This is a genomic window from Streptomyces sp. NPDC037301, assembly GCF_055602785.1.
Map to the genome: position 1 here is coordinate 109,071 of NZ_JBVJWD010000017.1, position 55,009 is coordinate 164,079.

The window sequence follows — 55,009 nt, forward strand, 5'->3', positions numbered from 1 at the left end:
CACCAGTGGTTCGGGGACTCCGTCACGCCCAAGAGCTGGCGGGACATGTGGCTCAACGAGGGCTTCGCGACCTACGCCGAGTGGCTGTGGGAGGACGCCCAGGAGGGCAACCCGGTCCAGAAACGGTTCGACGCCGCCTTCGCCGACGACGACAACTGGGCCTTTCCGCCCGCCGATCCGCCGACCGCCGCGGACATCTCGCAGGCGCCGGTGTACGGGCGCGGGGCGATGGTCATCCACAAGATCCGGCAGGCTGTGGGCGACGACGAGCGGTTCTTCGCGCTCGTCAGGGGCTGGACACAGGCCCACCGGCACGGCAACGCGTCGACCGCCGACTTCACCGCCTATGTGGAGAAGGCGACCGGTCAGGATCTGACGGCGCTGTGGAACACCTGGCTGTACGGCAGGAGCCGGCCCGCCTCGAAGGACTGACCGGCTCCCGCGTACAGCAGTGGGGCTACTTCACATTGACGCCGCTCCAGGCGGCGTCGACTGCCGCGAGCTCGGCGCTGTCCGCCCCGTACAGGTCGGTCGCCGCCTTCTCGGTCGCCGTGCGGGCGGCCGCGTAGTCGGTGGTCGACGTCATGTACTCGGAGAGGGCCTTGTACCAGATCTGGACGGCCTTGTCCCGGCCGATGCCGGTGACCGTCGAGCCGTCGATGGTCGGGGAGTCGTAGTCGACGCCGTTGATCGTCTTCGCGCCGCTGCCCTCGGACAGCAGGTAGAAGAAGTGGTTGGCGACTCCGGAGGAGTAGTGCACGTCGAGGTCGCCGACGCTGCTGTCCCAGTAGTCCGCGGAGCCGCCGTCCTTGCTCGGCTTGTCCATGTAGCGCAGCGGGGTGCCGTCGCCGTTGATGTCGATCTTCTCGCCGATGAGGTAGTCGCCGACGTCCGTGCTGTTGTCGGCGGCGAACTCCACCGAGGTGCCGAGGATGTCGCTGGTCGCCTCGTTCAGGCCGCCGGACTCCCCGGCGTAGTCGAGGTTGGCGGTGGCCGCGGTCAGGCCGTGGCTCATCTCGTGACCCGCGACGTCGAGAGCGGTGAGGGCGCTCTTGTTGTCGGCGCCGTCGCCGTACGTCATGCAGAAGCAGCTGTCGTCCCAGAACGCGTTGACGTACCCGTCGCCGTAGTGGACCCGCGAGTACGCGGCCTTGCCGTCACCGGCGATGCCGTCGCGGCCGAACGCCGACTTGTAGAAGTCCCAGGTCTTCGCAGCACCGTAGGCGGCGTCGACGGCGGCGGTCTGGCGGTCGTTGCCGGTGCCGTCGCCCCAGGTGTCGTCGTCGTCCGTGACGAGGTCACCGGTGCCGCTCTCGCCCTGGTTGAGGTCGTACGTCTTGTGGCCGCCGCGGTCGCCGTCGGTCAGCTCGAAACCGGAGCCGGCCGCGGTGGTCGTCAGGTCGACCTTGCCGCTGTACTGGCTGTTGCCGACGCCGGTCTCGATCGCCTCGTAGCTCTGGAGCTTCTTGCCGGTGGTCGCGTCGGTGATGATGTGCAGCCTGCTCGGCGTGCCGTCCTTCTGCACCCCGGTCTTCACCGTCTCGAAGGCGAGGACGGGCTTGCCGCCGCTCGCCCAGATCACCTTGCGGCCACTCGCCGCGGTCTTGATCTTCGCCGTCGTCGAGGGCACGGATATCCGGGCCCCGGTCGCCTTGGTGACGCTCTTGAGCTTTCCGCTGCGGGCGGTGTGGGTGACGAGGTCGCCGCCGATGACCGGGAGGCCGGCGTAGGTGCGCTCGTAGCGGGTGTGGACGGTGCCGTCGGCGTCCTTGATCACATCACGGGCGATCAGCTTCTCCTGGCTGCCGAGCCCGAGGGAGTCGGCGGTCGAAGAGGCGTCGGACTGCGCCGACTTGATGGCGGCGGTGCGCTGCGAGGCGCTGTTCGCGCCGAAGGCGGCGGCGCTGCGAGAGGCGGAGGGACCGTCATTGCCGTTGTCCGGCGCGGCGTTTGCCGCACCGGTCTGGACGCCGACGACGACCATCGCGGCCACGGCGGCCAGGGCTGCGGCGCGACGGGTGTTCATGTGGGGGGTCATGCGTTCTCCGTTGCTCGTTCCGTGGGGGGTTACGAGCCGAGAGCGTGCCACCGAATGACCGGCATTGACGGTGTACTAACAAATACCTCACATTTTTTTGACCACTTCTTGTCCGAATGGGATGCGCTTGTGTTCGCTATTCGGCGGAGTCCGGCGGGTGACGGCGGCCCGGAACTCCGCGTGCCGAAACGCCGCGCGCAGCTTTGGCGGTGCGGAGCATGTGCGCGGCGTGTGAAGGGCCGCGGGGCCGGCGCTGACGAGTAGTGGACATCGGGCCGGCCGGTCGGTCTTATGCATAACGGCCCTGGCTCGAGCCCGGTCGGCGCGCACGCAGAAGCCCCCGGCGTCCTGTTCTTGCGGATCTCGAAGTCCATCGCACCCCTTGAACTGGGGTGTTGCGACGACCACTAGAACCTAAGGACCGGCCGGGGGCTTCTGCGTGATGAGCTCTTGCGTCAGATGTTGACGCCGAAGTCCTGGGCGATGCCGCGCAGGCCCGAGGCGTAACCCTGGCCGACCGCGCGGAACTTCCACTCCGCGCCGTTGCGGTAGAGCTCGCCGAAGACCATGGCGGTCTCGGTGGCGGCGTCCTCGCTCAGGTCGTAACGGGCGATCTCCGTGCCGCCGGCCTGGTTGATGATGCGGATGAACGCGTTGCGAACCTGGCCGAAGTTCTGGCTGCGGGTCTCGGCGTCGTAGATCGAGACCGGGAAGACGATCTTGTCGACGTCGGCCGGCAGGCCCGCCAGGTTGACGTTGATCTGCTCGTCGTCGCCCTCGCCCTGGCCCGTGACGTTGTCACCGGTGTGAACGATGGTCTGGTCCGGCGTCGACTTGTTGTTGAAGAAGACGAAGTGGCCGTCGGAGACGACCTTGCCGCCCGGGTTGACCGCGATCGCCGAGGCGTCGAGGTCGAAGTCGGTGCCGGTGGTGGTGCGGACGTCCCAGCCGAGGCCGACCGTGACGGCGGTCAGGCCCGGGGCCTCCTTGGTGAGCGAGACGTTGCCGCCCTTGGACAGGCTTACAGCCATGGGAAGTCCCTTTCATCGTCGATTGCGGGCTTCATGCGTTCACGAAGCTACCGTCACAGGTCATAACGCGGACAAGGGACCGAGAGGTTCCTGCTCCCTTTACTTTCTTTACCGAAGTCCCCCGGTCGGCCCGGTCGGCCCGCTCGGTCCGTACGGTCCGTACGGTCCGTACGGCAAAAGAAGGTGACGAACACCCCATGGGCCGGGGAACATGGGTGCCATGTCCGGGCCCTATGTCATCCGCGGTTCGGTCTCCCTGCCGGAGGCCGAGCTCATGTGGCGTTTCTCGCGGTCCTCCGGGCCCGGCGGGCAGCACGTCAACACCAGCGACTCCCAGGTGGAGCTCCGCTTCGACCTCGCGGCGACCGAGTCGCTTCCCGAGGTGTGGAAGGAGCGGGCGCTCCAGCGGCTGGAGAGCAGGCTCGTGGGCGGGGTGATCACGGTACGGGCGTCCGAGCACCGCTCCCAGTGGCGCAATCGCGAGACGGCTCTCGTACGGCTCGCGTCCCTGCTGGCCGAGGCCACGGCGCCGCCCCCCAGGCCACGCCGGAAGACCAGGATTCCGCGCGGCATCAACGAACGCCGCCTGCGGGAGAAGAAGCAGCGCGGCGAGACGAAGCGCGGCCGCTCCGGCCGCGACTGGTAGCCGCGCCCGCTCCGGCCGCGACTGGTAGCCGCGCCCGCGCGATGCCGCCCCCTCACCCCAGCTGCCGGTAGCGCCCCCGGAAGTACGTCAGCGGCGATCCGTCCCCGCTCGGCAGGGCCGCGCTCAGCACCCGGCCGATCACCAGCGTGTGGTCACCCGCCAGGACCCGCTGCTCGGTGCGGCACTCCAGCGTGGCCAGTGCGTCTCCGACCAGAGGTGCATGGCTGATCTCCCCCCTTGTACAGGGGATGTCCTCGAACAGCAGCCGGTCGCTGATCCGGCCCTTCATCGCGAACCGGCCGGCGATGTGCCGCTGGCCCTCGGCGAGTACGGAGACCGCCCACAGCGGTTGCTCGGACAGCAGGTCGTCCATCCGTGAGTCGTTGCGCAGGCTGACCATGACCAGTGGCGGGTCCAGCGACACCGACATGAAAGCGGTCGCCGTCATCCCGACGTCCTCACCGCGCCCGTTCTCGTCGAGCGGCGGCTCCTCGGCGGTGATCAGCACGACTCCGGCGGCCAGCCGGGCGAGGGCGCCTCGGAACTCATCGTTGCTCACCCCCTCAGCATGGGGGATGGGCTGGGAACGCGGGGCGGGGGGCTTCGTCTGCAACACACCGGGCACGCTAGCCGTGGATGCCGTGACGTCGCATCGGACCAGGGGACCAGCCTGGTCCTAGGACCCACGGTCCATGGCGGCGGCGGCGGCCCGGCACCGCAACGTACGGATTTGCGTTCAAGAAAAGGATGGGCCGCATCCGCACGGCTCTCCGGCCCCTTCACCATCTGTTGTGACTTGAGTCACAGAGTGCGGTATTTGCTGACCCTGTGTACCGACTGCACAGCTCACTGTGATTCAGTGGCCGTGACACTGAAGCCAGTACGTCGATATGAAACCTGGAGTGCTGTCGAGGTCTCGGGGAGTGCGAGCAATGGAGGCCGAGTCGGAGCCGTACGTCCGTCTTGCGACGATGCGGCAACTGCACCAGGCCGTGGCCGATCTCAATACGGCGCGGAGTCTGGCCGACACACTGCAGACCGTGGCCGACGGAATCGTCGCCGGTCTCGGCTACGAGCTGGCCTGCGTGAACCTGGTCCGCCCCGACGGCGATCTCGTCGTCGCCGCCTTCGCCGGCAGCAGCGCGGCAGAAGCCCTGATCACCGGCCGCGTCGGCTCGCGCAGCTCCTGGGAGCGCAGGCTCTCGATGGGTGAGGCCTGGGACGAGCTCCGCTTCATACCGCACACCGACGGCTGGGTCCTCCTCGACGACGACGTACCGCAGTGGCACACCGAGGGTCCCGAACCCCGCTTCGAGGACGAGTGGCACCCCGAGGACCGGCTCTACGCCCCTATGTACGCGTCCGGCGGCGGCCTCGATCTCCTGGGCGTCATTTCCGTCGACCGCCCGCGTAACGGCCGCCGCCCCGGTGCCTGGGGCCGTGAGGCGCTCCAGATGTACGCATCACAGGCCGCCATTGCGATCAGCAACGCCCGGCTGAGAGCAAACATGCAGCGCGCCCTGGTCCGTCTGGAGCGTGAACAGCAGGCGCTGCGGGCCAGCGAGGAGTCCTTCCGGCAGGCCTTCGAGTACGCGCCCAGCGGCATGGCCATCGCCGAGATGGGCGGCGACCAGCACGGTCGGCTGCTGCGTACCAACGACGCCCTGTGCCGGCTGCTCGGCCGCCCCGCGTCCGTCCTGCGCCGCTACTCCTTCGCCGACCTCGTCCACCCCGAGGACATCGGTACCCTGCTGCGCACCTCCGCCGAGGGCGGCCGCGCCGAGCTGCGGCTCGGGCGGCGGGACGGCACCTACCTCTGGGTCTCGCTGCGCAACTCCGTCGTCGCCGACACCGCGGACGGCCCGCGCTTCCTGCTCACCCATGTCGAGGACATAGAGGAGCGCAAGCGCCACGAGCTGCATCTCGCGCACCGCGCCTCGCACGATGCGCTCACCGGTCTGCCCAACAGCGCCGAGCTGCGCTCCCGGCTCGGCTCCCGGCTCTGCGAGCGCCCGCACTCGGTGGCCACCACCCCGGTGGAGGCGCTGGACGCGGCCTACGGCGACGTCGACGATCCGGACACGCGGACGCACGGCTACGACGTGGACGCGGCGCCCGGCGGCCCGTACGACCACCATGTGCATTCCGTCGCACCCGACACCGAGAACGACGACGGGTCCAAGGGCCTCGCGGTCCTCTTCTGCGACCTCGACGGCTTCAAGTCGATCAACGACCGCTTCGGCCACCACACCGGTGACGCCGTACTGATCGAGGTGGCCCGCCGTCTCACCACCTGTGTCCGTGACGGCGACACCGTCGCCCGGCTCGGGGGTGACGAATTCGTCGTTCTCGCCGACGGACTCGGTGCCGCGGACGCCGCGGACCTGGCCGTACGCCTCCGTAACGCCATCATTCCGCCCATTCGGGTCGATGGCCGGGCGGTGCGCGTCGGGGCGAGTTTCGGCATCGGCTGGGCCGAGTGCGGCATGACCGCCGAAGAGGTACTGCGCTCCGCCGACCAGCGGATGTACGTGGAGAAGCGGTCCCGGGCGAAGGTTCACCGCAGGGCCGGCTGACGTTCACGGCGGCGCTGTTCCCGCAGCCCGTCGCGGTTCCAGGACGTGCGACGGCAATTCTTGGTGCGGTCCGTTCGGGGTAGGCTCGGCCGGTCGGCCACGGCTGGCAATTTTCGGCGACGGCTGGCGACATGGTGAGGAGTGACCCAGGGATGACGGCCGGGAACAACGGCGCAAACACACCCGAGGACGACGATCCGTTCGGCTACCTGTACGAGGACGGACAGGCTGCAGGCGCCCAGCCGCCACGGCAGGGCGGCTACGGCTACCCTCCGGCGGCCCCACAGCCCGGCGTGCCCCGGACCTCGTACAACCAGGTGCGGACAGTCGGCGAGCGCCAGTACGGGCAGCAGGTGCCGCACCAGCAGCCGTACGGCCAGCCGAACGCGCAGTACGCCGCCCCGGAGACGTACCCCGGCGGTGCCCCCACCGCGCAGGTCCCGCAGCAGGGCGGCCGCGGCCGCGCCGGCGGCCCCGGCAAGGGCGGCCCGAACACCAAGGGCCTGCTGATCGGCGCCGTCGCGGTGGTCCTGGTCGTGCTCATCGGCATCGGCGCCGCGCTGCTCACGGGCAACGGCGACAAGGACAAGAAGAAGGACGAGGCCACCGCCTCCGCCGGACCCGGCACCCAGGTCGAGGAGTCCCCGAAGCCCAAGGAGTCCGCGAACTCCGAGGCCCCGGCCGAGCTCCCCAAGCAGGACGCGGCGACGCTGAAGCTCGGCGGTTCGGCCACCGTCGACAAGGCCATCAATGGTGCGGAAGGCCCCAACGGGTCGTATGTCACCGGCTTCAACACGGTCGGGTCGTCCGCGACGTGGAGGGCGAACATGCCCACCGGCGGTTCGTACCGCCTGACGGTCCGCTACGCAATCCCCGCCAAGGACGCCAACGCCACGCTGACGGTCAATGGGAAGCCGAACTCCCAGCCGATCGGGCTCAAGAACTTCGTCCATTCCTCGGACCCGAACTGGGAGAAGAACTGGCAGACCACCTGGGCGCCGGTCAACCTGATGAAGGGCGAGAACGAGATCAGCATCTCGTGCCAAGAGGGAAATCAGTGTGACGTGATCCTCGACTGGGTCGAGGTCACACCCAACAAGGGCTGAGTCCTCCCGACGCGTCTCCACGGGGCGCGGGGCGAGTACCGAGGAGCAGAAGGCCCCGCCTCACGCCAGGTGCGTGAGGCGGGGCCTGATTCGATAGCGCAGTCGTCCCCGTGGTTGCTGCTCCGGGTGGGTGGCGGTGATCTCCCGGGAACTCGCGACCGCATTGAAACACCAGATCTGACGACAGCGGAGGGATTCGGCCGCTGGCAATCAAGCGCCGGTGTGGGTCAGCGTGTGGCGCCGGATACGAGCTCCAGGAAGTGAGCGGCCACCGCGGCCATCGCCTCGCGCCCCGGCGCGATGTACTTGCGCGGGTCCACGCCCGTGGTGTTCTTGGCCAGATACGCCCGCACCGCGCCGGTGAACGCCGTGTTCAGCGCCGTACCCACGTTGATCTTGACCATGCCGGAGGAGGCGACGGCCTGGCGGATCTCGTCGTCCGGGACACCGCTGGAGCCGTGCAGCACCAGCGGGACCGGGACGGCGTCGCGCAGCCGGCCGATCAGCTCGTGGTCCAGGGCGGCGGTGCGCTCGGTCATGGCGTGCGAGGAACCGACCGCGACGGCCAGCGCGTCCACCCCGGTGTCGCGGACGTACGCGGCGGCCTCGGCCGGGTCGGTACGGACGCCGGGGGCGTGGGCGTCGAGCGGGGCCTCGCCCTCCTTGCCGCCGACCTTGCCGAGCTCGGCCTCGATCCAGATGCCGCGCTCATGACCCCACGCCACCGCCTCGGCCGTGGCCCGCACGTTCTCCTCGTACGGCAGCTTGGAGGCGTCGAACATCACCGAGCCGAAGCCCTCCGTGTGCGCCTGGTGCAGCAGGTCCGCGGACTCGACATGGTCGAGGTGGAGCGCGAGGGGGGCGCCGGAGGTGCGGGCGACGGCGGCGGCCGCGGCGGCGATGGCGGAGAGCCGCCCGCCGTGGAACTTCACGGCGTTCTCGGAGATCTGCAGGATGGCGGGCGCCCCGGCCCGCTCCGCTCCGGCCGCGATGGCCTCCGCGTGCTCCAGCGTGATGACATTGAAGGCGGCGATCCCGCGTCCCTCGGCCTGGGCGGCGGAGACGAGTTCACCGGTGCTCACGAGCGGCATGCTGACCTCTTGTTACTTCTTCGAACCAGCTGAACGCGGGTCCGGGACGGGCGCGGCCTCAGGCCGCCGTGGTGTGTTCCTCGATGCCGACGCGCGGCAGCAGCTCCTCGTACGCCGCGCGGTCGAAGTCACCGGCCGTCGGGGAGAGCACGGTCGCCGTCGACAGTGCCACCGCCCGCCGCAGCCGGTCGGGCCAGCTCAGGCCCTCGACGAGGCCGGACAGCAGCCCGGCCACCGCGGAGTCGCCCGCACCGGTCGGATTGCCCAGGACCTTGGCCGGCGGGGACGCCTGCCAGACGCCGTCGGGGGTGACCGCCAGCATGCCGTCCGGGCCCAGTGACGCGACGACCCCGTGCGCGCCGCGACGGCGGGCGTCGCGGGTGGCGCGCAGCGGCTCGCGGGAGCCGGTGAGCTGGGCGAGTTCGTCGGCGTTGGGCTTGATCAGGTCGGGGCGGGCGGCGATGCCTCGGCGCAGCGGTTCGCCGCTGGTGTCCAGGAGCACGGGGACGCCGGCGGTGCGGGCCAGGCGGACCAGTTCGGCGTAGGCGCCGACGTGGATGCCGGGCGGCAGGCTGCCGCAGAGGGCGACGGCGTCGGCCCCGGTGAGGAGCTCCTCGTACCGGCCGAGGAGGGCGGTCCATTCGTCGGCGGTGACGAGCGGGCCGGGTTCGTTGAGCTGGGTGGTGTCGCCGGTGGCCCGGTCGACGACGGCGATCGTGCGACGGGTGTTCCCGGCGACGGTGACGAGGGCGTCGCTGATCGGCGGGGCGGTGGGCGTGGCACCGTTTTCGGCCTTCGTGTCCGCGTCCTGCGACGGCTGGCCGGCCAGCAGTTCGCGCAGCACGGCTCCGGTGGAGCCTCCGGCGAAGCCGGTGACTGCCGTTTCGTGGCCGAGGGCGGAGAGCACCCGGGCCACGTTGAGGCCCTTGCCGCCGGGTCGCTCGGACATGTCGCTGACGCGGTGGCTGGCGTGCGGGACGAGCTCCGGGACGCCGTACGTCAGGTCGAGTGCCGTATTCAGTGTGACCGTGAGGATCACCGCGGCCGCTCCCTCGATCCCTGCTCTGGAGCGCGAATCCTTGGACGGAACGCGCTTTCTCTGCCTGTTTCCCAGGCGATCATGTCAAAGAGGCGGTGGTCGGCCCAGACCCCCGGACCAACCGCCGTCTCTTCGTTACGTATTCGACTCGCCGTCAATAACGGGACAGATCAACCGATCTGGGGATCGATGATCCATTCGCCCTTGCGCATGACGCCCTTGAGCGTGAAGTCCGCGTCCAGGACCACCAGGTCCGCGTCCTTGCCCGGGTCCAGCGAGCCGACCTTGTCGTACACGCCGAGCAGCCGTGCCGGGTTGGCGGAGATGGACTGCACGACATCGCCGACCGGGATCCGGTCGATGGTCACGGCCCGGTGGAACGCGGTGTCCAGGGTGAGTGTGGAGCCCGCGATCGAGTTGCCCTCGACCAGCCGCGCGACGCCGTCCTTGACCTCGACCGCGAGCGGGCCGAGCTGGTACCGGCCGTCGCCGAAGCCGGCCGCGTCCATGGCGTCGGTGATCAGCGCGACGCGGTGGGCGCCCGCGTGGTGGTAGGCCAGCTCCAGGGCGGCGGGATGCAGATGCGTACCGTCGTTGATCAGCTCGACGGTGATCCGCTCGTCCTCCAGCAGGGCCGCGATCGGGCCGGGCGCGCGGTGGCCGAGGCCGGGCATCGCGTTGTAGAGGTGGGTGGCGACGGAGGCGCCCGCGTCGATCGCCTCGACGGTCTGCTCGTACGTCGCGTCGGTGTGCCCGATCGCGGCGATCACCCCGTGCTCGGCGAGCAGCCGCACCGACTCGATGCCGCCCGGGAGTTCGGTGGCGAGCGTGAACATCTTCGCGGTGCCGCGCGCCGCGTCCATCAGCTTGCGGACCTCGGCCGGGTCCGGGTGGCGCAGCAGATCCTCGCTGTGCGCGCCCTTGCGGCACGGTGAGATGAACGGCCCCTCGAAGTGGATACCGGCCAGGTCGCCCTGCTCGACCAGCTCGGACAGGACACCGGCCCGCTGGGCGAGGAAGTCCATCTCGCCGGTGACGGTGGAGGCGACCAGCGTGGTGGTGCCGTGCTCGCGGTGGGTGCGGATGCCGGTGAGGACCTCGTCGACGGTGCCGGAGGTGAAGGACGCGCCGCCGCCGCCGTGGTTGTGCATGTCGACGAAGCCCGGGACCACCCAATGGCCGCTCAGGTCGATGGTCCGGGTGGCATCCGGGTACGGGGTGGACGCGGCCGGGGGGCGTGGGGGGTTGCTGTCGGTGGGTGGATTCCACGGGGCGCCGGCGCCCTCCGCCGCACCGCCGACGATCCGGGTGCCCTCGACGATCACCCGGCCGTCCTCGACGGTTCCGGTGGGAAGCACCACCCGGGCACCTGCGAGAACTGTGCTGTCTGCGCGTCCGGCCATCAGGCGGATACCTCCGTGGAGAGAAGATCCCAGGCGAGCAGCCCTGCGCCCAGGCATCCGGCGGTGTCCCCGAGGGCCGCCGGGACGATGTGGGGCAGCTTCTGGAACGTGACACGTTCCTCGACGGCCGCACGGAGTGGTGTGAACAAGGTTTCCCCGGCCTCGGCGAGACCGCCACCGATGATGAGCGTGCTGGGGTCGAGCAGTGTCAGCGCGGTGACCAGCCCGGCGGCGAGCGCGTCGACCGCGTTCCGCCAGACCTCCACGGCCGCCGGGTCGCCCGACTCCACGGCCTTCGCGCAGTCCGCGGCGTCCGCCGTCGGATCTCCGGACGCCGCGGCCCAGGCCCGGGTCACCGCGGAGGCGGACGCCAGGGTCTCCAGACAGCCGCGCTGGCCGCAGCCGCAGTCCGGGCCGTCCGGCCGGACCACGATGTGGCCGATCTCGCCCGCGTACCCGTGCGCGCCGGACTCGATGGTGCCCGCGATGCCGATGGCCCCGGCGATCCCGGTGCCCAGCGGTACGAAGAGGAAGCGGTCGGCGCCCTTGCCCGCGCCGATCCGGCCCTCGGCGAGTCCGCCGGTGCGCACATCGTGGCCGAGTGCGACGGGGACACCGCCGAGCCGCTCGCCGAGCAGTTCCCGCATGGGTACGTCGCGCCAGCCCAGGTTCGAGGCGTAGACCGCGATCCCGTTCTCGGCGTCGACGATGCCGGGCACGGCGACACCGGCCGCGACGGCGCTTTCGCCGAGGTGCTCCTCGCCGTACGCCCGCAGGTCTGCGGCGAAGGTGAGGATAGACTCCACTACGGCGTCGGGACCGCGTTCTCTGCCGGTCGCCCGCCGCGCCTCGTACAACAGGGCGCCGTCGGCCCCGACCAGTGCGGCCTTCATTCCGGTGCCGCCCACATCGAGGGCGATGACGTGTTTCACGGGAAACAGTTTCGCCCGACGAACCCTAATAGGTCTAGTCCACTATCGCGGTTTGTTGCGTACTCATACAAAATCGCGCCCGCGACACCTCCGCAACCGGCTCAGGGCCCTTTCGGACGGCTCAGGACGATAAGGATCACGTTGCGCGAGCGCGGGTGGTCCGGGTCGTACCGTTCCTGGGCAGTGAGCAGGAGCGAGTCCTGTCTCACCGGCACGCTCCGAACGGTCTTGGGTGCACTGGTCCTCCGCTTTCGCGTCCTGGGCGGCGACGCATATCCCGTATGCGGTCCGTCCCAGGCGGGCGGAATCCCTACGACCTGGCCATGTGAGTGTGGCCAAGTCCGGGTGCGTTGCCAAAGCGATACACCAGTGGCGTAGACCTTCGACGAGTGCTCGGGGGAGGATCGCAGCTCATCCGGAGGCCCCACGAGGACGTGGCCGGCGCGGATGACGCAAATGGACGAGGACGGACTGGCTGTGCAGCGGCGCTACTTGGGACTGACGGCGGCTGTGGCCGCACTGGGATTGACGGCGACGTTGTCGGGATGCGGCGGCAGCGGCAGCGGATCGGGGGATGTCACCCTCAAGCTCGTGGCGGCGGACTACGGCAACAGCGCGGCCAACAGCTCCGAGAAGTACTGGGCCGGGCTCGTGAAGGGCTTCGAGGCGTCCCATCCCGGCATCAAGGTCGATGTCAGCGTCTATTCGTGGAAGGACGTCGACCGCAAGGTCGCCGAGATGGTGAAGAAGGGGCAGGCCCCCGACATCGCCCAGATCGGCGCGTACGCCGACTATGCCAAGGCCGGCAAGCTCTACCGGGCCGACGAGATGCTGAGCATCCCCACCCAGGCCAACTTCCTGCCGCACCTCGCCGACGCGGGCAGCGTGGACCAGACCCAGTACGGACTGCCGTTCGTCGCCAGCACCCGGCTGCTCTTCTACAACAAGAAGTTCTTCGCACGGGCGGGCCTCGATGCCCCGCAGACCTGGGACGACATACGCAACGACGCGGCGGTGCTCAAGCAGCGCGGTGTGACATACCCGATCGCGCTGCCGCTCGGTCCGGAGGAGTCCCAGGCCGAGACCATGATGTGGCTGCTCAGCGGGGGCGGCGGCTACATCGACGACGTCGGCTCGTACGAGATCGACTCGGCCGAGAACGTCAAGACGTTCGACTGGCTGAAGACGAACCTGGTCGACAAGGGCCTGGTGGGCCCCGTCGCCCCCGGCAAGCTCGACCGGGGCAAGGCGTTCGACGCGTTCACGCGCGGCGAGGTCGGCATGCTGAACGGTCACCCGACGCTGATGCAGGAGGCCGAGAAGAAGGGCGTCTCCGTCGGCATGGTGCCGCTGCCCGGCACCGGCGGCCCCACAGAGGGGTCGATGGGCGTCGCCGACTGGATCATGGGCTTCAAGCAGCGCGGCCACCGTGTGGAGATGGGCAAGTTCTTCGACTATCTGTTCACCGACAAGAACGTCATCGACTTCGCCGACGAGTACGACCTGCTGCCGGTCACCGACAGCGCTTCCGCAGCGATGGAGTCCGATCCCGAGTACAAGCCGCTGTGGAAGTTCCTGGCCGCGCTGCCGAACTCGGAGTTCTACCCGTTCGGCAAGACGTCCTGGGCGCGGGCCAGCGAGTCGATCAAGGAGAACATCGGCAACGCGGTCGCGCCGAACGAGAGCCCCGAGAGCGTGCTGGGGAAGATCGCACAGGACGCGAGGGCGGCGGAGGACGCGGAGTAACGGGCGGCGGCTCTCCGTCCGGGCGATATGTTGGCTGATATGAGCGCCCCCCCGAATGGCCCCGACGACACGGACGGCCCCATCGGCCTCTCCGCCAGGGACCGTGCCGTGCTCGCCGTCGAACGGCAGTCGTGGGCCGGGCCCGGGGCGAAGGAGCGCGCGATCCGCGAACAGCTCGGCATCTCGCCCACGCGCTACTACCAGCTGCTGAACGCGCTCCTCGACGACCGCCGCGCGCTGGAGGAGGACCCGGTGACGGTGAACCGCCTGCGCCGGGTCCGCGACGCGAAGCGGGGGCGTCGCTGAGCCCGCACCCTCTCAGCCGGAGACGGTGATCATGACGGGCTCCGCGGTGCCGGTGACGCGCAGCGCCTCGACGAAGACCTCCGTGGTCCAGGCTGCCGCGTCCAGGGACCACACGGGCACCCGGCAGCGGAAGGCCAGCGCCCGGCGCATCCCTTCGGTCTGCATTTCGCCGGTCAGCGGCAGGGCCAGGCCCGGGAGGTCCACATCGGTGGTTGCCGGCTCGACGGTCATGCATCCGTAGGTGCACGCCAGCGCCTCGTCGCGAACGCGCCCGGCGCGGCCGGCCAGCTCCGCTTCGCGGCCCGACACGGTCACGGTGATCTCCCTGGCCGCGCCCGGATCGGCCAGCTCGTACCAACCGGCGGTGTACAGGAGGGCGGCGGCGGGGTCCGGTGCCAGGTGCACCGGTGCGACGGTGTGCACGCCGGTGACACGGATGTCGCCCACCTGCCGCAGAACGTCGCCAAGGACCGTCGCCACGGGCAGCACGGGCAGTCGCTGCCGGTTCAAGTGGGAGGACACGTCCGCCTGGAGCCAGCCGATCTCCCGTACGCACCCGTCCTGCGTCCAGTCCCCCCCCGCGTCGTTGTGCCCCCACCGGCTCCCCCCGAGCTCCATCCCGGCCCCCAGAACGGTGCTGCTCCACCCGTAGACCTCGGCACGGTTTACCGCCAGGCCGAAGACATCGACGTCGGGCTCCGAGGCGCCCGCGGGCGGTACGAGCCAGGGATGCCGGGTGAGGACCCCGTGCACACCCATGAGCAGAGTGGAGTCCCGCACCGCATCATCCATCGTTTCCCCCTACACACCCGCGCCGCAGTTGAAGGTCATCGTGGCAGTGACGGCCTTCTCCGGGGAGTCGGCCTCGCCGATGATGTCCACGTCGATCAGGCTCCGCCACTGCGTCTTCTTCTTGCTCTCGCACGTCTTACGGGCGTTGGCCCGATGGGTGCTGCTGGCCTTGCCCTTGGTCGGCTTCACCTTCTTGGACCCGCTGGCCACGGACTTCCACTTGCCGTGCCTGTCCTTGGCCTGCAGCCAGATGGTCACCTTGGCCTTCTCGCCCGGCCTGCCACCCTTCACCCGCACCCACCAGCCGTGTCCGGATGCCGTCGCCGGGGGCGTACTGGATACGTGGACGTGGTCGCCATTGGTGTAGAAGCCGCCGACGTCCGCCGTGTGCGGCGTTCCCGATGCGACGGGAAAGTCTTGGGCGGGGGCCGGGGAGGCGCCTGCCAGGAGAGCCGTCATCACCGTGGAAAGGACAAGAGACATACGCATCAGAGCTGCTCCCGGTGGGGGTGGGGGCCGATGCTCTGATCGCTGTCCGCACTCCACAGACGCTATGTGCAGGGCTGGGCTGGTTTATGCGTTCGATGTTTCAGGCTTGCGCGGTAGTCAGCCGCCGCGTGTCCGCGGCACCACGGACACCGCCCCTGTGCCACGTCGCCCATGGCTGTGCCCGGCGGTACGCCTATAGGCTCGGCCCCATGGGCAGCAATCCGCACGTACCCGCGCCGAGCGAGATCCCGTCCGAGCTCCCGCCCCCCACCACCCCACCCGGTCGAGAAGCCCTGGCCGCGATCCTCGCGCGCCCGGACCGTGCCGTCGTCGCGCTCGATTTCGACGGGACCCTCGCCGACATCGTCCCGGACCCGGAACAGGCCCGCGCCCACCCCGGCGCCGTCGACGCGCTTGTCGCGCTCGCCCCGAAAGTGGCCTCCATCGCCGTGATCACCGGCCGCCCGGCCGGCGTCGCGGTCCGGCACGGCGGCTTTGCCGGAGTACCGGGACTCGACCACCTCGTCGTCCTCGGCCACTACGGCGCCGAACGCTGGGACGCCGTGTCCGGCACCGTCCACGCCCCCGCCCCGCACCCCGGCGTAGCCGCGGTCCGCGCCGAACTCCCGGGCGTGCTCGGCCGGTTCGATTCGTGGCACGGAACCTGGATCGAGGAGAAGGGCCAGGCGCTCGCCGTCCACACCCGCCGCGCCACCGACCCGCAGGCCGCGTTCGAGGCCCTGCGCGGCCCCCTCGGCGAGCTCGCCGCCCGGCACGGGCTGATCGTCGAACCGGGCCGCCTGGTGCTGGAGTTGCGGCCGCCGGGCATGGACAAGGGTGTGGCGCTCGCGCAGTACGTGAGGGAGCTGGACGCCGAGTCCGTTCTGTACGCGGGTGACGACCTGGGTGACCTCGCCGCGTACGCCGCTGTGGAGAAGCTCCGCACCGAGGGCCCCGACGGCATCCCGGGCCTGCTGGTCTGCAGCGGCAGCGCGGAGGTGCCCGAACTGGCCGAGCGGGCCGACCTGCTGCTGAACGGCCCGGGAGCCGTCGTCGATTTCCTGGCAGCCCTGGCGCGACAGCTCTAGCCCCGCGCCGGCTCACTCCCGCCGCAGCGCGTCCAGCTGGTCCAGGAACCACTGCTGCGGCGGCAGCGCCACCGCCGCCGCGGCCAGCCGCTCCGTGCGTGCGGCCCGTTCGTCGTCCGCCATCGTCAGAGCCTCGTGCAGCGCCGCCGCCGTCGCGGACACGTCGTACGGGTTCACCACGACCGCGTCGCTGCCCAGCTCCTCGTACGCCCCCGCCTCCCGCGACAGCACCAGCGCGCAGCCGTGGTCGGAGACGACCGGGATCTCCTTGGCGACCAGGTTCATGCCGTCGCGGATCGGGTTGACGAGCGCCACGTCGGCCAGCCGGTACGCGGCGAGCGAGCGGGCGAAGTCGTCCTTCACGTGGAGCACGACCGGCGTCCAGCCCGCCGTGCCGTACACGGCGTTGATCTCGTCGGCGACCTGCTGCACCTCAGCCGTGTAGTCGCGGTACACCGCCAGGTCCTGCCGTGAGGGGTACGCGAAGGCGACGTGGACGACGCGCTCACGCCATTGAGGCCGCTCTTCGAGGAGCGCGCGGTACGCGAACAGTCCGCGCACGATGTTCTTGGACAGTTCCGTCCGGTCCACTCGTACGATCGTCCTCCGGCCGGGGCCGACCTGCTCCCGCAGCGCCGCCATCCGCTCGTCGACGTCCGCCTCGTGCGCGCGCCCGCGCAGGAAGTCCGCGTCCGCGCCGAGCCCGTGCACCCCGATCCTGGTCCGGCCGGTGCCGCCCAGGATCTCCGTGCAGCAGCCGATGAACGCGTCCGCCCAGCGCCGGGTCAGGAAGGCGGCCCGGTCCGCGCCCAGGATGCCGTGCAGCAACTGCTCGGCGATGTCGTCGGGGAGCAGACGGAAGTAGTCGACGGGCGCCCACGGGGTGTGCGAGAAGTGGCCGATCCGCAGGTCGGGGCGGAGCTCGCGGAGCATGCCGGGCACCAGCGCCAGGTGGTAGTCCTGCACCAGCACCGCCGCACCCGGGCCCGCCTCCTCGGCGAGCGCCTCGGCGAAGGCCCGGTTGTATGTCTCGAACGACGCCCACTGCCGCCGGAACTCCGCGTCGAAGACCGGCTCCAGCGGCGTCTGGTACAGCATGTGGTGGACGAACCAGAGCACCGAGTTCGCGATGCCGTTGTACGCGTCCGCATGGACGGCCGCGTCGATGTCGAGCATCCGTACGCCCTGCTCACCGACCCCGCGCCGGACCGCCTCCCGGTCCCCGTCGCCGAGCGCGGCGCACACCCACAGTTTGTCCTTGACGGCGCTCAGCCCGGAGACGAGCCCGCCGCCGCCGCGCTTCGCGTCGAGTGATCCGTCCGTGGCGAGGGTGTACGACACCGGGCCGCGGTTGGACGCAACGAGGACCTGGGCAGCGGACTGGGCTTCGGACGCGGAGACCATGTTGCGGAATCTAGCCAGATCACGAACCGCCCAAACGTGCGAAGTCAGGCCACGTCAGGCCGCCCGGCGCGAAACGTACTCCTCGATCTCGCGCATCGGAGGCCGCTCCTCGGTGTCCACCGCATGGGTGCGCGGTACGAAGCCGTCCTCGCCGCGCTCGAACTGGGTGAGCGAAGGTCGTACCAAGTGACCGCGGGACAGGCGGAGTTGAGCGGTCCGGTAGATCGTCGCCGCCATCCGGCCGAGCGCCTGCCCGTCCTGGTGGCGGTGTTTGCGCACCCCTACGTCGACCTGGGCCAGCGCGTCCAGACCCACCGTGTGCAGCGCATCGACCAGGAGGCCCAGTTCCACTCCGTAGCCGACGGGGAAGGGCAGCCGTTCGAGGAGGGAGCGGCGTACGGCGTACTCCCCGCCCAGCGGCTGGACGAAACCGGCCAGTTGCGGCCAGTGCAGATTGAGCAGCGGACGGGCCACCAGCTCGGTGACGCGACCACCCTGACCTGCGGTGTCACCAAAGGGGCGGTCGTACATCGCCTTCACGAACTGCACGTTCGGGTCGGTCAGCAGCGGGCCGACGACGCCGGAGACGAAGTCCGCCGAGAAGTCCTTCAGATCGGCGTCGATGAAGCAGACGATGTCACCGCCGGTCACCAGGAGCGACCGCCACAGCACCTCGCCCTTACCGGGCACGGCGGGTATCCGGGGGAGTATCCCGTCCCGGTGCACCACCCGGGCGCCGGCCTCCCGGGCCACCCTCGCGGTGCCGTCCGTGGAACCGGAATCGATCACCACGAGTTCGTCGACCAGCTGGACCTTCTCCATCAGCTCGCGCCGGATCGTCGCGACGATCCGGCCGACCGTCGCCTCCTCGTTCAGCGCGGGCAGTACGACGCTCACGCTCCCGCGGCGCGGGTCCCTGGCCTTGGCGGCCAGGATGCGGTCCAGCGGGCGGTCGGCGGCCGACCAGGAACGCCTGGCCAGCCAGCGTTCGACCTCTTCCAGCACGGTCGATACTCCCTGTATGTGATCCGTCTCGCGGTTCGGACGACTATCTCAACTGTCCGGTGCTTCGGTTACAGTCTTGAACAACGCGGATGGCCGTCGCATGTCGGGGTCAGTCCGCAAACAAATGCCTGGATCGGTGATCCAGTGCCACAGCGCTCATCCAGAGGGACTGAGGGAACGGCCCGTTGAAGTCCCGGCAACCCTCCTGCCGACCGCGAGGTCAGGTGGGGAAGGTGCCAATTCCGTCTCGCGGCGAAATGCGTCGCGAGGAAGATGAGGAGAAAGGGCCTCGCCATCATGGCTACGCAGACCGTTGCGGTAAGCACCAATTCTTCCGCCGAAGCTGTCGACCTCGGACCTGCCGCGGCGCTTTCCTGCCGCGAGTGCGGCGAGCGTTTCGAGCTCGGCCCCATTTTCGCCTGCGCGTCCTGTTTCGGGCCGCTCGAAGTGGCGTACGACCTGCCGAGCGGCTCCCCCGACGAGCTGAAGAAGCGCATCGAGGCGGGCCCCGACAACATCTGGCGTTACGCGCCGTTGCTGCCGGTCCCCGCCGATGTCGCGGACAAGCCCAACATCAACCCCGGTTTCACCAAGCTGGTCAAGGCCGACAACCTCGCCCGCGAGCTGGGCGTCACCGGCGGCCTGTACGTCAAGGACGACTCCGGCAACCCGACGCACTCCTTCAAGGACCGCGTCGTCGCCATCGCCGTCGAGGCCGCCCGCGCCTTCGGTTTCACCACCCTCTCCTGCTCCTCCACCGGCAACCTCGCCGGCGCGGTGGGTGCCGCCGCCGCCCGCGCCGGCTTCCGCTCCTGCGTGTTCATCCCGCACGACCTGGAGCAGGGCAAGGTCGTCATGGCCGCGGTGTACGGCGGTGAGCTGGTCGGCATCGAGGGCAACTACGACGACGTCAACCGCTTCTGCTCGGAACTCATCGGTGACCCGCTCGGTGAGGGCTGGGGCTTCGTCAACGTCAATCTGCGCCCGTACTACGGCGAGGGCTCCAAGACCCTGGCGTACGAGATCTGCGAACAGCTCGGCTGGCAACTGCCCGACCAGATCGTCATCCCGATCGCATCCGGATCGCAGCTCACGAAGATCGACAAGGGTCTGCAGGAGCTGATCAAGCTCGGTCTCGTCGAGGACAAGCCGTACAAGATCTTCGGCGCCCAGGCCGAGGGCTGCTCCCCGGTCTCCACCGCCTTCAAGGCCGGTCACGACGTCGTGCGGCCCCAGAAGCCGAACACCATCGCCAAGTCCCTGGCGATCGGCAACCCGGCCGACGGCCCGTACGTCCTGGACATCGCCCGCCGCACCGGCGGCGCGGTCGAGGACGTCAACGACGAGCAGGTCGTCGACGCGATCAAGCTGCTGGCGCGCACCGAGGGCATCTTCGCGGAGACGGCGGGCGGGGTCACGGTCGGCGTGACGAAGAAGCTCATCGAGGCCGGTCTGCTCGACCCGACGCTGACCATCGTCGTCCTCAACACCGGTGACGGCCTCAAGACCCTGGACGCGGTGGCCGCCACCTCGCAGGCGACCGCGACGATCCGTCCGAGCCTGGACGCGTTCCGCGCCGCCGGCCTCGCCACCAGCTGACCACCCGAGACCGAAGAAAGGCACCCCTCATGAGCGTCAAGGTCCGCATCCCCACCATCCTCCGCACCTACACGGGCGGCCAGGCCGAGGTCCCGGCCGAGGGCTCGACCCTCTCCCAGGTCATCGAGTCCCTGGAGCAGAACCACCCGGGCATCGCCGCCCGCGTCCTGGACGACCAGGGCAAGCTGCGCCGCTTCGTGAACGTGTACGTCAACGACGACGACGTGCGCTTCGAGGGCGGCCTGGAGACGGCGACGCCGGACGGCGCGGGCATCTCGATCATCCCGGCAGTCGCAGGCGGGTGCTGACCGTCCGTCCGACTTCACCGCGTTATCGGTATTGCCCCCTCTGCGAGAGAAGCGGAGGGGGCAATTCTGTATGGTTGAGCGCGGTACAGTGTGGGAAGTCCCCCCAGCTGCCCGTGCCGCCCGCATATGAGAATGCGCCCGGCCGCGACAAGAAGCAGCCAAAGTGCTCGATCTCCTTGCGCCATAAGTCGCCTTTGCCCGGCCCGACTTGCCCTGGAATCTCATGAATTCCTCATATTCGGGCGTTCGGTGCTGCCCGGAATTCTCGTCCGATTGACCTGTTGCAGAGGGCAGTTGGGCAGATACATTCGGCCGCGGTCGACGCGTTCCGGCGCACGCACCCTCCCCTGTCGGGGGGTGAGTTCTGACCCGGGTCCGCGAAGTGCGGTCCTGTGCAAGGGCCAGTAATAGGGGAGTTAGGCATGGCTCAGGGCACCGTCAAGTGGTTCAACGCGGAGAAGGGGTACGGCTTCATCGCGGTCGACGGTGGTGCGGATGTTTTCGTCCACTACAGCGCGATCCAGATGGACGGGTACCGCACCCTCGAAGAGGGTCAGCGAGTTGAATTCGAGATCTCGCAGGGCCAGAAGGGGCCGCAGGCGGACATGGTCAAGCTCGCCGTCGGCTGAGCTCGACGCGGTCGGCCAACGACACTACTCACGCACGGAGGGCCCGTACCCCCTGGGGTACGGGCCCTCCGCGCGTCCGCGTCCGCGGCCACCCGCGAGTGGCTGTCGTTGTCCACACCCCGAGGCGGACGCTTGCACTCTAGGGGGTCGAGTGCTAATCATTGGCGTTAGCACTCTCCAGGTGAGAGTGACAGAACTTGGACCGGGCCGGTGAGGCCCGCAGGTCCGGTGGGGCAAGGAACCACCGGTCACGCAGGCCGTCCGTCGCGGGCGCCACTCGGTCCGGAGAAATCCACCCCTGTCCGGGAGGACCACTTCACATGGCCAAGATCATCGCGTTCGACGAGGAGGCCCGGCGCGGTCTCGAGCGCGGCATGAACCAGCTCGCCGACGCCGTCAAGGTCACCCTTGGCCCCAAGGGTCGCAACGTCGTCCTTGAGAAGAAGTGGGGCGCCCCCACGATCACCAACGATGGTGTTTCCATCGCCAAGGAGATCGAGCTGGAGGACCCGTACGAGAAGATCGGTGCGGAGCTCGTCAAGGAGGTCGCCAAGAAGACGGACGACGTCGCCGGCGACGGTACGACCACCGCCACCGTTCTCGCCCAGGCTCTCGTCCGCGAGGGCCTTCGCAACGTCGCCGCGGGTGCCAACCCGATGGCCCTCAAGCGGGGCATCGAGAAGGCCGTCGAGGCCGTCTCCGCCGCCCTCCTGGAGCAGGCCAAGGACGTGGAGACCAAGGAGCAGATCGCTTCGACCGCCTCCATCTCCGCCGCCGACACCCAGATCGGCGAGCTCATCGCCGAGGCCATGGACAAGGTCGGCAAGGAAGGCGTCATCACCGTCGAGGAGTCCCAGACCTTCGGTCTGGAGCTGGAGCTCACCGAGGGTATGCGCTTCGACAAGGGCTACATCTCGGCGTACTTCGCCACGGACATGGAGCGCATGGAGTCGTCCCTCGACGACCCGTACATCCTGATCGTGAACTCCAAGGTCAGCAACGTGAAGGACCTCCTTCCGCTGCTGGAGAAGGTCATGCAGTCCGGCAAGCCGCTGCTGATCATCGCCGAGGACGTCGAGGGCGAGGCCCTGTCGACCCTGGTCGTCAACAAGATCCGTGGCACCTTCAAGTCCGTCGCCGTCAAGGCCCCGGGCTTCGGTGACCGTCGCAAGGCCATGCTCGGCGACATCGCCATCCTCACCGGTGGCACCGTCATCTCCGAGGAGGTCGGCCTCAAGCTGGAGAACGCCGGTCTCGACCTGCTCGGCCGCGCCCGCAAGGTCGTCATCACCAAGGACGAGACCACGATCGTCGACGGTGCCGGTGACAGCGACCAGGTTCAGGGTCGCGTCAACCAGATCCGTGCCGAGATCGAGAACTCCGACTCGGACTACGACCGCGAGAAGCTCCAGGAGCGCCTCGCGAAGCTGGCCGGCGGCGTGGCCGTCATCAAGGCCGGTGCCGCGACCGAGGTCGAGCTCAAGGAGCGCAAGCACCGCATCGAGGACGCGGTGCGCAACGCCAAGGCCGCCGTCGAGGAGGGCATCGTCGCCGGTGGTGGCGTGGCTCTGCTCCAGGCCTCGGCCGTCTTCGAGAAGCTGGATCTCTCGGGTGACGAGGCGACCGGCGCCAACGCCGTCAAGCTGGCGCTGGAGGCCCCGCTCAAGCAGATCGCCGTCAACGGTGGTCTCGAGGGTGGCGTCGTCGTCGAGAAGGTGCGCAACCTGCCGATCGGTCACGGTCTGAACGCCGCGACCGGCGAGTACGTCGACATGATCGCCGAGGGCATTCTCGACCCGGCGAAGGTCACGCGCTCCGCCCTGCAGAACGCCGCGTCCATCGCCGCGCTGTTCCTCACCACCGAGGCCGTCATCGCCGACAAGCCGGAGAAGGCCGCCGCGGCCGCTCCGGGCGGCATGCCGGGCGGTGACATGGACTTCTGATCCTGACGGATCGGTAGTTCCTGTACAGCTTTACCGCATCGGCCCCCGGGACCAGCAGGTCCCGGGGGCCGATGTCTTTTCTGTACGGGGCGGGGGCGGTGGACGCACCCACGATGCCCGCCGGAGCACCGTGAGCGCGTGATACCCCGCTCGACGGGACTGCGGAACTACGGAAGCCGGTCGAGGAGCCAGGTGCAGAGTTCCTCCGTCACAAGGGTGTGCCCCTCGTTGTGGGACGCGAGCTTGAACTCGTCGAGCCCACCGGCATTCGGCGGGAGCGCGGAGATGTCCTTGTACAGCTCCTCGTCCGTGTCCGGATCGCCCACGTCGACGGCGCTGACGGCCGGCACGAAGCAGTGCGAGCGGATACGTACGTCGGTCTTGAACCCGAGGAGGGGGTTGAGGGCGTTGAGCCCGTCGGCGAGGATGCCGAACCCTTCCAGCGAGCCGCCGGGTGCGCCGTCGACCGACGGGAGTCCGGACGTGTGCGCCTGGTTGGTCTTCAGTGTCACCACCCGCAGCTTCGCGACGAGTTCGTTGTCGCCCGGGGACTGGGTGTAGAGCTTGGTGCCCACGACCGACAGGCCCTTGCCCTCCAGGGCCAGTTCGCCGGCCTGCGCATCGGTACCGGTGCCGTCGGCCACGCCGTTGGCGACACCGATCAGCCGCGGCTGCCGCGGCCATTCGCCGATGGCCTCCATCTCCGCGAGGAACGTGGCGCGCTCGTCGCTCTGGTCCGGCGTCCCGTCCCACTTCTCGATGTGCCGCCACAGCAGCTGACGGGCGGCCGGGCTGTTGATCTGGTCGGAGAACCGGCTGTCGAGATCCTTGATGTAGTGCGCGAACGCCTGCAGCGCGATCGGGATCCAGGCGCCGCGGTGCGGGCTGTCGTACGAGAAGTAGAGAGAGGTCTGGTGGTCGATGCCCTGGCTCTCCATCTTGGCCAGCGCGTGCCGGGTGACGAGCCCGCCCATGCTGAACCCGCCGACGGCCAGCGACGCGTTGCCCTGCCGCTCCGCGATGGCGTACTGGATCGCGGCCTGCGCGGTCCGGGAGTTGTCCAGAATCGATGCGCTGCGCTCATGGAAGCCGAGGATGATGACGTCGTGTCCCCGGCGGCGCAGTTCGCTGATGAGCGCGTAGTCGCCGAACTCCATGATTTCCCAGGAGAAGTCCAGGCTGCTCGGCCCGGTGTTGAATCCGTCGGCGAAGATCACGGGGCGCGTGAGGCCCGAGTGTCCCTCGCCGTAGTAGACCCAGGCGGTGCCGCCCGGCAGGTCCCACACGGTGCTGGGCGGCAGCGGGAGGGCGCCGTGCTTCTCGGCGTCCAGGCGGGGGCCGGGGGTGAGGGTGATGGGGGGCTTGCTGTGGAGCTCCGAGACGATTTGCTCGAGGGTCGGTTCGGACATGGTTCGTTCCCCTTTGGGCTGGTTCGTTACAACGCGTGCCAAGATGAACACACGGAGTAGTGGCCAGGAAGGGGGAGCAGATCAAACCACTCCCAGGTGGGAGCCGGATTCGGACATCCGGCGATCACGGGCGGGGGAGGACTGTCCTGCGGGTCAGCGGACGAAGTCCTTGAGCCTGTCCGTGTCGAGGGTGAACCCGACCGGGTCGGGAAGGGGGACGGTGGCGCCGAACGGATACGAGGGGCGCTGCTGGTACACGCCGTCCTTCGGCTCGCTGGAGACCGTGACGGTGTCGTTGTCGCGGTCGACGAGGAGGTGGACGGGGATGTCCTTGTAGGCGTAGGCGCGGCCTTTCTCGATGCGGTCGCGGCGGTGCGTGTCGGAGTCGTGTGAGGTGACTTCGACGAGCATCTCGGTTCGTGGGGGTTGCGAGCTGCTGCCGGATTGCTGCGTTGAAGTGAGTTGTGGTGAGCGGGAGTGGGTCCTGTTGGTGGGTGTGTGGGGGTGGGAACGGGGGTTCTGGGGCCGAATGGGTGACCTTGGCGGTTGCTGCTCGTTGGGCTGGGTGGCAGGTGCCCGGCCTGGTGGGAGGGGGTGTTGTGGTGGGTGGTGTGCGGGAGTTGGCGGCGCCGTTCGTGGTGCCGGGGCCGTGCGGGGTGGCGGTCCGGGGTCGTCTGAAGCACCTCACGCCCCGGGACGAGAAGGTTCTGCGTGCGGTCGGTGAGCATCAGGGTGCGCTGGCTTCCCGTGATCTCAGGGCCCGTTGTGCGGATGGTCTGGAGCACAGTGCGGACACGTGGGCGTCGCGTAAGCGGGGCCTGACGCCGCTGTCGTCGTCGCGGATCGCCGGTGCGATCACCAAGGCCACGCACGATCAGTGGGCGCTGGCGCGCCGTTGCCAGGCCGCGCACATCCAGACGTTGGGAGCCGGGATCAGGACGCTGCGGCACCGCCTGTCCCTCCCGATCGGTGAGCCCGGAACGAAGCGGGCCGCGGGCGGCTACCGCTCCAAGGGCGAGTGGTTTCGCAAGTCGCGCCGCCTCGCGGCGTTGGAAGCCCGGCACGATGCCGCGGTCCGTGACCGGCGGGCCGGACGCGTCCGGGTCGTGCGGGGCGGCAAACGCCTCCTCAACACCCGTCAGCACCTTGCCGACGCCCACCTCACCCGGGCCCGGCTGGCCGAGGAGCGGTGGCGGGAGCGGTGGGAGGCGGAACGCTGGTTCATCGCTGCCGACGGCGAGTCCGGGAAACGGTTCGGGAACGAGACGATCCGCGTCACCCCGGACGGCGAGGTCAGCATCAAACTGCCCGCCCCGCTCGCGCACCTGGCCAACGCCAAGCACGGCCGGTACACCCTCACCACTCGTATCGGGTTCGCGCACCGGGGCGTGGAGTGGGCCGACCGCATCGCCGCGAACCGGGCCGTCGCCTACCGCATCCACCTCGACACCGGCCGTGGCCGCTGGTACCTCACCGCGTCCTGGCAACGCCCCGTTGTGCACACCATCCCGTTGGAGACCGCCCGCGCCCGGGGCCTGATCGGCGTGGACACCAACGCCGACCACTTCGCCGCCTACCAGCTCGACCCACACGGCAACCCCATCGGCGAGCCCCGGCGGTTCTTCTACGACCTGTCCGGCACCACCGCTCACCGCGACGCCCAGATCCGCCACGCACTGACCCGGCTGATCCACTGGGCCAAGCAGGCCGGTGTCGCCGCGATCGCCATCGAAGACCTCGACTTCACCACCGAGAAGACCCGCGAGAAACACGGCCGCAGGAAACGGTTCCGGCAGCTGATCTCAGGTATTCCGACCGGAAAGCTCAAGGCCCGGCTGGTCTCCATGGCCGCCGAACAGGGCCTGAGCATTGTCGCGGTCGACCCCGCCTACACCTCCCTGTGGGGTGCCCAGCACTGGCAGAAACCGCTGGCCACCCCGCGCCGCAGAATGTCCCGTCATGATGCCGCCGGCATCGCGATCGGACGACGCGCCCTCGGACACCCGGTCCGGGATGGGGTATCCCCTGCTCGAACGGAGTTGAGAGCTTGGGGAAGGACGGCACCGCCCCCACACGACCGGAGTGATCGTGCGGGGCATCGGACCGCCCAGGCCGGGCCAGGCACCCGGGGGCGTGAGGGAACCCGCCCACCCGCAACGGACCACGCCCCTGGAGGCGTGCCGCCGAACGGGACGAGAAAGCGGGAACCCAGCGCATCCAACACCGTTCGGGATGCGCCCAGTACACATCGGTGGGTCCAGGACCCACTCATGCGCACTGGTTAGGAACGGTCGTTCGTTATTCGGAACGCTAGAGCGTCGCCACCATCCGTGGCAAGCCGGTCACGAAAAGTCAACTGGCCTGGCGGGGAGGGTGGGTGGGAAGTGGCCCACCCCCCCATTCCTCGGAAAGAGCGCTCGGACTTCGAGGCTTGAGCTCCGGGGGAAATTCGCCTGGCCGTGGGGGCGCGGACGTGGTGCGCGTGCGCCGTGCGTGATTCGTGTGCGCCGCCGCCGTTGGGGTGGAGATCCGGGCCGGAGGCCCGTGGGGCGTGCGAACGGCCGCACATCTTTGTGATCTTGGTGGCTCCGGGCTGCCGCCGACGCGGCCCGTCTTCCATGTCTCTCTCTCGTTCGAGGAGTCCCGTGCGTATTCGTTCGATCCTGTCTCTCGCCGCGTCCGCCGTCGCGGTGGCGGCACTGGCCACCCCCGCCCAGGCCGCCGACGCCGCCGACGGCGCGTACCTCATCCGTGACGTGCGCACCGGCGCGTGTCTGGCGGGTGGCGAAGGCCCGCTGGGCGGCCACATCGAGCCCTGCAACCCCGGCACCGTGTGGGAGGTCCGCAACCAGGGCAACGGTCTGGCCCAGATCGTCGAGGCGCGCGGGGAGAACCGCTGCCTGGCGCTCTCGCCGATCCGGATCTTCCCGCCGGCCGTGTGGGTGGACGAGTGCGGCAGGCAGCCCGACCAGTGGACGATCCAGGGCGACGCCTCGGCAGGGCCGGTCGACATCGCCCTCGACCGAGGTGAGTTCGGCTCCCTGACGACGGAGGGTCGGCGCGTGGTCCTCCTCCCCGGCGGTCGCCCCCAGTGGATCATGGAGCGGCTCGGCTAGGACAGCCCTGTTCGGCCGATGACGCAGCCGCCCCGTGCCGGGATCGTTCTTCCTGACACGGGGCGGCTTCTCTGTGGGGGCTCAGTCGCGGCGGGGACCGATGACGGCGCTCCCGTCGTGCACGGTGATCGCCTGGGCCGGGCAGATGTCGGCGGCGTCCAGGACCCGTTCGTCCGGTTCGATGCCGTCGGGGATCGCCCGGGCGTGCTCCCCGTCCAGCGCGAACACCTCGGGGACGCTCCCGGCGCACATGCCCGATGCCTGGCAGAGCTGGTGGTCGACGCGCACGTTCCAGGTCATCCCGGTCACCACCCGACCGGCATGACACGCGGGCCGCGTACCAGCATCTCGGACTTCCACGTCACATCGCCCGCCACTCGCAGCCCCGGGAAGCGGCTGATGAGCGCGATGAGTGCCTCCTGAAGTTCCAGCCGGGCCAGCGGGGCGCCCAGGCAGTGGTGGACGCCGTGGCCGAATCCGAGGTGCTGGTTGCCCTCGCGGGCGATGTCGAGCACGCCCGGGGCGGTGAACCGCAGCGCGTCGCGGTTGGCGGCTCCCATGGCGACCAGGACCGGACTGCCCGCCCGGACGAGGGTGCCGCCGACCTCGATGTCCTCGGTGGCGTACCGGGGTTGGCCGGCGCCGCTCCCCAGCGGCACGAAGCGCAGCAGTTCTTCCACCGCGCCCGATACGAGTCCGGGATCGGCCCTGAGCCTGGTCAGCTGGTCCGGATGGTCCAGCAGAGTGAGGACGAAGTTGGGGATCTGGGACGCGGTGGTCTCGTGTCCTGCCACCAGGATGCCCACGCACAGATCGACGAGTTCGAGTTCGGAGAGCCGGTCGCCGCCGTCGCGGGCCTCGATGAGCGCCGTCATCAGGTCGTCCTGCGGCCCCTTGCGGTGGCGGTCGATCAACTCGGCCATGTAGGCGCGCAGTTCGTCGCGGTTGGCGTCGAACTCCTCGGCTGTGAGGGAGCTGGTCGACAGTGCGGCGTCGCTCCACACGCGAAAACGCGGACGGTCCTCGGTGGGCACGCCCAGTATGCGGCAGATCACCGCGACCGGCAGAGGCAGTGCGTAGAGATCGACCAGGTCCGCGGGCGGACCGGCCGCCTCCAGCTCGTCGAGGAGGCTCGCGGTCAGTTCCCGGACCTGCGGGCGGAGCTTCTCGACCTGGCGGACGGTGAATGCCTTGGCGACCAGGGAGCGCAGCCGGGTGTGGTCGGGTGGGTCCATGCTGAGGATGCCGCCGTCGCGCCGCCCCTCGGACTGCCGGGGCTCGTCGTGCGAGGCGCCCGCGGCCCGGCTGAAGCGCGGGTCGCCCAGGACGAGCCGGGCGTCGGCGTAGCGGGTGACGAGCCAGGCCGGTTCGCCGTATTCCATCTGGACCCGTAAGAGGCCCGGACGGTCGCGTACGCGCTCGTACTCGTCGGCGAGCTGGAGCCCGTCGGGGGTGTTGAAGGGGTAGGTGAGGGGGGTGATGTCTGCTGTCGTCACTGCGGCCTCCGATATGTAAGCAGCTGCTTACAACGTTAGGAGTGTGCCTCCGGGGCGGTCAACGATGCTTTACGGCCGATATCCTGACGGGCCGTCCGAGAGGAAATCCGCCATGGAGTCCGCCCCCGCGCCGCCGTCCGGAGAGCGCCGCCGCGATGCCGCGGCCACACGTCGTCGGCTGCTGGAAGCGGCCCGTGACCTGTTCGCGGAGCGGGGTTACGAAGGGACGACGGTCCGGAGCATCGCGGAGCGGGCCGGGGCCAACCAGGCCTTGCTGTTCCGGTACTTCGGGTCCAAGCAAGGGCTGCTCACGGAGGTTGTCGCACAGGGCGGGCTCGAGCAGGTGCGGGCGACGCCGCCCGAGGAGCTCTTCGAGACCGCCCTGCGCTCGATGCTGACCCGCAGCTCGGACGGGGGGACGGAGGACCGCTCTCTGGAGGTCTATCTGCGGTCCATCGGTCGGGGCGACGAGGCGGCCGGAACCTTGCGGAAGCTGGGCGAGGAGTACCAGGGCGCGCTGGCCGGGCTCTCCGGCACCGAGGACGGCGCCCTGCGTGCGGATCTCGCCATGGCATGGCTTCTCGGCATCGGCCTGATGCGGACGGTCGTCGCACGTGAACCCCTGGCCGGTGCCGATCCGGACGACGTGTGCCGTCTCGTACTGGGCACGCTCGGACACCTCTGGTCGGCTCCGGCGGAGTAGCGCAGACACGTCCGGGCCCGGGCCCCGGCCCCGGACGTGTGTTGTTCGGTTAACGGTGACGGCTCTCGAAGGTGGCGAAGGCCGTCTCCTGGCGCCACTCGGTCGCCGCCTTCGGGTTGTCGGCCAGGTAGCGGGCGCAGCGCGCGCTCGGGTGGGCGGTGCCCGGCCGGTCGCTGCGGCAGGCGTCGACCAGGCGGTAGCCGGAGGGGGCGGAGCCGGTGGCCCACAGGCTGCGGCCGTTGCGGAACGCGTACTCCAGCGAGGCGCGGGCCAGGTCCTTCAGCTCGGTGTAGCGGAGGTCGTACGTCCTGGCGGCGTACTGGTACTCGTGGCTGATATCGATCCGCGAGACCCCCGGGTCGTCGGTGGACAGGACCACCGGGACGCCGTAGCGGCGGTACGCGTTGAACGGGTGGTCGTCGCCCGCGATGCCGAGGATCTGCTTGTTGCTGCTGAACGGCACCTCGACCGCCACCTTGCGCTGCGCCATCGTCCGGGCGAGCTGCCGCCAGTCGTCCTCGTGGACCAGGTCCACGCCGTGTCCGATGCGTTCGGCACCGGCGACGAGTACGGCCTCGCGGATGTGGAACGTCAGGTCCTCGGGCTTGACCAGGCCGGGGGCCAGCTCACCGGCGTGCAGGGTGAGGTGGGCGCCCGGGTACTGGCCGCGCAGATAGTTCAGCATCCGCATCTGGAGGCTGTAGTTGAGCAGCGCGCTCTCCCCGTCCTCGGGCTGTACGAGGTTGACCGCGACGAACCTCGGGTCGCGCTCCGCCAGCCGCATGCCGACCGCCATCTGCGTGAACACCCGCGCCGGGGTGCTGCCGCGGGAGACCTGGGAGATCCACCTGACGGGGAGCCGGCAGCCCGGGTCGGGGCGCGCGGTGTCGCAGTGCGCGGCCACCCGGAACTGGGCATTGGCGTCGTCGGCCTCCTTGACCGCATCGTCCACGACCCGGTCGAGCTGCCCGCCGGCCAGAAGCTTGCGGTGGAACGCCGCCAGGTCGGCGTCGTAACCCACGGCGTCGGCAAGCTTCTTGGCGCTTTCCGACGCGGGGGTGACCATGGTCTCCAGATAGAACTGGTTCTGCTCGACCACGGTGTCGGCCACATTGGCGAGCAGCTTGCCGCGGTCCCAGGTCGCCAGGCTGAACTTGCCGAAGGTGTCGAAGAAGTGGTCATGCCCGGACTGGTCGGCAGGGAAATCCTGCATGGACCAGGCCCGGACGATCTGCTGCCGGAAGGCGGCGTCCGTCTGCGCGTCGATGGCGGGCCGCTTGCCCGGTCCGCACGGCGGCGCGACAGCCGTCATCGTCGCGTCGATGCACAGCCCCTTCTCGCCCGCGAGCTTGATCAGGAACTCGGTCTGTGCCGCGCCCGACAGGTGGTTGTGGAGGTCGCCCCCCTTGGGCAGCGCCTTGAAGAAGGCCCTCAGCCTCTCGGGCTTGTTGCGCAATGAGTCGAGGTACGCGGCGGTCCTGCGCTCCGCCTGCGTCACCGCGCGGGGTGACGTGTGCGCGGCGGGCCGTGCCGAGGGATCCTTCACGGGTGCGGCCGTGGCCGGGATCGCCGGGAGCAGGGAGAGCACGGTGAGTGCACCGAGCCCGGCCGGGAGCAGAGACTTGGGACGGTGGGCCGTCCGGATTGTTGAGATCACCGCCGAATGATCGCGTTCGGCGAGGGCATTTCTCACCCAAACCGCACCTATGGCCGGAAACGTCCACCCGATCGAGTGCGCGAGCGGGCGCTGCCCTCCGACTTTTCCGGGGGCTATCCCCCCGGAAAAGTCGGAGGCTTCTCCCAGCGCGCGGCAGTGGAATCGCAGGCAATGATCCTTCTCAAGTTGTAATACGCAAGTTGAGAGGCAACAACATGGCTAGGCACCGGAAGCGGATCAGCCGACGGGTACTGCTGGCGACGGCGGCGGTCGCGACGGGAGCGTTCCTCGCTCCTGTGGCGGTGCAGGCGGCCTCGGCCGACACGGCCGGCAGGGACCAGAACCCGGTCGGCGCACTGGAGCGGGCGGCCCACCCGCTGCGCTCGACCGAGCCCGGGGGGAACACGGCCGACCTGCGAGCCCTGGGCTCGATGATCGGCGACGCCAAGGTGGTCGGCCTCGGCGAGGCCACCCACGGCTCCCACGAGTTCTTCGCCATGAAGGAGCGGGTCTTCCGCCACCTCGTCGAGAAGAAGGGCTTCACCACCTTCGCCCTGGAGCTGAGCTGGTCCGCCGGGCTCCAGATCGACGACTACCTCCAGACCGGCAAGGGTGACGCCCGCAAGATCGCCAAGGAGACGCTCACCAACTCGCCCTGGGATCGCGAGGAGTTCGTCAGCCTCATCGAGTGGATGCGGGACTACAACCGCCACCACCCGGGCCGCACCGTCCACTTCATGGGCGACGACATCGGCGCCCCCACACTGAGCGACGAGTTCTTCGGCCGGGTGACCGGCTACGTGCAGAAGAACAACCCGGAGGCGCTGCCGCGGCTGAACGAGCTCTACACCGGCCTGCGCCCGATCGATGACGTCTTCGCCTACCTGGGCAAGCCGCTCGCGGAACGGCAGCAGCTCGCCGCCAAGGCACAGCAGGCCCTGGAGCTGGTCAGCGGTCTGAAGGGCCCCGGCGGTGAAGCGTTCGACTGGGCCGAGCAGAACGCCCGGTCGGTCGCCCAGACCGCCAAGTTCCTCACCCTGAACCCCGACGACCCGGAGTCGAACGCCGCCTCCCAGCGCTTCCGCGACGAGGTGATGGCCCAGAACGTCTCCTGGTGGCAGCAGCGCACCGGCCAGAAGGTGCTGCTGTCCGCGCACAACGACCATGTCGCCTACATCGCCAGCGACCCCGAGACGTACTCCAAGACGCAGGGGTCGTTCCTGCGCGACACGATGGGCAAGAACTACCTCCCCATCGGCTTCACCTTCAACCAGGGCTCTTTCCTGTCGAAGGACGCCGCGCTGGGCGGCGAGTGGAAGAAGTTCACCGTTCCCGCCGCCGAGCCCGACCGGAACGAGGCCACCCTCGACAAGGTCCGCTACCGGGACTTCTACCTCGACGTCCGCACCGCCCCGGCTGCCGCGCGCGACTGGCTGAACACCGCCAGGCCCACGCTCAACCTCGGCACCCAGTTCCCCGCCGCACCGCGCGATGTCGCGATCGCCAAGTCTTTCGACGTCCTCATCCACCTCCACGAAGTCCGGGAGGCCGACAAGCTGAAGCCGTGACGGCCTGGTTCCGGCCCCGGCGCGAGCCGCCCGACACCACCTGACCTGCGGGGAGGCCGATCGTGCGGGCGGGCTCGAGTGCCCTGTACCACGTCAGGCCGTCGCCCGAGCCAACGTGGCTTGACCAGCGACTGCCCGAACGACCGGTCCTCAGCCCGCGGTCCTGGCTTTGATGAGCGGCGCGTCCCGCGAGAGCTCCCGGAACCCGAGGCCGCAGTACAGCCCGCGCGCCTCGGGATGCCCCGGCGCACCCAGACAGACGACCGTCGCATGAGTGGCCCCGGCCGCCCGCGCCAGATGCATCCCGTGCAGCATCATCGCCCTTGCCAGCCCGAGCCGCCGGTAGTCCGGATGCGTTCCGACCGGCTCGAACTCGACAGTCTGGTTCGCCTTGTCGAGCCACATGATCGTCGAGGATGCCATTGTTCCGTCCGGCGCCTCCACCAGGACGTGAAGGTCGCCGCGATAGGCCGCCGTCTGCCGGACATCCTTGTAGTTCTGGGCCGTGTACGACGAGGGAGTCCAGGCGTCCACATGGGCCCGGACCGCGGCCTCCGGTCCGGCTTCGTCGGCGGTGCGGAACCGGAATCCGGCCGGCGGCACCGGCCGCTCCACATCGGTGAGGTCCCGCTCGTTGAGCTGGGTCCAGTCGCCGGTGTCACCGAGCGCCTCCACGTCGGTCTCATAGCCGTGCGCCGCCCATCGCTTCAGGGCGAACTCCTCGGCGGCCGTCGGCAACACCGTGCGATCGAGGCCGGCCGCCACACCGTCGTACCAATCGATCACTTCGTCGACCAGTTCGGTGTGGTCGGGATGGACCTGATAACTCAGCGAGGCGCCGGTGACGTCCGTGACCGACCCGTCGTTGCGCCTCACCTGGCGCGGAAGAAAGGCCCAGCCCCACGCCACCAATTCGTCACCGAAGAACCACAGCCGACGCGGCCAGGTTGCGCCGTAGGGGGCGCGCCCCTGGCCCCAGACCCAGGCCAGCTCCCCGTACGAAGCGCCGGCGCTGATCAGGTCCGGGCGGGTGGCGGTGACACGCTGCGCCAGACCCTGCATGAGCGGTATGTCCGTGGCGGTCAAGAGCTCGACGTCCGTCATGGTGCGCCACTGTGTCAGGACTCCGCAAAGCCGTCGAACCGTTTTCCGGGGCCGCCGACCGCAGGGCAGGCCATGTCCCTCGATCACGCCGGCCGACTGCGGACATCGACCGACGCGCGTCACGACCTACAGGGCGAACGTCGCCTGCTACGGCACTAGATGACTTCTTGGGCGTGCTTGAGGTCCGCGATGAAGGACGTCCAGGCGGCGGCCCGGAACACGAGCGTCGGGCCCTCGGTCACCTTGGAGTCGCGGACGGGGACGATGCCGGCGTGGCCGTCGGCGACCTCCAGGCAGTCGCCGCCGCTGCCGCCGCTGTACGAGGACTTTCGCCAGGTCGCGACTTCGAGGCAGTTGCCGCCGTCGCCACCGCTGTAGGAGGACTTGTGCCAGGTGGCCATGGACAGGTCGTAGTCAGAACTGCTGAGCTTCATGGGCGTAATCCTCCGCCACCGACTCAATCAGGGCCAGGGACAGCTCTTGTGACAACGCGTCGGCCTGCAGCAGATCGTAGGTCAGTTGGTGTCGTGCGACCGTGGCCGGGTCGTCGTGCAGCCGACCGAAACCAGTGCCGTCCACATACGCGAGTGGAGGTGCATCGGGGAAGGACATCAGCTTCAGCCCACCATCCAGGGCCGCGTGGGCGCCCGCGCTGAACGGCAGCACCTGCACGATGATCCGGTGTTCGCGGGCCAGCTCCAGGATGTGGCGGAGCGCCTCAGCCATCACCGCCGGGCCGCCGACCCGGCGACGTAACACCGCCTCGTCCAGAACCGCCCAAACCAAGGGCGTTGTTGGATCGGCCAGGAGCTGCGCCCGTTCCAGTCGTGCCGCGACCAGATCGTTGATGACGTCTTCCACAGCCGTCGGCTGGTACGCCCGGAACACCGCTCGCGCGTATGCCTCCGGCTGCAACAGCCCCGGGATCAGCTGAGGCGCGTACTCCTTGATCGTCTTTGCCACGGCCTCAGCCTCGGCCGCTTCGGCGAAGTGATCCGGGTACTTCGACTTCTTCAGGGCGGCGCAGTTGCGCACGAAGAACCCGTCCGCCTTCAGGATCTCGTCCAGCTTCTGAGCCTGATCCACCTGCATCCGTCGTGTGCCGGACTCCAACTGCCCGATGAAAGAGCCGCTGACGAACAGCGGAAGGCCCAGCTCCTCCTGAGAGAGGCCTTTGCCCTCCCTCCGGTGGCGGAGTTCGGCGCCGAGCAGGGCGCGTGGCGAGGAGGAGGGGTCGAGTTCTTTGGGGCCTGGCATGACAACTCCCTGTGACACACGTGCGGTTGTTGGTTCTGCGCCTCTTCCAGGCTAGCGACGTGTTGGACACGCTGGGTATGCATTGTCATTACTCAGCGTGGAAAGGGATGGATCATGACGACGATGGAACGGCGCAGGACGGCAGAGGGCAGAGTGCGGGCGGCGGAGGAGGCTGTGGCGCGGCTGAGGGAGGGGTTCTCCGGGGTCGGGATCACGCTGCCCTCGCTGCGGATCGACCCTGTGTCGAGTGCGGGGAACGAACCGGTGTCGCCGCTGGTCGACCTCGGCCGGTGCAATCTCGACACGGCGCTGCGGCTGAGCGCGGTCCTGGAGGCGCAGGGGCTGGCCGGTCATGACGGGTGAGGAGCTTGAGCCGTGTGCGCCGGAGCCCGGGTCGTTCGCGGTGGACACACGGGATGGGCGGGTGGGGCGCGTGATGGGGTTCGTCGGGCCGTATGTACAGCTGCGGGCGCCGGGTGGTGGGGCCGAGTGGGACTGCCCGCCGGAGTCGGTCCGCCCGGCACCGCTCGGGGAAGTGCTGCGGGCCCGGGTCAGGGAGATCAACCGGGAGGGGCGGCTGCCGTGAGGGTGGCAGGGTGTCGGGCCTGATGCGGCGGCGGACGTGAGGAAGGGCGACGCCCTGGATGGGTGCCGCCCTTCGATCGGGTCGATCGGTCCGGTCAACTCGCCTTACGGGGCGGGGACTTCGCGTACGAGCTCTGAAGTCCAGGGGCAGAAGATGAGGCCGGGCAGGAAGGGGCCACCGGCCTCGTCGAGGTGTTCCTCGACGTACGGCACTGTCGCGTCGCAGATCTCGAAGGCGTAGTCGAAGAAGTGGACCGTCTCCGGGGCGTAGTGGAAGCTCCAGCCCGGGTTGTACGAGGCCGGGTACTTGCTGATCCTGCCGATGACGTGCGGCTCGTCGTTCGTGGCGCCGCTCACCAGGTCCCTGGCGTGCTGGATCTCGCGCTCCTTCACCAGCTTCACGATGAACGTGCTCCGGGTGATGTCGGTCATCTCGAAGTACGCGGGCGCGACGGCGGCGCGCTGCGCCCCCTCGCTGTGCTGGGTGGCCTGGGCCGGCTGGGCCACGGTGAAGGCGAGCATCGCGACGGCGGCGAGGCTTCCGATCTTGGTGAACATGTGTCGCACGAGGATCTCCATTGGTGCGTGGCGAGCCGTGGTGATCACGGCCGCTCGTGGCGCAACGTAATGGAGTGATCACGGAAAGTCGCGCCCGACGCTCCGGGTGGGCGTCGGGCGTACGGTCAGCTCGGGGCCGGGCCGCGTCGCCGCACCAGGGCGGGCAGGTCAGTGCGCGTGTCAACGACTTCCTCGACAAGGCCGCGGCACTCGTCCGCGAGCGCTTCGGCGGCAAGGTGACCTACGCGTCCGTACCGCTTGAACGCGTCGACTGGGCCCCTTCGACATCATGTCCGTGGATCTCTACCGGTCGGCCGAGACCGCCGACCGGTTCGCCGAAGGCGTCCATCACCTCGTCGCGCAGGGAAAGCCGTCGCGATCACCGAGTTCGGCGCGGCCGGTTACCGGGGTGCGGGTGACCGGGGCGCTCACGGTCTGGAGATCGTCGAGTACGACGAGGACGCCGGTCCTCTTCGGCTGAACGGCGAGTACGCCCGCGACGAGGCCGCTCAGGCCGCGTATGTGCGGGAACTGCTGGAGGCCTTCGACGCCGGAGGCATCGACAGCACCTTTGTCTTCACCTTCGCGCTGCACGACCACGTGCACCGCCCCGACGGCGACCCCCGCGAAGACCTGGACCTGGCCGGCTACGGCATCGTCAAGGTCTTCGAGGACCGCCTCGGAACCACCTACCCCGGCCTGCCATGGGAACCCGAGGCCGCGTTCGCCGCCGTCGCCGACCACTACGCGCTGAGCGCAGTCAGGAAAATTTCAGGCAGGCCCTGCCAGCGTGCCGTTCCATGACAACCGACATGACCGACACGTACGCGTCCGGCACGCGCTCCCGGGCGCGGCAGATGCTGAACAAGGTCCCGGAAGTGACCATCTACTTCTGGGTGATCAAGGTGCTGTGCACCACCGTGGGTGAGACCGCGGCCGATCTGCTCAACGACAACCTGGGCATGGGGCTGACCAACACCTCGTACCTGATGAGTGCGCTGCTGGTCGTCACCCTGGTCTTCCAGTTCCGGGCGCGTAGGTATGTACCCGGCCTGTACTGGCTTTCCGTGGTTCTGATCAGCGTGGTCGGCACGCTGATCAGCGACAACCTGACCGACAACCTCGGCGTTCCGCTCCAGACCACGACCGTGGTGTTCGCGGTGGCGCTCGCCGTCACGTTCTTCGCCTGGTACGCGAGTGAGCGGACGCTGTCCATCCACTCGATCCGGACGACGCGTCGCGAGGCGTTCTACTGGCTGGCGATCCTGTTCACATTCGCTCTGGGCACGTCCGCGGGCGACCTCACGGCGGAGAAGCTGGACCTGGGGTACTGGCTCTCCGCGCTCGTGTTCGCCGCGCTGATCGCGGCGGTGGCCCTCGCGCACCGCACGCTGGACTTCAACGCGGTGTGGTCGTTCTGGATCGCGTACGTCCTGACCAGGCCGCTCGGCGCCTCGCTGGGCGACTACCTGTCGCAGCCCACCGCGGACGGCGGGCTGGGACTGGGCACCGTCGGCACCAGCATCCTGTTCCTCGTCGTCATCCTCGCTCTTGTCGTCTTCCTGACCCGGACGCGGCGCGATGTGACGCAGGACAGCACCGCCGAGCCCGCCCGCGCACCGGAGGTCAGCCCGCAGGAAGGGTGACGACGAAGCGCGCGCCGGGCGCCGCGGCGTCCAGTGCGATGTCCCCGCCCGCTGCCCTGGCCAGCCGGCGGGCCAGGGCCAGACCGAGTCCCGCGCCGTCGTGTCCGTCCTCGGGGCGGGCACGACGGCCGGGTTCGAAGAGCGAGGCGACGAAGTCCTCCGGCACGCCGGGTCCGTCGTCGGACACGTACACCGTGACCTCGCCCGCGCTCGCCTCGCAGGTGAGAGTGACCGAGTGGGCTGCGTAGCGGCGGGCGTTGTCCAGGAGCGGAGTCAGGATGCGCTCGGCGACATCCTCCGAGACGCCGATGCTCACGTCGGGTGTGCCGCCGGGGGTGCTGCTGCCCGCCGCGACGGTCACCGGCGGGGCGTCGGGGAACAGAGCCGCGTTGCGTTCCACCAGGCGGTGCGCGACGTCGGAGAAGCGGGAGCGGCCAGGGGTCTGCGCATTGCGGGTACGGACCTCGGAGAGCAGCGAGTCGCAGATCTGCTGCATGGTCGCGGCGGCGCCCGCGATGGCCTCCAGGGAGGTTTCCTGCTGCTCCGCGCTGCGCGGGCGCCCGGTCAGCCACTCGGTTTCGGCGGCGATGCGGGCGAGCGGTGTGCGCAGTTCGTGGGAGAGCTCGGCGGCCTGCTGCTGCTCGTGGCGCAGGACGGCGGCCAGCCGGTCCAGCAGCGCGTCCAGGCTGGTGGCGAACGCGGCGAGTTCGGCGGGTCTGCCCTGCGCACCGAACCGTTCGGGAGCGCCCGCGGCGCTCCACCGCGTGGCCTGCTCGCTCATCGCGGCGACCGGGCGCAGGGCCCGTCGTACGACGAGGCGGGTCAGGAGATAGATGGTGGCCAGCAGAAGCACCGCCAGCGCGATCGAACCGATCAGAGCGGTGTCCGCCGTGCTGCGGTACGGGTCGAGGCTGACGGAGCTGACGACGGTGCCGGCTTGCGTGGGTGTGTGGCCCTGCCGGGCGGGAGCGTCGACGGGGAAGGCGTACAGCCGCCATGACCCGGGGCCCTCGGTCTCGGCGAACGTCTCTCGCCGGCCGGCGAGCCGGGCCGCCTGCGCCTCCAGGCCGGGGGGTGCGGTGGGGGGCTTCTCGACCACCGTGCCGCCCCGGAAGATCCAGACCCCGACGTCCAGGGCCCGGTCCTCGGTCGGCTCCCGTACGACCAGCCGACCGTCCGGTCGTACGTCCACCGTCGCCGCCACGGCCTCGGCGCGGGTGCGCAGGACGTCGTCGGCCTGCCCGTGGAGCCGTTTGTCGAGGGCGATGTTGAAGACGATGGTCAGGACGCCGATCCACAGCGCGCTGGTGGCGAGGGCCATCAGGGCGAGGCGGCCGCGGAGGGTTCGGGGGGTGAGGTGGCGGTTCATCGGTTCATCGGGGCCTCTGGTCGGACGCGGCGGATGTGTTGCCGTTCTGGTCCTCAGCCGAAGCGGTAGCCGATGCCGCGGACGGTGCTGATGGTCTGCGGGCTGTCCGCCTCGCGGAGCTTGCGGCGCAGGCGGGCCAGGTACTGGTCCAGGGTGTTGTCGCTGACCTGCGCCCCCTCCGGCCAGCCGGCCCGAAGCAGGGCCCGGCGGCGCACCACGCTCCCGGGGTCCGCCATCAGGCAGGCCAGCAGGCGGAACTCGGTCGGGGTCAGGGCCACGGGGCGGCCGTGGACCGTCAGCTCGTGCTTTATCGGGTTCAGCCGCATCGCACCCGCGCTGTCGGCGAGGGTGCTGCCGTGGTGACCGGCCCGGTTCAGGACCGCCCGGACGCGGGCCGCGAGCTCGCTGAGGTGGAAGGGCTTGACCAGGTAGTCGTCGCCGCCGGAGGCGAAACCGGAGAGCCGGTCGGTGAGATTGCCGTGGGCGGTCAGGAAGATCACCGGAACGCTGACCCCGGCCCCGCGCATCGCCTGGCACACATCACGCCCGTCGGAGTCCGGCAGCCCCACATCGAGGACGACCGCATGCACCGAATCGTCGACGGTCTTGAGGGCGGTCGCGCCGTCGACGGCGGTCACGACGTCGAAGTCCTCGTCGCGCAGGCCACGGGCCAGGACATCGCGCAGGCCGTGGTCGTCCTCGACGACAAGAATGCGTGCAGCGGTCACCGGGCCAGTATTACTCGGTCCGTGCTGGGCACCCCAGCGCGTTCAGGTTCTGTTCAGGTGGCGTGCGACACCATCGGGGCGTGGCGGGGGCGGAGCAGCATATGGGCCCCGACGCCCTGGCCGACCGTGGCCTCGACGTGCTCGCAGAGCCTTCGCCGACACCGCGCCCACCCAGCTCGGCCCCGCCGCCCGGCCCACCCAGTTCGGCCCGGCCGCCCGGCCCGTCCTGCGCTATGTGCTCGGCGACGGAACGGAGCCCGGCGCTTGGGACGCCTCCAGCAGGTCAACGACCGCCGGAGCGGCGCCCGGCCGCCCCGCCGACATGCGTAGAAGGGGCCCCTGCCGGCTCTGAACCGCGCACCGCGACCGGGCGGACGGCGGAGGGTCGCTGCGTACGTCACACGATCGTGGGACGCTGGTGTGAGCGGCGAACTGCCGCAGAACCGTCGATCCACGCTCCTTTGACAGGCCACAGAAGAAGGGACTCGCGATGACCGCCGCGATGGTCGAGAACGACCAGGCCTCTGAGGGCCGCCCGTGGGACTACCTGCTGCAGACATGGCGTGAACTGGACGTGCCCGAGGGGTGGCGCGCCGAGATCGACGAAGGGCAGATCGTCTTGGTACCTCCGCCTCATGCACATCACAACGGCATTGCTGAGCTGGTGCAGTTTCACCTGTATCGGGCAGTCCCCGAGGGACTGGGCATCTACCAGACCCTCGGCGTGCACGTCGCGCCACTCGACAAGCTCTATGTTCCTGACCTAGTGGTCATGCCGCGCAAGCTGATCGCGGCCGCCGACCCGGAGGCCAGCGATCCGATGGATGCATCGGATGCACTGCTCATCGTCGAGATCACGTCGAAGGGCAATGCCCGGGACGACCGGACGAAGAAGTACCGCGCCTATGCGCGCGCGGGCGTGCCGATGTATCTGCTGATCGACCGGTTCGACACGCGTGGGGCGATGGCCACGCTGTTCACGGAGCCGAACGAGGACGGGACGTACAAGCGCTCCGACCCGGTGCCGTTCGGCAAGCCGCTCACGCTGCCGGAGCCCTTCGGAACGACCCTCCTCACGGAGGAATTCCCGGTCTGAGAAGGCACGGAAAGGGGCGGCACCCGACCATTGGGTGCCGCCCCTCATTCGTATCCGTATGCAGGGATCAGACCCCGGCCGGTTCCTTTGCCGGGCTGCCGGGGCCCGTCGTCGGGGACGCCGGGCCGCCCGTTGCCGCGACCGTGGATTCGGCCGGTGCCTGGGAGACGTTGAACTCCGTCAGCAGGTCCTTGCTGAAGCCGAAGAAGTACGTCGCGAGGAACCCGGCGAGGTAGCCGACCAGCAGGCCGCCCGCGTAGATCGCGATCGTGGTGCCCAGGCCGTGGTTGCCGTCGAGGAGGGGGAACAGGGCCCAGCCGGACGGGCCGATGGCCGTGGAGCCGACCTTGTCGCCGAGCTGATTGAACAGGCCGATGAAGCCGCCACCGAACGCACCGCCCACGCACGCCGTGACGAACGGGCGGCCGAGCGGGAGGCTGACGCCGTAGATCAGCGGTTCGCCGACGCCCAGCAGACCGGCCGGGAGTGCGGACTTGATGGTGCGGCGGATCGACTCGTTGCGGGGGAGACGGAAGTAGACCGCCGCGGCCGCGCCGACCTGGCCGGCGCCCGCCATCGCGAGGATCGGGAGCAGGACCGTGTAGCCCTGCTGCTCGATCAGGGTGGTGTGGATCGGGATGAGTGCCTGGTGCAGGCCCAGCATCACCAGGGGCAGGAAGAGACCGCCGAGCACGAAGCCCGCGCCCGCGCCGCCGTTGGAGAGCAGCCAGTCGGCGAACGTACCGATGGCGGTGGAGATCTCGCCGGCCACGTACATCAGGCCGAAGATCGTCACCAGGCCGGAGAGCAGGACCGTGAGGGTCGGGGTGACCAGTACGTCCAGTGCCTCGGGCACCCAGCGGCGGCACCACTTCTCCACGTACACCGCGAGCACTGCCGCACCCAGTGCGCCCAGCACACCGCCCTGGCCGGGGGAGAGCTTCTGGCCGAACGCCTCGATGTTCGCGACACCCGGGAAGACGATGATCGCGGCGACCGCACCGCCCAGGACCGGCGTACCGCCGAACTCCTTCGCCGTGTTGAAACCGACGAACACGGCGATCAGCGCCATGAATCCGGACGCCATCGCGGCCAGGGCGGGCGTGACCGAGGTCAGCCAGCCCAGGTTCACCAGCAGGCCGTTGAGACCGGCGATGATGCCGCAGCCGATGAGTGCCGGGATCAGCGGGACGAAGATGTTCGCGATCCTGCGAAGGAACAGCTTGAGCGGGGTGGCGTTCTTCGCCTTCCGTGCTGCCTTCATCGCTGCCCCCTGGGCGGCCAGTTCGTCCGCGGAGGCGGTGGTGGGGGCGGTGGCGGCTGCGGCTGTGGCCGGTTCAGGGGCTGCTGCCCTGCCCTCCTCCACCAGCTGCTCGAACTCCGGGGTGACCCGGGCGACGGTGCCCGGGCCGAGGACGATCTGGTACGTGTCGTCCTCGACCACGCCCATGACGGCGGGTATCGCCTTCAGGGCCTCGTCGTCGACGAGCGAGCGGTCGTGCAGGCCCAGCCGGAGGCGGGTCATGCAGTGGGCGATGGAGCTGACGTTCGCGGCGCCACCGACGAGCGGAAGGATCGCGGCGGCGGTGGCGCGGTTCTTGTCTTCTGTTGCCATGGTGCGTGGTGCCTTGCTGTGCGGGGGTGCGGAGGTGGAGCCGGTGGGTCAGGTGGTGCGGGGGGCGGCGGCGAGGGCGGCGCGGAGGTGGCCGTCGGACGCGGTCAGCAGGGTGGCGGCGGTGGGGCCGTCGACCCGGCCGAGGATGGTGAGAATGGCGTTCTTCACCTCGCCGTCGGTCGCGGCGAGGGCGGCCTCGATCTCCTCGTCGGACGCTCCGGTGGCGAGCGAGACGATCCGGCGGGAGCGGGCGCGCAGCTTCTCGTTGGAGGCGCGGACGTCGACCATGAGGTTTCCGTACGTCTTGCCGAGCCTGATCATCGTGATCGTCGAGAGCATGTTGAGGACGAGCTTCTGGGCCGTACCCGCCTTGAGCCGGGTGGAGCCGGTGAGCAGCTCCGGACCGACGACGATCTCGATGCCGTGCTCGGCCGCGGCGCCCAGTGCGGAGTCCGCGTTGCAGGACAGCCCGATGGTCAGTGCGCCCTTGCCACGGGCGTGCTCGACGGCGCCGATCGCGTACGGCGTACGGCCGGAGGCGGAGATGCCGACCACGGTGTCGTCGGCGGTGAGGTCCAGGGCGTCGAGGTCGGCGGCGGCCAGTTCCTTGCTGTCCTCGGCGCCTTCGACGGCCTTGATCATGGCGGACGGGCCGCCCGCGATCAGGCCGATGACCTCGGAGGGGTCGGTGTTGAAGGTGGGCGGGCACTCGCTGGCGTCCAGCACGCCGAGCCGGCCCGCGGTGCCCGCGCCCGCGTAGATCAGCCGGCCGCCGCGGGCCATGCGCTCCGCGGTGCCGTCGATCGCGGCGGCGATCTCGGGCAGCCGGGCGCCGACGGCGGCCGGGACGGACCGGTCCTCGCCGTTCATGATCCGGGCTATCTCAAGCGTGTCCAGGCGGTCGATCTCGGCGAGCTCGGGCCGGAACGCCTCGGTGGTGAGCGTTTCGAGCTGGGCTCGCAGTTCCCCGTATCCGTCGGGGGTGGTGGTGTCGGCGTCGGTGGTGGAGGTCATGGAGAGCGGCTCTGCTTTCTCGATCTCGTACGGTTCAGCGGGTGCGGGCGGTGAGGGCCGGTTCGGCTCGGGTCGGGGTCAGCGCGGACGTGGGGTGTGGCGGTGGGCCAGCGCCTCGTAGGAGGCGGCGAGTGCCGGTGCGGCCGTTTCGTATGTGCGCTGCGCGACACCTATGAACAGGCAGTCGACGACGAGCAACTGGCTCGTACGGCTCGACATGGCGGCGGGCCGCAGCTCGCTCTCCCGGGCGGTGGACGTGGTCAGTACATGGTCGGCGTACTGCGTCACCGGGCCGTCGGGACGGCCGGTGATCGCGATCGTCGTCGCGCCGCGGTCGAAGGCGACCCGCAGCGGCTCGATGACATCGACGGTCGAGCCGGAGTGCGTGATCGCGATGGCCACATCGCCGGAGCGGAGCTGCACGGCGTTGGTCACCGCGAGGTGCGGGTCCGTGTGGGAGTGCGCGATCAGGCCGATACGGGCCAGCTTCTGCGCCAGGTCCTGGCCGACGAGGGACGAGGCGCCCACACCGTAGATGTCGATGCGCCGGGCGGTGGCGGCGGCGGCGACCGCGGCACCGAGCTGGACGGTGTCGAGCCCCGCGGCCGTGTCGGCGAGGGTCTGCTGCTCGTCGTAGGCCAGCTTGGCGACCACATCGGCGATCGGGTCGTCGACCGCTATGTCGGCGGTGACGGAGGGAGCCCGGCCCGACTGCTGGTGCGCGGCGAGCCCGGCGAGGGCCAGGCGCAGATCGCGATAGCCGGGGTAGCCGAGAAGGCGGGCCGTGCGGACCACGGTCGCCTCGCTGGTGCCGGTGAGCTCGGCGAGACCGGTGACCGTGAGGGCGGCGCAGCCTGCGGGGTCACCGGCGACGGCCTCGGCAACGCGCTGCATGGAGCGGGTCATGGACGGCGCGAGCGTGCGCACCTTGGCCGCGAGAGCCGCCGGGGCGGGCGGTGAATCAGCGCTGAAACTTTCCTTCACGTCATTGGTCACATTTGAAAGATATTTTCAACCAGGTTGCCCGTCAACCCCCCTTTGGTCCCTGCCTCTGACAGCTCCTCCGTCAGCGCGGAAATGGTGGGGACGAGCGCGAGAGGCGGGTTCGTGGGCGGGTGACAATGGGCCCATGGAGATGACCCCCCTGGAACAGGCGTTGCACACGGCCCGCGCGCTGGTCATGGCCGATCTCGCCGCAGGTGACGTTGCCGAGGCCGGGATCGTCTCGCTGGTCGAGGATGCGGTGACCCACCGCCGGTGGTGGGTCGAACAGTGGCCCGACGGCGCCTCGTTCGTCGTCGGCCTCGTCGCGCAGGACGTTCAGGACGCCTTGCTCGAACGGTACGGGCGGTGGCCGCTCTGCCCGGTCTGCGACGCGGGCGACCCGCACGCCCTGGATGTCGAACCGGAGCTGGGCCCGGACCCGCACTGGGTGTGTACCAAGGCCGCCGTGGCCGTCGCACCGGTCGGTTCGCTGAGCGGGATACTGCGGCGGTGACGGTCTACATCGACCCGCCGGACTGGCCGGGGCACGGGCGGTTCTGGTCGCACCTGGTCAGCGATGTGTCCTTCGAGGAACTGCACGCCTTCGCGGCATCCATCGGCTGCCCGGCCCGCGCGTTCGAGCGCGACCACTACGACGTACCGGAATCGCGGTACGAGGACGCGGTACGGGCCGGGGCGAAGGAGATCGGCTCGAAGGAGCTCGTCCGCCGGATCACGGAGGCCGGTCTGCGCCGGCCCAAGGGACGCCCGGCGCCCGGGAGCTGAACGGCCGCGCACGTCGGCAGCCCCGGCCTGGACGAGTTGGACGGCAGCCGGGCCCGGATCAGTCGGACGGGCAGCCCCGGCCCGGCTCAGTCGGGCGACGGGGGCACCCGCCCGCATGAGTCGGACGACACAGGCACCCGCCTGATCAGTCAGGCGGCGGAGACACCCGCCTCCGCTGCCTTCGCGGACGCCTCCGACGACGCCGCGGCCGACGCCCCGGCCACCCGGCGCGACCTACCCCCGCCCTGCAGCCGCAGCGAGAACACCACGGCCACCAGCGCCAGTACCGTCATCGCCGCCCCCGCCCAGGCGGTCGCGGCAAAACCGAAGTCCGCGTCGATCACCGTGCCGCCCAGCCAGGGGCCGCCCGTGTTGCCCAGGTTGAACGCGGCCGTCGTCGTGGCACCGGCCAGCGTCGGAGCGGCGCCCGCGACATTGAACATCCGGGCGTTGAGCGCCGGGGCCGTGTAGAACGCCGACAGGCCGAGCAGGAACGAGAGCCCGACCGCGGCGAACTGGTTCGAGGCGAACAGCGCCAGCGCGACCAGGAAGACCGTCGAGGCCGCGATACCGCTCATCAGCACCCCGAAGAGATGCGCGTCCGCGACCCGGCCGCCGATCGTCGTACCGACCAGCGCACCGACCCCGAACAGCGCGAGCACCGTCGGCACCCAGCCGGAGTCCAGCCCGGCGACATCCGTCAGCAGCGGGGCCAGATAGCTGAACGCGCAGAAGACACCGCCCGCCGCGAGCGCCGTGATCACGATCGACAGCCACACCTGCCGGTCCCGGTAGATGCTCATCTCCTGCTTGAGCCGCGGCTTCTGCTCCGGCAGCGGAATGCGCGGAATCAACGTCGTCACCCCGACCAGTGCCACGGCGGACGCCGCACCCACCGCCCAGAACGCCGACCGCCAGCCGAGGTTCTCACCGAGAAAGGCCCCCAGGGGCACGCCGAGCACATTGGCGATCGACAGACCGCCGATCATCACGGCCATCGCACGGGCCCGCGCGTTCACCGGCACCATCGCGATGGCGACCGCCGCCCCCACCGCCCAGAATCCGGCGCAGGCGAAGGCGCTCACGACACGGGACGCGAAGAGCACCTCGTACGTCGGAGCCAGCGCACCCGCGACCTGACCGAGGCCGAAGACGGAGATCAGGGCGATCAGTGTGGTGCGGCGCGGCAGCCGGAGCGTGGCCACGGCGAGCAGCGGGGCGCCGATCACCATGCCGATCGCGAAGGCGGATATGAGAAGTCCGGCGCGGGGGATGGACACGTTCATGTCGTCGGCGATGGGCGGCAACAGCCCGGAGAGCATGAACTCGCTGGTTCCCAGGGCGAAGACCGCTACCCCTAGGACCACGACGGCAAGGGGCATGCGGGTGCGGCGAGCGGCAGAGTCGGGCATGACAGCTGCCAACAGCCATCACGACCATTACATTCCCGGCCCCTTCACGCTCCCGCCGGCTTCGGCCACCGCCCTGCCGCGAGCTGCTCAGTGGCTGAGCAGCTCCAGCTCGGTCAGCAGGTTCTGCCGCGCCCGCGGTTCCCACCGGGCCACCCCGTGCGGTGTACGGAACAGTCGCGGCAGTCCGAGCAGCTGACGCAGCACCGTCGCCCGCCCCTCCCGGAACGCGTCGTCGGGCACGAAGCCGTACTCCTCGCGCACCTGCGCCGCGTAGGCCGCGTACTCCTTCGGGGCCGCCGCCAGGATGGCCAGATCCGCATCGCACAGCACCTCGCCGTTGGCGTCACCGGCCACCGGGTCATGGGCGACGGTGAGACGTACGAGACGGGCGACCTCGGCCGTGACGTCGTCCGGCACGCCAGCCTCCGGCAGGGCACGTTCGGCGAGGGCGGCGCTGCGTTCCTCGTTCTCGGACCGGTCGGGCCGGTAGACCGCATCGTGGAACCAGGCGGCGAGGCGCACGGCATCCGCATCGGCCGCGTACCCGGCGAGCGTGTCGATGCGGTCGAGCACCGCGGCCAGGTGCGCGGTGGTGTGGTACCGCCGCTGGGGCTCGGCCCAGCGTGCCAGCAGATTGTCGGCGTACGGCAACGGGTCGGGGGCGGGGGCGCCGCCCCGGACGGCGACGAGAGCCGCCTGCCAGCGGCCACGGAGGGAGCTGTCGGCGCTGCTCGCCCTGTGGGCGCTGCTTCCGTGCGAGCTGTCGGTCATGGGACGACCCTAGACCTCCAAGGGGCCGGTGGTCGTAGGCGGTGAGGGAGCGCAGGACGTGCTGTTCGGTGCGCGTGGAGTCCGTCAGCTGCCGTTCATGAGAACCCGCCTGGACGCGGCCCCGTCGTGCGGGGGCACCATCACGATCAGCCCACGGCGCAGGCGCGCCAGGCCGGCCCGTACGGCGCGTGATCGCGCATGGTCCGCGCCCAGCGCCCGCACGGAGTCGTGGAACGCGCGCTCGCACACCGCGATCGCGCGCAGCAGGTCGCCCGCCGCCTCGTGGGCGAGCGCCAGATCGCGGCGGGCGGTGATGGTCCGGGGGTGGTCGTCGCCGAGGACGCGTACGCAGTCGGCGAGCGCGCGCTCCGACAGCTCGACCGAGCGGCCGGCGCGGGCGAGATTGCTCCGCGCGAGGAGTGTGTCCGGGTGGTCGTCGCCGAGGACGCGCTCCGAGTCGGCGACGACCGACTCCCATAGTGCGGTGGCCCGCGCGGGGTCTCCCGCGTCGAACAGGGCGCCGGCCAGATTGCTGCGGACGAGGAGGGTATCGGGGTGGCCGGTACCCAGCAGGCGCTCGGAGTCGTTGAGAACCGACTCCCACAGGGACCTCGCCGTCTCGCGGTCGCCTGCCTGCGACAGCGCGTCAGCCAGATTGCTGCGGACGAGGAGCGTGCGCGGGTGTTCGTGGCCGAGCACCCGCTCCGAGTCGGCCAGCGTGTGCTCGTACAGCTCGATGGCGCGGGGCAGGTCGCCGGTGTCCTGCAAGGCGCCCGCCAGATTGTTGCGCGTGGTGAGGGTGTCGGGGTGGGTGGCGCCGAGGAGGATTTCCCGGTCGGCGAGCGTGCGTTCGTACAGGGGGAGGGCGCGGGTCAGATCGCCCGCCGCCTCGTAGGCGGTGGCGAGATTGTTCCGGAAGAGGAGCGTCCGGGGGTGATCCTGGCCCAGTACTCGCTCGGCGTCGGCGCGCGTGGCTTCGAAGAAGGGGATCGCGCGTCCGAGATCGCCCGCGTCACGGTAGCCGCTCGCGAGGTTGTTGCGGGAGATCAAGGTCTCCGGGTGGTCTCGGCCGAGGACCCGTTCCCGATCGGCCAGGGTGCGTTCGTACAGCGGGATCGACCAGTCGACACGGCCCGAGTCGCGGTACGCGTTGGCGAGGTAGTTGCGGGTGGAGAGGGTGTCCGGGTGGTCGTCGCCGAGCACACGCTCGCGGTCGGCGACGGTCCGTTCGTACAGGGGGATCGCCCGGCCGAGTTCCCCGGCGGCGCGGTAGATGTTCCCCAGCTGGTTGCGGGTGGAGAGGGTGTCGGGGTCGTCGCTGCCCAGTACGCGCTCGCGGGCGGCGAGGGATCGTTCGCTGTAGCGTGCGGCCTGGGAGACATGGCCCTGGTCCAGCAGGAAGCGGGACGTCTCGTGAAGGACGACGGCGATGTCGGCGGTGTCCTCGTCGCGCGGCACCAGCTCGATGAAGGCTTCGATGTGCGGGCGAAGGGTTCGCCAACTGGGCCACTGGGGGACAGCGATGGACACGCCGCCGGATTCCCCGTCGGTCCCCCCGCTCGGCAGGCTGTCCAGCAGGATCCTTGCCGCCCGGTCTCTTGCCACCAAGATCGCCTCCTCTGTACGCAGCGGGTCGGCGGGGTCCGCCGTGCGGGCCACCGCCTGGACCAGGCGGTGGACGCGCAGGTTGGGTGGTGCCAGGGTGATCATGCTGTAGCCGGCGAGGAGCGCCAGCGCGTCGTCCACCGCCAGGAGATCGTCGTCGATGGTCGTGATGAGGTCCTGCGGCAGTCGGTCCGGAGCGAACCAGGCCAGGGTGCGCAGAATCTCCACGGCGAGCGGGTCCCGGTCGGCGATGACGCTGAGCGTCACGCGCCAGACGCGAGCGATGGTGCGCCGGTCGGTGCTGCCCGCGTAGGCCGTGGCGAACATGCGGGCCGGGTAGCGCCGCACCCGTTCCAGATACGCGGTGAAGGTGATGGCGTGGTTGTGGATATATGCGCCGGCCTGCTCCAGTGCGAGTGGCAAGTGGCCGAGTTCCGTAGCCAGTTCGGCCACGGCCGGCTTCTCGCTCACGGCGTTGTGGCCGGCCGTGCGAGTCAGTAGCTCGGCGGCGTCGCTCGGGCTGAGCACATCGAGGCGGAGCGGCGCAGCCAGGTGGTGCCAGCCCGCCGTGCGGCGGCTGGTGATCAGATGGCGGCCGGTGTCGAGTTGGCTGATGACCGGCGCGAGGTGGCTCGGGTCGTCCGCGTTGTCGAACACCACGAGCCAGCCCGGATGCGTCTGGAACCAGGTGATCGCCCATTCGGCCAGCGCGTTGGTGGTGGCCGGGGTCGCGAGGTCGGGCAGCAGGCGGCTGGTGAGCGCCGCAAGCCCGGCCGTGATGGCGTCCGGGTTGTCGGCGGTGATCCACCACACCGTCGTGTACTCGGCCCTGTACCGGTGGGCGTACTGCAACGTGAGGCTCGTCTTGCCGACGCCACCGAGGCCGACCAGGATCCGCGTGACCGGCTCGCTCTCCGCCGCCAGCGCCGTACCGAGCCTGATGACATCGTCGTCGCGGCCGACGAACAGGGCGCTGGGAGGGCGTGGCAGGTTGTGGTTGCGCTGACCACGGGGTCCCGCGACGGTCTGGGCCGGGGGGAGTTGGACGGCGGGGGCCGTGTAGATGGTGGCCCCGGGGCCTGTGCTGATGATCCCCGCGTTCGCGTCCACGGCGACGGCACGCTCGCCGGACGCCTCCCAGCGCGGGGAACCGATCTGTCCGGGGCCGTCGGGCGGCTGGACGGGGATCATGGCGCTCACCGCTGGATCTGGGCGTTACTTCCGGTACTGATGACCCCGGAGTTGTGCTGGACGGCGACCGAGCCGTCGCCCGAGGCCGTGAGGGACACCGAGGACTGGGAGAGCAGGCGCGCGATGTCCGCCGTGAGCTCGGCGTCGGCGAGCAGCGCCCTCTTGATCTGGACGCGGAGCATGGCCTGGAAGTCCTCGTCCTCGGGAGCTTCCGCCGCCTCCGCCACCGCTCGGTCCAGTTCGGCGGAGTCCTGCTGGTTCCCCCGGATACGTTGGAGGATGCGCCGGCCCAGGCTGACCGTGGCGTCCGCGCTCGCGTCGGTGGCGCGGGTCAGCACAGCAGTGCCGTAGGCGCCGACCGCCGCTGTGACGTACGGCGCGATCTCGCTAGCGACCGTCAGAGCATCCACGATTCCCCCAACTCGCCCACCACAGCGGGCTGCACGCGACCATGACGAATCCCATGATGCCAGTAGGGACCCCGCGCCCGCGCGGGGTCGTGTGGGTGTGAGGGGTGCGCCTGCGGCGGGCCTGTTCCCCTGCCCATCCCCAAGCTCTCAACTTCGTTCGAGCAGGGGAGACCCCACTCTTCCCGAACTGGGGCGGGCAGGGGAACAAGGCGCCCCCGCACCCGCTACGCCCCCGCCCTGAACCCCCGCAGCCGCAGCGAGTTGCCGACCACGAAGACCGACGAGAACGCCATTGCCGCGCCCGCGATCATCGGGTTGAGCAGCCCGGCCGCGGCGAGCGGCAGTGCGGCCACGTTGTAGGCGAAGGCCCAGAACAGGTTCGTACGGATGGTGCCCAGCGTCTTGCGGGAGAGCCGGATGGCGTCCGCCGCGGCCCGCAGGTCCCCGCGCACCAGCGTCAGGTCACCGGCCTCGATCGCGGCGTCCGTGCCCGTACCCATCGCCAGGCCCAGGTCGGCCTGGGCGAGGGCGGCCGCGTCGTTGACACCGTCACCGACCATGGCGACCGAACGGCCCTGAGCCTGGAGGTCCTTGACGACGTCGACCTTGTCCTCCGGCATGACCTCCGCGTACACCTTCTCGATCCCGACCTCGGCCGCGACCGCCTCGGCCACCGCGCGGTTGTCGCCGGTGAGCAGGATCGGGGTCAGACCGAGGGCACGCAGCCGCTCGACGGCTTCCGCGCTGGTGTCCTTCACCGCGTCGGCGACTTCGAGGACCGCCCGTGCCTCGCCGTCCCAGGCGACCGCGATGGCCGTCCGTCCGGCGGCCTCCGCCGCGGCCTTCTGCCGGGCCAGCTCCACCGGCAGGTGGATCTCCCATTCGGCGAGCAACTGCTCACGGCCGACGAGGACGGCGTGGCCCTCGACGACGCCCTGGACGCCGAGGCCCGCGACGTTGGCGAAGTCCTCGGGGGCGGGGAGGGCGGCACCGGTGCGCTCGGCGGCACCGGCGGCGACGGCCTGGGCTATGGGGTGCTCGGAGGAGTGCTCCAGGGCGCCCGCGAGCCGCAGCACATCGCTCTCGTCCGTACCGTCCGCCGTGTGCACGTCCAGCAGGGTCATCCGGCCGGTGGTGACCGTGCCGGTCTTGTCGAGGACGATCGTGTCGACGCGGCGCGTGGTCTCCAGGACCTCGGGGCCCTTGATCAGGATGCCGAGCTGGGCGCCGCGTCCCGTACCGACCATGAGGGCGGTGGGAGTGGCGAGGCCCAGGGCGCAGGGGCAGGCGATGATCAGTACGGCGACGGCGGCGGTGAACGCGGCGGTCAGGCCGGCCCCGTTGCCGAGCCAGAAACCGAGCGTGCCGAGCGCGAGGGCGATGACGACGGGGACGAAGACGGCGGAGATCCGGTCCGCGAGGCGCTGGGCGGCCGCCTTGCCGTTCTGCGCGTCCTCGACGAGCTTCGCCATCCGGGCCAGCTGGGTGTCGGCGCCGATGCGGGTGGCCTCGACGACGAGTCGGCCACCCGCGTTGAGCGTGGCCCCGGTGACCGAGTCGCCGACGCCGACCTCCACGGGTACGGACTCACCGGTGAGCATCGACGCGTCCACGGCCGATGCGCCTTCCACGACGGTGCCGTCGGTGGCGATCTTCTCGCCGGGGCGGACCAGGAACCGGTCCCCGACCTGGAGATCGGCGGTCGGCACGGTCACCTCATGGCCGCCGCGCAGCACGGTCACCTCCTTCGCTCCGAGTTCGAGCAGCGCCTTGAGGGCCGCGCCCGCCTTCCGCTTGGAGCGGGCCTCGAAGTAGCGCCCGGCCAGGATGAAGGCCGTGACTCCGGCTGCGGCCTCCAGATAGATGTTCCCGGCGCCGTCGCTGCGGCCGATGGTCAGCTCGAACGGATGGGTCATGCCGACCATGCCCGCCGTGCCGAAGAACAGCGCCCACACCGACCACAGGAACGCGGCCGAGGTGCCGACCGAGATCAGGGTGTCCATCGTCGCCGCGCCGTGCTTGGCGTTGGTCCAGGCGGCGCGGTGGAAGGGCCAGGCGGCGTACGCGACGACGGGGGCCGTCAGGGTCAGCGAGAGCCACTGCCAGTAGTCGAACTGGAGCGCCGGGACCATCGACATGGCGATCACCGGCACGGCGAGCACGACGGCGGTGAGCAGCCGCTGCCGCAGGGGCCGCAGCTCGTCGGCCTCCGCGGCCTCGGGGGCGTCGTCCTCGGTACGCACCGGGGGAGCGGGCCGGTGCGCGGTGTAGCCGGTCTTCTCGACGGTGGCGATCAGGTCCTGTACGGAGATGTCCTCGCCCCGGTAGCTGACCTTTGCCTTCTCGGTGGCGTAATTGACGGTGGCCTCGACGCCGTCCATCCGGTTGAGCTTCTTCTCGATACGGGCCGCGCAGGAGGCGCAGGTCATGCCGCCGATCGCGAGCTCGACCTCTGCGGTGGTGCCGACGGCTGTTCCGTCGCCGGTTGTGGCGGTGTGCGCGGACACGATGTCCTCCCTGGCGGAGACGTGGTACCCCTAGGGGGTATGCATTGCTGGTTCAGGTATACCCCCCACCCCTATAAAGCGCAAGGGTGATCCATTGTCGGGGCCCGGAGTGTGCGCGCCCGATCGCCTGATGTGCGTCCGACCTCACGTATCTTCACGTCGCATTGAGGCTGCGCCCTCGGTCGACCGCCCCGTAGGCTGGTCATTGGACTAGACCTATTTATCTTTGCTGCTTCCTGGAGGGTTGGGATCACATGAGCAACCGTGCAGTCCTGGAGGTGATCGCTCTCGATGCGGAGGACGCGGTCGCTGCCCAGGCGGGTGGTGCAGACCGGCTCGAGCTGGTCACCGACATGGCGGCGGACGGTCTGACCCCGTCCTGCGCGACCTTCGCGGAGATCCGGGCGGCGGTGGACATTCCGCTGCGGGTGATGCTCAGGCTGGCGGACGGCTTCGCGGCCGGCGACATCGATGTGCTCGTGGCCAGGGCGCACGAGCTGCGGGCGGAGGGCGCCGAGGAATTCGTCCTGGGCTTCCTGGACGCCGAAGGTCACCCGGACCTGGTCGCCGTCGAGCGCCTCGTCGCCGAGCTGGACGGCTGCCCCTGGACCTTCCACCGCGCGATCGACCGGGCCGCCGACCGGGACGCCCTGCGCAAGCAGCTGGCGGACATGCCGGGCCTGGACACGTACCTCACCGCGGGTTCGCCCAAGGGCGTCGACGACGGCATCCCGACGCTGCTGGTCGAGGCGGCGCGCAAGGGTGAGCCCGGCTACGAGCCGCAGATCCTGGTGGGCGGCGGGCTCCGCCTGGAGCACCTGCCGGAGCTGCTGTCCGCGGGCATCGACGCCGTACACATCGGCGGCGCCGCGCGCCCGCACGGCTGGTCGGGTCCGGTGGACGCGGCGGCGGTACGGGAGTGGCGGGCGGTGCTCGACGCGTAGCGCGGGCGGGGCTTGAGGTGGCCCCGGGCCAAGGGTCCGGGGCCACCCGGCTGAACGGTCGGACGCCGGACGGGCCGGTGGTTGCCGGACGGGCCTGATTCCGCCCGGCGAAAATCCGTCCTCGCCGACGTTCGAGGGCGCGGGGTCCGGGGCGGAGCCCCGGTTTGGGGAAGAGCGGGGTCTCCCCTGCTCGAACGAAGTTGAGAGCTTGGGGATGGGCAGGGGGACAGGCCCGCCGCAGGCGCACCTCCTGCCCGCACGCGCTCCACCCGCACGCGCTCCACCCGCGCCCCCGCCCCCTACAACA

54 protein-coding genes and 1 riboswitch (2 of these 55 only partly in view) are annotated in these 55,009 nt (G+C 70.0%); of the genes, 23 read left to right on the plus strand and 31 right to left on the minus strand.

The genetic code is table 11. The annotated features are described in order from the left end of the window. Positions 1-432 carry the 3' end of a M1 family metallopeptidase gene (locus ACZ7IB_RS26110; protein WP_470916179.1) on the plus strand. 975 nt of this gene lie to the left of the window's left edge, so 432 of the gene's 1,407 nt are visible here — the last part of the coding sequence; its start codon lies beyond the left edge, outside the window; its stop codon occupies positions 430-432. Between the two features lie 25 nt (positions 433-457). Here the strand turns inward: ACZ7IB_RS26110 and ACZ7IB_RS26115 are convergent, their stop codons facing one another. Next, positions 458-2,038, minus strand: a complete 1,581-nt coding sequence (locus tag ACZ7IB_RS26115; protein WP_470916181.1) for a M4 family metallopeptidase — start codon at positions 2,036-2,038, stop codon at positions 458-460. A 455-nt stretch (positions 2,039-2,493) separates the two neighbouring features. After that, entirely contained in the window at positions 2,494-3,069 is a 576-nt protein-coding gene (locus ACZ7IB_RS26120) for a TerD family protein (protein ID WP_093895845.1), read from the minus strand. Positions 3,070-3,280: 211 nt separating this feature from the next. Here ACZ7IB_RS26120 and arfB point away from each other — a divergent pair, with 211 nt between their 5' ends. Continuing rightward, positions 3,281-3,715, plus strand: a complete 435-nt coding sequence (gene arfB / locus ACZ7IB_RS26125; RefSeq protein WP_114245814.1) for an alternative ribosome rescue aminoacyl-tRNA hydrolase ArfB — start codon at positions 3,281-3,283, stop codon at positions 3,713-3,715. Between the two features lie 52 nt (positions 3,716-3,767). Here the strand turns inward: arfB and ACZ7IB_RS26130 are convergent, their stop codons facing one another. Continuing rightward, positions 3,768-4,274, minus strand: coding sequence for a flavin reductase family protein (locus ACZ7IB_RS26130; protein ID WP_470916184.1), 507 nt, complete (start codon positions 4,272-4,274; stop codon positions 3,768-3,770). A 373-nt stretch (positions 4,275-4,647) separates the two neighbouring features. On the opposite strand from ACZ7IB_RS26130, the gene cdgB reads away from it, so the two are divergent. Together cdgB and ACZ7IB_RS26140 are read left to right on the plus strand one after the other, a co-directional pair. After that, complete coding sequence (cdgB, locus tag ACZ7IB_RS26135) at positions 4,648-6,291, plus strand: diguanylate cyclase CdgB (protein WP_470916186.1); 1,644 nt, start codon at positions 4,648-4,650, stop codon at positions 6,289-6,291. Positions 6,292-6,443: 152 nt separating this feature from the next. Next, positions 6,444-7,397, plus strand: a complete 954-nt coding sequence (locus ACZ7IB_RS26140; RefSeq protein WP_470916188.1) for a CBM35 domain-containing protein — start codon at positions 6,444-6,446, stop codon at positions 7,395-7,397. A 227-nt stretch (positions 7,398-7,624) separates the two neighbouring features. Here ACZ7IB_RS26140 and ACZ7IB_RS26145 read toward each other — a convergent pair whose 3' ends face one another. From ACZ7IB_RS26145 to ACZ7IB_RS26160, 4 genes are all read right to left on the minus strand, one after another. Continuing rightward, positions 7,625-8,488 carry a class II fructose-bisphosphate aldolase gene (locus tag ACZ7IB_RS26145; RefSeq protein ID WP_470916190.1) on the minus strand — a complete coding sequence of 288 codons (864 nt, stop codon included), beginning with the start codon at positions 8,486-8,488 and terminating at the stop codon, positions 7,625-7,627. A 58-nt stretch (positions 8,489-8,546) separates the two neighbouring features. Next, on the minus strand, positions 8,547-9,527 hold the full coding sequence (locus ACZ7IB_RS26150) for a 1-phosphofructokinase family hexose kinase (RefSeq protein WP_470916191.1): 981 nt from the start codon (positions 9,525-9,527) through the stop codon (positions 8,547-8,549). Between the two features lie 170 nt (positions 9,528-9,697). Beyond that, on the minus strand, positions 9,698-10,930 hold the full coding sequence (gene nagA, locus ACZ7IB_RS26155; protein ID WP_470916193.1) for an N-acetylglucosamine-6-phosphate deacetylase: 1,233 nt from the start codon (positions 10,928-10,930) through the stop codon (positions 9,698-9,700). Further along, positions 10,930-11,862: an ROK family protein gene (locus ACZ7IB_RS26160; protein WP_470916195.1), complete on the minus strand. Its 933-nt coding sequence runs from the start codon at positions 11,860-11,862 to the stop codon at positions 10,930-10,932. The genes nagA and ACZ7IB_RS26160 overlap by 1 nt, the downstream gene beginning before the upstream one ends. A gap of 447 nt (positions 11,863-12,309) precedes the next feature. Between ACZ7IB_RS26160 and ACZ7IB_RS26165 the strand changes: the two genes are divergently transcribed. After that, positions 12,310-13,608 carry an ABC transporter substrate-binding protein gene (locus ACZ7IB_RS26165; protein WP_470916196.1) on the plus strand — a complete coding sequence of 433 codons (1,299 nt, stop codon included), beginning with the start codon at positions 12,310-12,312 and terminating at the stop codon, positions 13,606-13,608. Between the two features lie 39 nt (positions 13,609-13,647). Further along, positions 13,648-13,914 (plus strand): DUF3263 domain-containing protein, encoded by a 267-nt coding sequence (locus tag ACZ7IB_RS26170; protein ID WP_470916198.1) that lies wholly within the window; start codon positions 13,648-13,650, stop codon positions 13,912-13,914. 12 nt (positions 13,915-13,926) lie between these two features. On the opposite strand, the gene ACZ7IB_RS26175 is transcribed toward ACZ7IB_RS26170, so the two are convergent. Continuing rightward, the gene (locus ACZ7IB_RS26175) at positions 13,927-14,706 is read right to left on the minus strand and encodes a hypothetical protein (RefSeq protein ID WP_470916199.1); all 780 of its coding nucleotides are present in this window, start codon (positions 14,704-14,706) and stop codon (positions 13,927-13,929) included. Positions 14,707-14,715: 9 nt separating this feature from the next. Beyond that, entirely contained in the window at positions 14,716-15,195 is a 480-nt protein-coding gene (locus ACZ7IB_RS26180) for a hypothetical protein (RefSeq protein ID WP_470916201.1), read from the minus strand. A 209-nt stretch (positions 15,196-15,404) separates the two neighbouring features. Between ACZ7IB_RS26180 and otsB the strand changes: the two genes are divergently transcribed. After that, the gene (otsB, locus tag ACZ7IB_RS26185) at positions 15,405-16,283 is read left to right on the plus strand and encodes a trehalose-phosphatase (protein ID WP_470916203.1); all 879 of its coding nucleotides are present in this window, start codon (positions 15,405-15,407) and stop codon (positions 16,281-16,283) included. Between the two features lie 12 nt (positions 16,284-16,295). Here the strand turns inward: otsB and ACZ7IB_RS26190 are convergent, their stop codons facing one another. Together ACZ7IB_RS26190 and ACZ7IB_RS26195 are read right to left on the minus strand one after the other, a co-directional pair. Next, positions 16,296-17,687 (minus strand): alpha,alpha-trehalose-phosphate synthase (UDP-forming), encoded by a 1,392-nt coding sequence (locus ACZ7IB_RS26190; protein ID WP_470916204.1) that lies wholly within the window; start codon positions 17,685-17,687, stop codon positions 16,296-16,298. A gap of 54 nt (positions 17,688-17,741) precedes the next feature. Then, positions 17,742-18,692, minus strand: a complete 951-nt coding sequence (locus ACZ7IB_RS26195; protein WP_470916206.1) for a glucosyl-3-phosphoglycerate synthase — start codon at positions 18,690-18,692, stop codon at positions 17,742-17,744. Positions 18,693-18,845: 153 nt separating this feature from the next. Beyond that, positions 18,846-18,972, plus strand: a riboswitch (SAM riboswitch). Between the two features lie 17 nt (positions 18,973-18,989). Here ACZ7IB_RS26195 and thrC point away from each other — a divergent pair. The 4 genes from thrC (at position 18,990) to groL (ending at position 23,171) form a co-directional block, all read left to right on the plus strand. Beyond that, positions 18,990-20,291 (plus strand): threonine synthase, encoded by a 1,302-nt coding sequence (thrC, locus tag ACZ7IB_RS26200; protein ID WP_470916208.1) that lies wholly within the window; start codon positions 18,990-18,992, stop codon positions 20,289-20,291. A 29-nt stretch (positions 20,292-20,320) separates the two neighbouring features. Beyond that, positions 20,321-20,599 (plus strand): MoaD/ThiS family protein, encoded by a 279-nt coding sequence (locus ACZ7IB_RS26205; protein ID WP_072487929.1) that lies wholly within the window; start codon positions 20,321-20,323, stop codon positions 20,597-20,599. Between the two features lie 422 nt (positions 20,600-21,021). Further along, the gene (locus ACZ7IB_RS26210; RefSeq protein WP_003967346.1) at positions 21,022-21,228 is read left to right on the plus strand and encodes a cold-shock protein; all 207 of its coding nucleotides are present in this window, start codon (positions 21,022-21,024) and stop codon (positions 21,226-21,228) included. Between the two features lie 320 nt (positions 21,229-21,548). After that, positions 21,549-23,171, plus strand: a complete 1,623-nt coding sequence (gene groL / locus ACZ7IB_RS26215) for a chaperonin GroEL (protein ID WP_383070685.1) — start codon at positions 21,549-21,551, stop codon at positions 23,169-23,171. A gap of 167 nt (positions 23,172-23,338) precedes the next feature. On the opposite strand, the gene ACZ7IB_RS26220 is transcribed toward groL, so the two are convergent. Both ACZ7IB_RS26220 and ACZ7IB_RS26225 read right to left on the minus strand, forming a co-directional pair. Continuing rightward, a complete protein-coding gene (locus ACZ7IB_RS26220) occupies positions 23,339-24,580 on the minus strand; it encodes a lipase family protein (protein ID WP_470916210.1) in 1,242 nt (413 codons plus the stop codon). 153 nt (positions 24,581-24,733) lie between these two features. After that, complete coding sequence (locus ACZ7IB_RS26225; RefSeq protein WP_470916305.1) at positions 24,734-25,111, minus strand: Uma2 family endonuclease; 378 nt, start codon at positions 25,109-25,111, stop codon at positions 24,734-24,736. 71 nt (positions 25,112-25,182) lie between these two features. Here ACZ7IB_RS26225 and ACZ7IB_RS26230 point away from each other — a divergent pair, with 71 nt between their 5' ends. After that, on the plus strand, positions 25,183-26,865 hold the full coding sequence (locus ACZ7IB_RS26230; protein WP_470916307.1) for an IS200/IS605 family accessory protein TnpB-related protein: 1,683 nt from the start codon (positions 25,183-25,185) through the stop codon (positions 26,863-26,865). Positions 26,866-27,225: 360 nt separating this feature from the next. Next, positions 27,226-27,696 (plus strand): hypothetical protein, encoded by a 471-nt coding sequence (locus tag ACZ7IB_RS26235; RefSeq protein ID WP_470916212.1) that lies wholly within the window; start codon positions 27,226-27,228, stop codon positions 27,694-27,696. 81 nt (positions 27,697-27,777) lie between these two features. Here the strand turns inward: ACZ7IB_RS26235 and ACZ7IB_RS26240 are convergent, their stop codons facing one another. Next, complete coding sequence (locus ACZ7IB_RS26240; protein ID WP_470916214.1) at positions 27,778-27,996, minus strand: ferredoxin; 219 nt, start codon at positions 27,994-27,996, stop codon at positions 27,778-27,780. A 5-nt stretch (positions 27,997-28,001) separates the two neighbouring features. Further along, positions 28,002-29,192, minus strand: a complete 1,191-nt coding sequence (locus tag ACZ7IB_RS26245; RefSeq protein ID WP_470916216.1) for a cytochrome P450 — start codon at positions 29,190-29,192, stop codon at positions 28,002-28,004. A gap of 112 nt (positions 29,193-29,304) precedes the next feature. On the opposite strand from ACZ7IB_RS26245, the gene ACZ7IB_RS26250 reads away from it, so the two are divergent. After that, the gene (locus ACZ7IB_RS26250; RefSeq protein ID WP_266359193.1) at positions 29,305-29,895 is read left to right on the plus strand and encodes a TetR/AcrR family transcriptional regulator; all 591 of its coding nucleotides are present in this window, start codon (positions 29,305-29,307) and stop codon (positions 29,893-29,895) included. Positions 29,896-29,944: 49 nt separating this feature from the next. On the opposite strand, the gene ACZ7IB_RS26255 is transcribed toward ACZ7IB_RS26250, so the two are convergent. Further along, complete coding sequence (locus ACZ7IB_RS26255; RefSeq protein ID WP_470916218.1) at positions 29,945-31,552, minus strand: adenosine deaminase family protein; 1,608 nt, start codon at positions 31,550-31,552, stop codon at positions 29,945-29,947. 215 nt (positions 31,553-31,767) lie between these two features. On the opposite strand from ACZ7IB_RS26255, the gene ACZ7IB_RS26260 reads away from it, so the two are divergent. After that, complete coding sequence (locus ACZ7IB_RS26260) at positions 31,768-33,120, plus strand: erythromycin esterase family protein (RefSeq protein WP_470916219.1); 1,353 nt, start codon at positions 31,768-31,770, stop codon at positions 33,118-33,120. 150 nt (positions 33,121-33,270) lie between these two features. Here the strand turns inward: ACZ7IB_RS26260 and ACZ7IB_RS26265 are convergent, their stop codons facing one another. From ACZ7IB_RS26265 to ACZ7IB_RS26275, 3 genes are all read right to left on the minus strand, one after another. Then, positions 33,271-34,224: a GNAT family N-acetyltransferase gene (locus tag ACZ7IB_RS26265; RefSeq protein ID WP_470916221.1), complete on the minus strand. Its 954-nt coding sequence runs from the start codon at positions 34,222-34,224 to the stop codon at positions 33,271-33,273. Positions 34,225-34,379: 155 nt separating this feature from the next. Next, on the minus strand, positions 34,380-34,658 hold the full coding sequence (locus ACZ7IB_RS26270) for a DUF397 domain-containing protein (RefSeq protein WP_470916223.1): 279 nt from the start codon (positions 34,656-34,658) through the stop codon (positions 34,380-34,382). Next, positions 34,639-35,481 (minus strand): helix-turn-helix domain-containing protein, encoded by an 843-nt coding sequence (locus tag ACZ7IB_RS26275; RefSeq protein WP_470916225.1) that lies wholly within the window; start codon positions 35,479-35,481, stop codon positions 34,639-34,641. Before ACZ7IB_RS26275 ends, ACZ7IB_RS26270 begins: the two co-directional genes overlap by 20 nt. A gap of 114 nt (positions 35,482-35,595) precedes the next feature. Here ACZ7IB_RS26275 and ACZ7IB_RS26280 point away from each other — a divergent pair, with 114 nt between their 5' ends. After that, on the plus strand, positions 35,596-35,844 hold the full coding sequence (locus tag ACZ7IB_RS26280; RefSeq protein ID WP_470916227.1) for a hypothetical protein: 249 nt from the start codon (positions 35,596-35,598) through the stop codon (positions 35,842-35,844). Then, a complete protein-coding gene (locus tag ACZ7IB_RS26285) occupies positions 35,834-36,067 on the plus strand; it encodes a hypothetical protein (protein WP_470916229.1) in 234 nt (77 codons plus the stop codon). Before ACZ7IB_RS26280 ends, ACZ7IB_RS26285 begins: the two co-directional genes overlap by 11 nt. A 104-nt stretch (positions 36,068-36,171) precedes the next feature. Here ACZ7IB_RS26285 and ACZ7IB_RS26290 read toward each other — a convergent pair whose 3' ends face one another. Then, positions 36,172-36,624 carry a BP74-related protein gene (locus ACZ7IB_RS26290; protein ID WP_470916309.1) on the minus strand — a complete coding sequence of 151 codons (453 nt, stop codon included), beginning with the start codon at positions 36,622-36,624 and terminating at the stop codon, positions 36,172-36,174. A gap of 258 nt (positions 36,625-36,882) precedes the next feature. On the opposite strand from ACZ7IB_RS26290, the gene ACZ7IB_RS26295 reads away from it, so the two are divergent. Together ACZ7IB_RS26295 and ACZ7IB_RS26300 are read left to right on the plus strand one after the other, a co-directional pair. Next, entirely contained in the window at positions 36,883-37,428 is a 546-nt protein-coding gene (locus ACZ7IB_RS26295; protein ID WP_470916231.1) for a hypothetical protein, read from the plus strand. Continuing rightward, a complete protein-coding gene (locus tag ACZ7IB_RS26300) occupies positions 37,425-38,270 on the plus strand; it encodes a COG4705 family protein (RefSeq protein ID WP_470916233.1) in 846 nt (281 codons plus the stop codon). The genes ACZ7IB_RS26295 and ACZ7IB_RS26300 overlap by 4 nt, the downstream gene beginning before the upstream one ends. Here ACZ7IB_RS26300 and ACZ7IB_RS26305 read toward each other — a convergent pair. After that, complete coding sequence (locus tag ACZ7IB_RS26305) at positions 38,251-39,639, minus strand: ATP-binding protein (protein ID WP_470916235.1); 1,389 nt, start codon at positions 39,637-39,639, stop codon at positions 38,251-38,253. The two genes, ACZ7IB_RS26300 and ACZ7IB_RS26305, sit on opposite strands and share 20 nt — an antisense overlap. Before the next feature lie 53 nt (positions 39,640-39,692). Beyond that, on the minus strand, positions 39,693-40,367 hold the full coding sequence (locus ACZ7IB_RS26310) for a response regulator transcription factor (protein WP_470916237.1): 675 nt from the start codon (positions 40,365-40,367) through the stop codon (positions 39,693-39,695). Positions 40,368-40,857: 490 nt separating this feature from the next. Between ACZ7IB_RS26310 and ACZ7IB_RS26315 the strand changes: the two genes are divergently transcribed. Next, the gene (locus tag ACZ7IB_RS26315; RefSeq protein ID WP_470916239.1) at positions 40,858-41,463 is read left to right on the plus strand and encodes a Uma2 family endonuclease; all 606 of its coding nucleotides are present in this window, start codon (positions 40,858-40,860) and stop codon (positions 41,461-41,463) included. Positions 41,464-41,530: 67 nt separating this feature from the next. On the opposite strand, the gene ACZ7IB_RS26320 is transcribed toward ACZ7IB_RS26315, so the two are convergent. From ACZ7IB_RS26320 to ACZ7IB_RS26330, 3 genes are all read right to left on the minus strand, one after another. Further along, entirely contained in the window at positions 41,531-43,078 is a 1,548-nt protein-coding gene (locus ACZ7IB_RS26320; protein ID WP_470916241.1) for a PTS transporter subunit EIIC, read from the minus strand. A 48-nt stretch (positions 43,079-43,126) separates the two neighbouring features. After that, the gene (gene murQ / locus ACZ7IB_RS26325) at positions 43,127-44,092 is read right to left on the minus strand and encodes an N-acetylmuramic acid 6-phosphate etherase (RefSeq protein WP_470916243.1); all 966 of its coding nucleotides are present in this window, start codon (positions 44,090-44,092) and stop codon (positions 43,127-43,129) included. A gap of 78 nt (positions 44,093-44,170) precedes the next feature. After that, complete coding sequence (locus ACZ7IB_RS26330) at positions 44,171-45,088, minus strand: MurR/RpiR family transcriptional regulator (RefSeq protein WP_470916244.1); 918 nt, start codon at positions 45,086-45,088, stop codon at positions 44,171-44,173. A 133-nt stretch (positions 45,089-45,221) separates the two neighbouring features. On the opposite strand from ACZ7IB_RS26330, the gene ACZ7IB_RS26335 reads away from it, so the two are divergent. Both ACZ7IB_RS26335 and ACZ7IB_RS26340 read left to right on the plus strand, forming a co-directional pair. Next, positions 45,222-45,590 carry a hypothetical protein gene (locus tag ACZ7IB_RS26335; protein WP_470916246.1) on the plus strand — a complete coding sequence of 123 codons (369 nt, stop codon included), beginning with the start codon at positions 45,222-45,224 and terminating at the stop codon, positions 45,588-45,590. After that, positions 45,587-45,862 (plus strand): DUF4031 domain-containing protein, encoded by a 276-nt coding sequence (locus tag ACZ7IB_RS26340; RefSeq protein WP_398630138.1) that lies wholly within the window; start codon positions 45,587-45,589, stop codon positions 45,860-45,862. The genes ACZ7IB_RS26335 and ACZ7IB_RS26340 overlap by 4 nt, the downstream gene beginning before the upstream one ends. 149 nt (positions 45,863-46,011) lie before the next feature. Here the strand turns inward: ACZ7IB_RS26340 and ACZ7IB_RS26345 are convergent, their stop codons facing one another. The 5 genes from ACZ7IB_RS26345 to ACZ7IB_RS26365 all read right to left on the minus strand — a co-directional run bounded on the left by ACZ7IB_RS26345 (position 46,012) and on the right by ACZ7IB_RS26365 (position 53,758). Then, positions 46,012-47,244, minus strand: a complete 1,233-nt coding sequence (locus tag ACZ7IB_RS26345) for a Cmx/CmrA family chloramphenicol efflux MFS transporter (protein ID WP_470916311.1) — start codon at positions 47,242-47,244, stop codon at positions 46,012-46,014. 117 nt (positions 47,245-47,361) lie between these two features. Further along, positions 47,362-48,045, minus strand: coding sequence for an HD domain-containing protein (locus ACZ7IB_RS26350; protein WP_470916248.1), 684 nt, complete (start codon positions 48,043-48,045; stop codon positions 47,362-47,364). Positions 48,046-48,129: 84 nt separating this feature from the next. Continuing rightward, a complete protein-coding gene (fxsT, locus tag ACZ7IB_RS26355) occupies positions 48,130-50,841 on the minus strand; it encodes an FxSxx-COOH system tetratricopeptide repeat protein (protein WP_470916312.1) in 2,712 nt (903 codons plus the stop codon). A gap of 5 nt (positions 50,842-50,846) precedes the next feature. Then, positions 50,847-51,251: a hypothetical protein gene (locus ACZ7IB_RS26360; RefSeq protein ID WP_398630142.1), complete on the minus strand. Its 405-nt coding sequence runs from the start codon at positions 51,249-51,251 to the stop codon at positions 50,847-50,849. 224 nt (positions 51,252-51,475) lie between these two features. Continuing rightward, a complete protein-coding gene (locus ACZ7IB_RS26365; RefSeq protein WP_470916250.1) occupies positions 51,476-53,758 on the minus strand; it encodes a heavy metal translocating P-type ATPase in 2,283 nt (760 codons plus the stop codon). A gap of 254 nt (positions 53,759-54,012) precedes the next feature. On the opposite strand from ACZ7IB_RS26365, the gene ACZ7IB_RS26370 reads away from it, so the two are divergent. Beyond that, positions 54,013-54,702 (plus strand): copper homeostasis protein CutC, encoded by a 690-nt coding sequence (locus tag ACZ7IB_RS26370; protein ID WP_470916252.1) that lies wholly within the window; start codon positions 54,013-54,015, stop codon positions 54,700-54,702. Between the two features lie 299 nt (positions 54,703-55,001). On the opposite strand, the gene ACZ7IB_RS26375 is transcribed toward ACZ7IB_RS26370, so the two are convergent. After that, a protein-coding gene (locus ACZ7IB_RS26375) for a HelD family protein (RefSeq protein ID WP_470916254.1) crosses the window boundary here: on the minus strand, positions 55,002-55,009 show its end. Its footprint extends 2,065 nt past the window's final position; only the last 8 of its 2,073 coding nucleotides appear in the window; its start codon lies beyond the right edge, outside the window; the stop codon is at positions 55,002-55,004.

What these genes read in the sequence shown, in the direction of transcription:
- ACZ7IB_RS26115 (WP_470916181.1), bottom strand. Translation starts at nt 2,038, where the DNA reads ATGACCCCCCACATGAACACCCGTCGCGCCGCAGCCCTGGCCGCCGTG.
- ACZ7IB_RS26120 (WP_093895845.1), bottom strand. Translation starts at nt 3,069, where the DNA reads ATGGCTGTAAGCCTGTCCAAGGGCGGCAACGTCTCGCTCACCAAGGAG.
- arfB (WP_114245814.1), top strand. Translation starts at nt 3,281, where the DNA reads ATGGGTGCCATGTCCGGGCCCTATGTCATCCGCGGTTCGGTCTCCCTG.
- cdgB (WP_470916186.1), top strand. Translation starts at nt 4,648, where the DNA reads ATGGAGGCCGAGTCGGAGCCGTACGTCCGTCTTGCGACGATGCGGCAA.
- ACZ7IB_RS26140 (WP_470916188.1), top strand. Translation starts at nt 6,444, where the DNA reads ATGACGGCCGGGAACAACGGCGCAAACACACCCGAGGACGACGATCCG.
- ACZ7IB_RS26145 (WP_470916190.1), bottom strand. Translation starts at nt 8,488, where the DNA reads ATGCCGCTCGTGAGCACCGGTGAACTCGTCTCCGCCGCCCAGGCCGAG.
- nagA (WP_470916193.1), bottom strand. Translation starts at nt 10,930, where the DNA reads ATGGCCGGACGCGCAGACAGCACAGTTCTCGCAGGTGCCCGGGTGGTG.
- ACZ7IB_RS26165 (WP_470916196.1), top strand. Translation starts at nt 12,310, where the DNA reads ATGACGCAAATGGACGAGGACGGACTGGCTGTGCAGCGGCGCTACTTG.
- ACZ7IB_RS26170 (WP_470916198.1), top strand. Translation starts at nt 13,648, where the DNA reads ATGAGCGCCCCCCCGAATGGCCCCGACGACACGGACGGCCCCATCGGC.
- ACZ7IB_RS26175 (WP_470916199.1), bottom strand. Translation starts at nt 14,706, where the DNA reads ATGGATGATGCGGTGCGGGACTCCACTCTGCTCATGGGTGTGCACGGG.
- ACZ7IB_RS26180 (WP_470916201.1), bottom strand. Translation starts at nt 15,195, where the DNA reads ATGCGTATGTCTCTTGTCCTTTCCACGGTGATGACGGCTCTCCTGGCA.
- otsB (WP_470916203.1), top strand. Translation starts at nt 15,405, where the DNA reads ATGGGCAGCAATCCGCACGTACCCGCGCCGAGCGAGATCCCGTCCGAG.
- ACZ7IB_RS26190 (WP_470916204.1), bottom strand. Translation starts at nt 17,687, where the DNA reads ATGGTCTCCGCGTCCGAAGCCCAGTCCGCTGCCCAGGTCCTCGTTGCG.
- thrC (WP_470916208.1), top strand. Translation starts at nt 18,990, where the DNA reads ATGGCTACGCAGACCGTTGCGGTAAGCACCAATTCTTCCGCCGAAGCT.
- ACZ7IB_RS26205 (WP_072487929.1), top strand. Translation starts at nt 20,321, where the DNA reads ATGAGCGTCAAGGTCCGCATCCCCACCATCCTCCGCACCTACACGGGC.
- ACZ7IB_RS26210 (WP_003967346.1), top strand. Translation starts at nt 21,022, where the DNA reads ATGGCTCAGGGCACCGTCAAGTGGTTCAACGCGGAGAAGGGGTACGGC.
- groL (WP_383070685.1), top strand. Translation starts at nt 21,549, where the DNA reads ATGGCCAAGATCATCGCGTTCGACGAGGAGGCCCGGCGCGGTCTCGAG.
- ACZ7IB_RS26220 (WP_470916210.1), bottom strand. Translation starts at nt 24,580, where the DNA reads ATGTCCGAACCGACCCTCGAGCAAATCGTCTCGGAGCTCCACAGCAAG.
- ACZ7IB_RS26240 (WP_470916214.1), bottom strand. Translation starts at nt 27,996, where the DNA reads ATGACCTGGAACGTGCGCGTCGACCACCAGCTCTGCCAGGCATCGGGC.
- ACZ7IB_RS26250 (WP_266359193.1), top strand. Translation starts at nt 29,305, where the DNA reads ATGGAGTCCGCCCCCGCGCCGCCGTCCGGAGAGCGCCGCCGCGATGCC.
- ACZ7IB_RS26260 (WP_470916219.1), top strand. Translation starts at nt 31,768, where the DNA reads ATGGCTAGGCACCGGAAGCGGATCAGCCGACGGGTACTGCTGGCGACG.
- ACZ7IB_RS26265 (WP_470916221.1), bottom strand. Translation starts at nt 34,224, where the DNA reads ATGACGGACGTCGAGCTCTTGACCGCCACGGACATACCGCTCATGCAG.
- ACZ7IB_RS26270 (WP_470916223.1), bottom strand. Translation starts at nt 34,658, where the DNA reads ATGAAGCTCAGCAGTTCTGACTACGACCTGTCCATGGCCACCTGGCAC.
- ACZ7IB_RS26275 (WP_470916225.1), bottom strand. Translation starts at nt 35,481, where the DNA reads ATGCCAGGCCCCAAAGAACTCGACCCCTCCTCCTCGCCACGCGCCCTG.
- ACZ7IB_RS26280 (WP_470916227.1), top strand. Translation starts at nt 35,596, where the DNA reads ATGACGACGATGGAACGGCGCAGGACGGCAGAGGGCAGAGTGCGGGCG.
- ACZ7IB_RS26285 (WP_470916229.1), top strand. Translation starts at nt 35,834, where the DNA reads ATGACGGGTGAGGAGCTTGAGCCGTGTGCGCCGGAGCCCGGGTCGTTC.
- ACZ7IB_RS26290 (WP_470916309.1), bottom strand. Translation starts at nt 36,624, where the DNA reads ATGTTCACCAAGATCGGAAGCCTCGCCGCCGTCGCGATGCTCGCCTTC.
- ACZ7IB_RS26300 (WP_470916233.1), top strand. Translation starts at nt 37,425, where the DNA reads ATGACAACCGACATGACCGACACGTACGCGTCCGGCACGCGCTCCCGG.
- ACZ7IB_RS26305 (WP_470916235.1), bottom strand. Translation starts at nt 39,639, where the DNA reads ATGAACCGCCACCTCACCCCCCGAACCCTCCGCGGCCGCCTCGCCCTG.
- ACZ7IB_RS26315 (WP_470916239.1), top strand. Translation starts at nt 40,858, where the DNA reads ATGACCGCCGCGATGGTCGAGAACGACCAGGCCTCTGAGGGCCGCCCG.
- ACZ7IB_RS26320 (WP_470916241.1), bottom strand. Translation starts at nt 43,078, where the DNA reads ATGGCAACAGAAGACAAGAACCGCGCCACCGCCGCCGCGATCCTTCCG.
- murQ (WP_470916243.1), bottom strand. Translation starts at nt 44,092, where the DNA reads ATGACCTCCACCACCGACGCCGACACCACCACCCCCGACGGATACGGG.
- ACZ7IB_RS26335 (WP_470916246.1), top strand. Translation starts at nt 45,222, where the DNA reads ATGGAGATGACCCCCCTGGAACAGGCGTTGCACACGGCCCGCGCGCTG.
- ACZ7IB_RS26345 (WP_470916311.1), bottom strand. Translation starts at nt 47,244, where the DNA reads ATGCCCCTTGCCGTCGTGGTCCTAGGGGTAGCGGTCTTCGCCCTGGGA.
- ACZ7IB_RS26350 (WP_470916248.1), bottom strand. Translation starts at nt 48,045, where the DNA reads ATGACCGACAGCTCGCACGGAAGCAGCGCCCACAGGGCGAGCAGCGCC.
- fxsT (WP_470916312.1), bottom strand. Translation starts at nt 50,841, where the DNA reads ATGATCCCCGTCCAGCCGCCCGACGGCCCCGGACAGATCGGTTCCCCG.
- ACZ7IB_RS26370 (WP_470916252.1), top strand. Translation starts at nt 54,013, where the DNA reads ATGAGCAACCGTGCAGTCCTGGAGGTGATCGCTCTCGATGCGGAGGAC.